The sequence below is a fragment of the Alistipes montrealensis genome (genome assembly GCF_018362775.1).
In the GTDB taxonomy this organism is placed as follows: Bacteria; Bacteroidota; Bacteroidia; order Bacteroidales; family Rikenellaceae; genus Alistipes; species Alistipes montrealensis.
Genome location: NZ_JAGYXY010000004.1, coordinates 173,014 through 230,684, shown reverse-complemented (window position 1 = coordinate 230,684; position 57,671 = coordinate 173,014). Strand labels below are relative to the sequence as shown.

The following is a 57,671-nucleotide window of genomic DNA, read 5'->3' as shown; positions in this document are numbered from 1 at the left end:
CAGATGGAAGCGCAGTTGTTCAACGCCCCCGAGGAGATCAGCGGCTTCGGCTACTTCCGTTCGCTGACCGAGTCGCTCACTCCGCGCGACGCCATGTACTACGCACGCCTGATCCAGGTCCGCGACCTGCTGCGCCAGAAGCGTTACACGGGCGATCAGGACACGCGCAACCACTACGAACTGTTGCTCCACCGCATCGAAGGTGCTTTACAGTAGTTTAACTCAAAACAGCGATCCGAAATTATGAAACGACAACTGATCTGTCTGCTTTCGCTGCTGCTCCTGTCGGGCGCCACGACGGCAACCGTCGCCAAAGGTAAGAAATCCAAGAAAAAGGCCCAGACGACGGCTCCCGCCGCACCCGCGAAGAAGCAAAGCGATTACGACAAGCTTTTCAAAGATAAAAAAGTAAAAACCTCCAAGGGAGGCATGATGACCCTGCACCTGGTCGACGACCAACTGCTCGTCGAACTGCCCCTGAAGACGCTCGGGCGCGACATGATGCTCATGTCGTCGGTGGCCGAGATCACCGACCATACCGACAGCTACGTCGGCCTGTCGCCCCTGCGTCCGCTGCAGGTCAAGTTCGACACGATCAACCGCTCGGTCGTACTGCGCCGCGACCGCAGCCAGTCGGTGGTGGGAGACAACAGCGAGGGAATCCGCCGTGCGCTCGAGCAGAGCAACATGCCGGCGATCCTCGGCTCGTACAAGATCAAAGCCTTCAACGCCGATTCGACGGCCGTCGTGTTCGACATGACCGACCTGTTCATCGGCGACGAGAGCCTTCTGACGGCCATCGACCCCCGCTCGGAGACCAAACTCGTACTGCGCGGCATCTCCTTCAACCAGAAGAAAGACCGCTCGATGCTGGTCGACGTGGCCGCCTTCGACGACAACGCCAACATCACCAGCTACATCACCTACGACAGCAAGATCGGCAAGACCTACAACAAGGTGACCACCGCCAAACTGGTGCGTTCGCTGACCCTGCTGCCCGAGACCCCGATGCGTCCGCGCCTGGCCGATTTCCGCCTGCCGCTGAACGTGCTGGGCAAATACAACTACCATTCGGGCTACAAACTGATGGACCCCGTCTACTTCGCCACGCGCTGGCGCATGGAGCCGTCGGACCAGGCGGCATACGACCGCGGCGAAACCGTGGAGCCGAAAGAGCCGATCGTCTTCTACATCGACACCACCTTCACCGCACAGATGGGCGGAGCGATCACGAAAGGCATCCTCGAATGGAACAAGTGCTTCGAAGCCATCGGATTCAAGGACGCCATCCGCGTCAAGCCGTTCCCCACACCGCAGGAAGACCCGCAGTTCAGCCCCCAGAATTTCCGCTACAACTGCATCAATTACGTGCCTTCGCTGGCCGGTGATTCCCGCGTACGCACCTATGTCGACCCCCGCAGCGGCGAAATTCTCCGCACGACGGTCATGGTCTGCCACAACATGGTCTGGGAAATGCCGTTCGAGATCTTCGTCTTCACGGCACACGCCGACCCCTCGGTGCGCCAGCGTTACATGCCCGACAGCACGCTCTTCGAGCACATCAAGAACCACTTCACGTGGCTGACGGGCGTCGACTGCTTCGGCATGTCGTACAACCTCACCTCGTCGGCGGCTTTCCCGTCGGATTCGCTGCGCAACAACCCGGCCTTCACGCAGAAGTACGGCACGACGCCTTCGATGCTCGACATCGCCAAGTACAACTTCATCGCACCAATCGACGCCGTCAAGAAGGGCTACCGCATCACCCCGACGGGCGTGGGCGAATACGATTACCATGTCGTAAAGTGCCTCTACAAACCCATCCCCGGAGCCAAGACTTCCGAAGAGGAGCTGAAAGTGGTCGAGAAATGGGTCGACGCAACGGTCGGCAATCCCATCTACCGGTATGAGAACGCCAAGGACTGCCCCGACTGCGGAGCCAACGACGTGGGCGACGACGACATCAAGAACTTCAAGTATGCGCTCGGCAACCTGAAGTACTGCATGGAAAACTTCGACAAATGGATTTCCGACAAGGACGATCCGGAGTACCTCTACCGCCAGGGCCTTTACAACTACCTCTACCGCCGTTACAAGCAGTTACTGACGCAGGTCGCCATCACGGCCTACGGCGTGAAGACCTACGAGCGCAAGGCCAACGACCCCGTACCCAATTACGAGTTCACCTCCTACGAGGTCCAGAAAGAGGCCCTCGACATTCTCTACGCCCACCGCTACATGCCCGATTGGGTATGCCGTCCCGAACTGGTAAGCCTGATGGGCATCCAGCGCGAGCGTATCGAGGAGCACAAGGACTACGTACAGTTGCTGATGACCGCCACGGCGACCCGCCTGTTTGTCTACGACGGACAGGGCAAAGACCATTTCGACCACAAGCGCTACATCCGCTACATGTTCGACAAGCTCTTCGAGAAGACCCGCAAGGGCCAGAAACTCTCTGACGAGGATTTCTACTACCAGACAAACTTCGCCAAGACGATGATGGCTTCGTCGCACGTCATCGACCGGAACGCCAAATTCAAGAATCGCGGCGGGGCATCGTCGACACTGGCCGCACAGATCGCCGACGACCCGAGCATCTTCGACTTCAGCGATCCCGAGGCTTGCATGAAGGCTGCCGACGAATTGCCGCTGCTCTACCCGGTGAACGACGTGAATTTCGGCCGCGACGAAGTAAGCGCCCAGTACGGTGCGCTGAAATACTGGCCCGTGCTGAACACGCAGTCGACGCGCCAGCTCTATTTCGGCATCCTCAAGGAGCTGCGTAACGTCGTGAAACCCTACATCAACACCTCCGATCGCCGCACCCGCGAGCATTACCGCTTTATTTACGAGTCGATTAACCGGCTCATAGACTAAGACTTTGAAGAATACCCGCCTTCGAAGTCCGAAGGCGGGTATTTTTAAATACTTTGTTTCAAATAACCTGACAGCGTATGAAGAAATTTTTACCCGACGGGCGTTTTCCCGGCAGACTGGTACGGCGGCTGGCCGTGCTGCTGACGATTTGTATGACGGGACTGGGTATCGCCCGCGCGCAACAAGCGCAGCCGACAATTGCAGTCGATTTCCGCAATGCCACCGTGCAGCAGGTCTTCACCTGGCTGGACAACCACTCGCAGTACGATTTCGTCTACAACAACGGGCAAATCGAATCGCTGCCCCGCGTCTCGATCCAGATGGCCCATACCACGGTGATCGACGTGGTGAAGCTGTGCCTGCGCAACAGCAACCTCAGCTATCAGATTCGTGGCAACATGATCGTCATCCGTCCCGCCGAAGAGATCCGTAAGGGCACGGAAGAAGCCGTACAGTTCTCCGGCGTGGTTTACGACGAAAACGGGCTGCCGCTGGCCGGTGTCAGCGTCGTGCTGAAAGAGGCCGGACGCGGCGCCGTGACGGGACCCGACGGCAAATTCGTGCTCCGCTCGCGCCGCACGGACAACATGGTCCTCTCGTTCTCGTTCCTCGGCATGAAACCCCAGGAACTGACCGCTTTCCAGAACGGCAAGCAATCGATCAAGGAGCTCGACCGGATCAATATCCACATGGACCCGCAGGTGAGCGAAATCTCCAACGTCGTGGTCACGGGTATCCTGAACATCGCCCAGAAATCGTTCTCGGGTTCGTCGACGACCATCACGGGCGAACAGCTCAAAACAGTGGCCCCCTCGGGCAACCCGCTCAGCGCCATCCAGATTTTCGAGCCTTCGTTCCGCGTCACCGAGAACCTCGACATGGGCTCGAACCCCAACGCCCTGCCCGAAATGTACGTTCGCGGACGTTCGGGCATCGGCACGCCGGTGCTCGACGAGAGCCTCACGTCGGAGCACGCCCTGAAGAACGACCCCAACCGTCCGATCTTCATGCTCGACGGATATGAGGTTTCGATGGAGAAGATTTATGACCTGGACATCGAGCGCATCGAGACCTACACGATCCTCAAGGACGCTGCGGCTACGGCCATGTACGGTTCGCGCGCCGCAAACGGCGTGATCGTCATCACGACCAAGAGTTTCACCAACGGCCGCCTGAACGTGAGTTACAGCGGCAACTTCGCGATCAGCGCCCCCGATCTGTCGAGCTACAACCTGATGAACGCCCGCGAGAAGCTCGAAGCCGAGCTGCTGGCGGGCTATTACGACACGGACGACCCGACCCTGATCGCCACCAAGCTCAAGGAGTACAACGGCAAACTGCAAAACATCGAGCGCGGCATCGAGACCGACTGGCTCGCCCTGCCGCTGCGCACGTCGTTCAGCCACAAACACTCGATCGGCATTTCGGGCGGCGCCGACGCATTCCGCTACGGCATCGACCTGATGTACGACAACCAGGAAGGCGTCATGAAGGGGCTGAACCGCAAAAAGATGGAGGCGGCGCTTAACCTGCAATACCAGTATAAGGGCCTGACCTTCCGCAACCAGATGACCACCACGCTGGTCAACTCGAACGAGTCGCCTTACGGCTCCTTCTCGGAATACGTGCGCATGAACCCTTACGACACCTACCTGGACGAGAACGGCAAGATCGGCATGAACATGACCACCTGGCACAGCGGATCGGCGTATCGCAACCCGATGTACGACGCCATGCTGGGCAGTTTCGACAAAGGCAAACGCCACGAGTTCTACGACCAGTTCGACGTGCGCTACTACCTCAACAAGAAGATCAACTTCAAGGCCAACATCGCGCTGGGCTACATCGTCAGCGATGCGGACAAGTTCACCGATCCCGCGGCAAGCAGGTTCAAAGACACGGAAAAAAAGGGACAACTCGTAACTTCGACGCAGAAACAGTCGAACTACGACATCAACGTAAACGGCTACTATAACGACCAGATCGGCAAGCACAACATCAACTTCGTCGTCGGCTTGAACATCCGCGAGGAGAAGACCGATTACAAGGGATTCACTTACAGCGGCTTCCCCGAAGGCGGATTCTCGGGCCCGGGCTATGCCAAGGACCTCGACACGGAGAGCTACCTCGAAAGCAAGAACCGCCTGTTCAGCGCCCTTTCGGTGCTCAACTACTCGTACAACGACGTGGTCTTCGCCGACCTCTCGGGACGTATTGACGGCAGTTCGCAGTTCGGTGCGAACAAGCGTTTCGCCCCCTTCTTCTCGACGGGTGCGGGCGTCAACCTCCACAACCTGAAGTTCTTCAAACAGAAGACCCCGTGGCTGACGCAGTTCAAGCTGCGCGGATCGTACGGTATGACGGGTAAGGTATCGTTCCCCTCCTACGCCGCACAGAACAAATACGTGATGATCACCGAGTGGCACTACCCCACCGGCGACGGCGTGGAAATCCGCTACCTGGGCAATCCCAACCTGAAATGGGAGCGCACGCTCCAGACCGACTTCGGTTTTGAAATGACAATCCTTAACGGCCTGTTCTACGCCAAGTACAACTATTACGTCAAGGATACGCACGACTCCGTGGCCGACATGACCATCCCCACCTCGTCGGGTTTCACCACCTACAAGGAGAACGTAGGCCAGGTAGAGAACCGCGGACACGAAATCCATCTCCGCAGCCGCATCGTCAACACCAAGAACACGATCATCAACCTGATGTTCACCGGAGCGTCGAACAAGAGCAAGCTCAAGAAAATTTCCAACTCGCTGAAAGCCTACAACGACCGTGTAAACGAACACTACAACAGCAATAACGGCGGCAACGACGTACAGGCCACCCCCTTGCTGCGCTACTACGAAGGCGGCTCGCAGACAGGCATCTACGCCATGCGCTCGCTGGGTATCGACCCCGCGACGGGGCAGGAACTGTTCCTGCGCCGCGACGGATCGACCACTTTCAAGTGGGACCCCGCAGAGAATGTCCTCGTAGGCGACACCGAGCCTACGATGAGCGGTTCGTTCGGTCTGAGCGCCTATTGGAAAGGACTCACGCTCGACACCTATTTCCTCTACGAGTGGGGCGGACAGCGTTACAACCAGACGCTGCGCCAGACGATCGAAATGGCCGACATCCTCAACAGCAACTGCGACCGCCGCGTGCTGAGCGACCGCTGGATCAAACCCGGCGACGTAGCCCGCTTCCGCAACATCAAGGATTACAACTCCGTAACGCGTCCAACCTCACGCCTGGTCCAGAATTACAGCTACCTCAACATGTCGAGCCTCTCGGTAGGTTACGAGTTCAAGCGCGACCTGATCAGCAAGCTGGGGCTCTACCGCCTCAAACTGCAGTTCAACTGCCGCGACCTGTTCACCGTCAGCTCGATCCAGGTCGAGCGCGGCCTCTCGTCGCCCTACGCACGTTCGTTCACCCTCTCCGTCAATGCATCCTTCTAAAAACGCGCGAATCATGAAAACGAAAAAGACATACCTTCTGGTGCTGCTCCTCGCCGCAACGATGACCACCGCATGCGAAGACTGGCTGAAGATAGAGCCCCAGTACGAAATCACCGAAGAAGATCTCTACAAGAATACCGCGGGTTATTACAAAGCCATCAACGGCCTTTACTACCAAATGTCGGACATCACGATGTACGGCAAGGAACTCTCGTGGGGCATGACCGACGTATGGGCCCGCTATTATGCGATCGACCCGGCCAGCGACTACAAGGGTTATCCACAGATGTACAACCTCGAATACGACGCCAAGGAGGCTGCTGCAATCGCCTCGGCCACATGGAGCGCCGGTTACAAGATCATCGCGCAGGCCAACGACCTGATCGCCCACGTCAAAAAGGCCGACGAGAATTTCTTCACGTTGGGTGAAATCGACCGTAACACGATCCTCGGCGAAGCATATGCCATACGCGCCATGATGCACTTCGACCTGATGCGCCTGTTCGGCACGTCGATGGAGGTCGATCCCGACGGCCGCTACATTGCCTATGTCGAAACCTATCCCTCGACGGTGAATCCGCCGATTTCCAACCGGGAGTTTATGGGCAAGGTCATCGCCGACCTCAAGCTGGCTCACGACCTGCTCAAGACCTACGACGTGGAAATCAGCCCTTCGCAGACCACCTCGACGGCCTACCGCTTTTTCGCCACGAACATGCCTTCGCAGGGTAAGTTTTACAGCAACCGCGGTACGCGCCTCAATTACTACGCCGTAACGGTGCTGCTGTCCCGCGCCTGCCTCTGGGCCCAGCAGACCGAAGATGCGCTCACCTATGCACAGGAGATTATCGACCTGGTGACGGCCAAGACCCTGCAATTCGCAACTTCGTCTTCGATTTCGAATACACCCAAGATGTTCGACGACCTGCTGTTCGGCTTCTACAACGAAAAACTGATGGAGACTTACGAGCCTTATGTGAATAACACGAACTCGAAACGGCTCACCATCGACAGCAAATCCTTCTTCACCACCCCCTCCGGCGACAGGCGATCGGCGTTCATCAACACCTCGACCAATTTCATGCAGAAATACACGGTCAAGGTGAGCGATAAGAAAGACATGATTATTCCGAACATCCGGATCAGCGAGGCTTACTACGTCGCAGCCGAGTGTCAGTACAAAACCGACATGCCAAGCGCAGCGGCCAACCTGATGGTCGTACGCAAAGCCCGCGGCTACTCGTCGCCCGCCCTGACGGGAACGGAGACGGAAGAGGCATTCTGGGAGGCATTGACCTACGAATACCGGAAGGAGTTCATCGGCGAAGGACAGCTTATCTTCTTTTTCAAACGCACCAATCGTCCGATCGCCTTTTCCGGAGGCAACTTCAACCATGCGGGCAAACTCACCCTGCCGGTTCCCGACAGCGAAAGCGCCATTCCCAACAATTAAAACAGTCGAAACGATGAAAAAAACGATAGCAATACTCGCAGCAGCCATCGCGCTCGTCACGATCGGCTGCAACAAATCGGAGATTCTCTCTCCGACCGACCTGCGGCATATCTACATGTCGTATCCGGAAAAAGACAATCCGGTTTTCTACTTCTCGTTCATCTCCACAACCAAGGAGACCGTAAAGATCGCCGTGCCGATCAAATTCGCAGGTCACAAACTGACCGAGAACCTCGCCTTCGCCCTGAAGGTTTATCCCGGCGAAGACGAAGTAACGCTCAGGAAAGGCGAAGAATACGAACTCCCGGAGCTGACCTTCCACAAAGAGGACTTCCTCGACACGATCTTCGTCACGATCCACAGGACGGAACGGATGAAGACGGGCATCTATAACCTGAAATTCAGCCTCGAGAGCAATGCGAACTTCCTCGCCACGCAGACCGGAGCGCTGGAGGCGGAACTCCGCGTCACGGCGCAAATCGCACAGCCGTCTTGGTGGAACCAGGACGTAGTAGATTTCTACCTGGGCAAATACAGCGACAAAAAATTCGAACTGTTCTCCCAGAACATCTTCACAGGCGACTATGGCGAACTGGACGACAGCGAGAAGCGCTATTACGCCACCCTGTTCAAATACTGGCTCGAAGAGCAGAATCCAAAGGTGTCCGAAGAAGACGGTACGCTGATGACAGTGGCGATCCAGGGTTAATCATTAAAAGAAACGGATTATGAAAAAATACAAGATTCTGCTTCTGGCAGTTGTGGCGGCACTGGCGACCGGGTGTTACAGCGACGACAGCAATCTCGACTACAAGACGCTCGACCTGCCCGTAATCGACAACCCGACGAACGACCTGGCGTTGTTCGTTCCCAACCGCGCCTACAAAATCAAGCTCTCCGAGCACCTGCGAATCACGCCCAACGTGGTTTACAAGGACATGAACGACCTTTCGTACAAATGGGTCATCGACGGCAAGGTAATAACGACGACCAAGGACCTCGACTGGGAGTGCGACATGGAGACCGAACGCGTATCCTGCTACTTCGAAATCCGGCGCAATTCGGCCGGAAACTCGACCATTTTCTCCTTTACCATCGAGCTGGAACAGCCCTATCAGAAAGGTTACAGCGTGTTGGTCGAAACAGCGGAAGGGGAATTGCGGTACGATGTCATCAGTTATACCGAACCGCTCACGAATCCCTATACCTTCACTTACCATAAAGACGGTGCAGGCATCCCGCTTCTCTTTACGGGCGACAATCCGCGTCTGAAAGAGTATTGGTCCTGTGAAACCTCCAGCATCATCGGAAACGTCATGTTCCTCGACGACGATCCCAACAACTGCGCCTCGTTCAATGGCCTGTCGCTCCTGAAAGAGATGACCTTGGCCCAGGAATTCAAGGACGAGGAGCTTCCCGCCGATTTCCGGCTGAAGGATTTCATGCACGGAGGTTTTGTCAGCTACGTGCTCGCCGACGACGGACGCATCTTCCAGCGCAAGGGTTCGCGCATCTACTACACGGGGCGTTTCCTGAACCTGCCGATGCAGTACAACGGCAAGCAGATCAACGGCAAGAAATTCATCGGCGCGAGGTATTCCACAAATAACGGCGGAAACTACGGCCTGATCTACGAAGAAACCGACAAGGGCGGACGATTCCTGCTGGTCAATTTCGATTACGACACAGCCTCGAGCTCAACCGGCAAAAAAGCCGGTCAGTTGACCGAATTTCCCGAAGGCAGCAAGATGGACGGCATCACCGACTATGAGTTGATCGACGGCTGGCACATCAAAAATGCCAATTTCGGATACAACGGCGGACAATCGAGCATCATGATGCTGTTCCGCAAGAAATCCGACGGCAAGTATTACACGCGCGAAGTGAGCATCAAATTCACGGTATCGACCGCAGGTATCGACATCTCCGAGGTATATGCCGAAGTTTACCGCGAACTGCCCGATTTCGGTCCCGACAGCAAAATCTGCGTAATCCGGATCGACGGTTACGGTGATGTCATGTATGCACCCCAAGGGTATATTTATTACACGGCAGCCTCGAATCCCCGCAAGGTATTGAGCAAGCCGCGTACTTCGAAGGACGCTCCCGTCGAATTCCACACTTTCGACAGCGAAGTCATCGCGATCGATCACGAAACCTACACGCGAACCAGCGGTTACATGGCTTTTGCGCTGGGCGACGGAACAGTCATGATTTATACGACACGAAGATCAGGACTTACCCCGACGACAAACCTGGATACCTTCGAAGAGGAACGCGTCGTTTCCACATTCGATGTCGAAGGCAAAATCCGTTGGATGGGATGCAAATACGGAGGTATCTCCAGCTATTAACAGAGCACCCCGACACACAAGACAGCCGCTTCCGAAAAGAAGCGGCTGTTTCTATTTCAGACCCGCAGCAGGGCGATAAAAAGCGTGAAAAGGAAGAAGAATTTACTGAGCCGCAGGCGAAGCGAACGGTAGCCGCGGTACTTCTGGGTTTTAACCGTGTTGATGCTGATGCCGAGGCGCCGGGCGATCTCCGCGCCCTTGAAACCGGCGATCGAGAGGCGGATAATCCGCTGCTGCTCGGCAGGCAGGGCATGGATGTCGCTGTAAAGACGGCGTATCACCTCTTCGCCGACAAAGCCGGCGAGTTGTTCCATATCGGCTTCGGGATCGATGTGGGGGGGGGTACAGCCCTCCTGCAGATTCCGCTCATGCAGGTTGCGCAACAGCGACTCCCGGTTGGTACAGTCGCGGCGGTAAGCCAGCGAATTGTGGTAAACCGAACGGTAAAGATAGGCCGTGAGTTCAGGCAGTACGGAGAAGATGCGGTCCGACTGCCACAGTTTGAGCAGCAGTTCCTGAACGAGGTCCTCGGCCGTAGCGGGACTGCCCATAAGCGATGCGGAGTAGGAGCAGAGGGCCTTGTAGTAACGGACGTAAAGTTCCTCCCAGGCAGCGGGGTCTTTCCCGTTGATCCTGGTTACGAAATCTTCAGTCTCGGTCCTCTTCACCTCCATAACTACATGTCCCCCGCCACCCGGAAACCGGGACGAGCGCTACTTTACAGCCCCGAAAGCGGGCCTTGCAACAAAGGGTACGGTTGCAAATATAAGTATTTTGCACCAATATATAGGCAATTCGGACATTTTTCTGTTCCGATCGAACAGGCCGTATTTTTACATATTTCAACTAAAAAACGGGGTAAAAACGACATTTATTCCGGATTCCGCCCGATGGCATAATAAATCGTCATCAAAGATTGCATTTTAATTAAATTTTCCTAAATTTGTAAAAAGCAAAACAGCCCATAAATCACATGGCAAAACGAGAACTTTTACTCGGAGACGAAGCCCTTGCACTGGGGGCGCTCCACGCAGGACTGTCGGGTGTTTATGCCTATCCGGGTACGCCTTCGACCGAAATCACCGAATATATCCAGCAACACTCCCTGGCTGCGGAACGAGGCGTGCACCGCACGTGGTCCTCGAATGAAAAGACCGCCATGGAAGAGGCGCTCGGCATGTCGTTCGCCGGCAAGCGCGCACTGGTCTGCATGAAGCATGTGGGGCTGAACGTGGCAGCCGACGCCTTCGTCAATTCGGCGATGACAGGGGCCAACGGCGGACTGGTGGTCGTAGCGGCGGACGATCCCTCGATGCACTCGTCGCAGAACGAACAGGACTCACGGTTTTTCGGGAAATTCGCCCTCATACCTACTTTCGAACCCGCAGACCAGCAGGAGGCTTATGCAATGACAAAAGCGGCCTTCGACCTTTCGGAGCGCTACCGGATTCCGGTGCTGATGCGCCTGACGACCCGCATGGCCCATTCGCGCGCCGTAGTCGAAGTGGGCGAAGCACGCGCCGAGAACGTGTCGAGTTATCCCGAACAGCCCCGCCAGTGGGTACTCATGCCGGGGAACTCGCGCGTACGGTACAAAACGCTGCTGGAGGATTACGCCCGTCTGGAGGAACAGGCCGCCGCAAGCCCGTTCAACACTTACACAGAAGGGGCCGACAAACGGCTGGGCATCATCGCCTGCGGCATCGCCTACAACTACCTGATGGAAAACTACCCCGACGGATGCCCGAACCCGGTGCTGAAAATCGCACAATACCCGCTGCCCCGCGACCTCGTGCGGCGCATCGCCGCCGAATGCGGTACGCTGTTGATCCTCGAAGAGGGACAACCCGTCGTCGAAGAGGCCGTCCGGGGCGTACTGCCCAACCCCGTGACGATCCGAGGCCGCCTGACCGGCGTACTGCCCAACCCCGTGACGATCCGAGGCCGCCTGACCGGCGAACTGCCCCGCACCGGGGAGCTGTCGCCCGACAGCGTACGCACAGCCCTCGGCATGCCGCCTCGCCCGACGCAGGCAGCAAGCGAGGTCGTCGTCGCCCGTCCGCCGGCACTCTGCCAGGGATGCGGACACCGCGATATGTATCACGCCCTGACGGAGGTGGTCCGCGAATACCCCTCCGCAAAGGTGTTCAGCGACATCGGCTGTTATACGCTGGGGTGGCTGGCTCCGCTGCACGCCATCGACACATGCGTCGACATGGGCGCTTCGATCACCATGGCCAAAGGTGCGGCCGACGCCGGACAATACCCCTCGATTGCCGTGATCGGCGATTCGACCTTCACCCACTCGGGCATGACGGGCCTGCTGGACGCCGTGAACGAACGGTCGAACATCACGGTCGTCATCTCGGACAACCTCACCACGGGCATGACCGGCGGCCAGGATTCGGCCGGAACAGGCCGCCTGGAACAAATATGCGCCGGCATCGGCGTCGATCCCGCACACATCCGCGTGGTCATCCCCCTGCCGAAAAACAGCGAGGAGATGAAAGCGATAATCCGCGAGGAGATCGCCTATCCGGGCGTATCGGTCATCATTCCGCGCCGCGAGTGCATCCAGACGGCCAAGAGGCATAACACGACAAAAAAATAAAAGACCATGAAACGCGACATCATCCTTTCGGGCGTAGGCGGACAGGGAATCCTCTCGATCGCCGCCGTCATCGGGCGGGCCGCCCTCCAGGACGGACTGCAGATCAAGCAGGCCGAGGTTCACGGCATGAGCCAGCGGGGCGGCGACGTGCAATCGAACCTGCGCATCTCGTCGTCGGCAATCCGTTCGGACCTCATTCCGCGCGGCGCGGCCGACCTCGTCGTCTCGCTCGAACCGATGGAAGCGCTGCGCTACCTGCCGTGGCTCTCCGGCGAAGGTTGGGTGATCACCAACACCACGCCGCTGGTCAATATCCCCAACTACCCCGCCGCAGAGGCCTTGCAGCGTGAACTGGAGAAACTCCCGCACGTCGTGGCCCTCGATGCGGACGCCGTCGCCCGGGCTGCAGCATCGCCCCGTTCGGCCAATATGGTGCTGCTGGGCGCCGCCGCACCGTTCCTGGAAATCGACATCGCAAAACTGGAAGCAGGTATCCGCGACATCTTCGCCCGCAAAGGGGAACAAATCGTCGAAATGAACCTCACGGCATTCCGCGCCGGTTACGAAGCGGCTCAAAAACAGGCAAAACGATGAAAATACCGTTCGACAGGTCCACCCTCCGCAGCGCACTGGAACGGATGGACATCGCAGACATCGCGCAGGCCACGATCCGCCAGTCGGGCGACATCGCCCGCATCATGGAGCGCGAGACGGGCACAGAGTTCCTCCACCTCGAAATGGGCGTGCCGGGACTGCCGCCCGAACGAGTGGGCGTCGATGCCGAATGCCGCGCCCTGCAATCGGGCATCGCGTCGCAGTATCCCAACATGTTCGGCATCCCACAGCTCAAAGAGCAGGCGTCGCGGTTCCTGAAAGCCTTCCTCGATGTCGACATAGCCCCGCAGGGCTGCATCCCCACCGTCGGTTCGATGCAGGGAAGTTTCACGACCTTCCTGCTCTGTTCGCAACTCGACCCGCAGAAACGCAAAATCCTCTTCATCGACCCCGGATTCCCCGTGCAGCGAAGCCAGGTGCGCATCCTGGGAATCCCCTCGGAGTCCTTCGACATCTACGACTTCCGGGGCGAGAAACTGGGCCCGAAGATCGAAAGTTACCTCGCCGCAGGCGACGTGGCGGCCATCGTCTACTCCAATCCCAACAACCCGGCGTGGATATGCCTCACCGAAGACGAACTGCGTACGATCGGCACACTGGCCACGCAATACGACGCCATCGTCATCGAAGACCTCGCCTACCTCTGCATGGACTTCCGCAAACCGCTGGGACGGCCTTTCGAGGCTCCCTACCAGCACTCGGTGGCACGCTATACGAAAAACTACATCCTGCTGGTTTCCGGGTCGAAGATTTTCAGTTACGCCGGACAGCGGATCGCCGTGGCGGCGATCTCCGACGCGCTTTTCCACCGTGAGTACCCGGCCCTGCGCGAACGCTACAACATCGGGCGGCTGGGCGACGCCTACGTGCTGGTCTTCCTCTACGCGGCATCGTCCGGAACGAGCCATTCGGCGCAGCACGCCCTTGCAGCGATGTTCCGCGCCGCAGCCGACGGTGAACTGGACTTCGTAGGCGAAGCCTCGGAATATGCCCGGCGCGCGAAACTGAGCAAGGAAATCTTCCTCCGCCACGGATTCCGCATCGTCTACGACAAGGACCGCGACGAGACGGTCAGCGACGGATTTTTCTATACGATCGGCTACGGCACGATGACCAGCGCAGAATTGTTAAGCGAACTGCTGTTATACGGCGTCTGCGCCATCTCGCTCACCTCGACCGGAAGCCGCCAGCACGGCATCCGGGTCTGCATCTCGCAGATGAACCGTCCGGAGCAGTTCGACATGCTCGAAGAGCGGCTGAAAGCATTTGCCCAAAACCATAAATAGGACCATCATGCGCTTCACGACTGCCGCGGAGGCGGTAAAACTCATCCGATCCAACGACAGCGTCTACATCCAGGGCAGCACCTCGATCCCCGAAGTGCTCGTGGCGGCCATGGCCGGCCGCGGAACGGAGCTCGACGGGGTAAAGGTCTACTCGGCATTTGCCGTAGGGGCTTTCGACGCCCCCTACTGCCGGCCCGAATACAAGGAGTCGTTCCTCGTCAACAGCCTGTTCGTCGCCAACAATATCCGCCGGTGGCTGGCCGACGGTTACGGGCAGACAATCCCTGCGTTCCTGGGCGAAATCCCCGGCCTGTTCCGCGACGGCACGCTGCCTGTCGACATAGCGCTTATCAATGTCTCGCCGCCCGACGCCGAAGGCTATTGCTCGTTCGGCGTCTCGGCCGACCTCGCGGTCTCGGCCGTGGAATGTGCCAAGACGGTGATTGCGCAGGTCAACAAAGCGATGCCCTACTCCTACGGCGACGCGGTGATCCACTCCTCGCGCTTCGCGGCGGCCGTGGAAGTCGACTCCCCGCTGGTGGAAGTTCCGACAGCCGTACCGACCGAGACCGAGCTCAAAATAGGCAACTACATCGCCGAACTGATCCCCGACGGAGCCACGCTCCAGATCGGCGTGGGAGGCGTCCCGAACGCCGTATTGGCTGCCCTGAGCGGACACAAGCACCTGGGACTGCACACCGAAGCGATGACCGACGGCGTGCTGCCGCTGCTGGAAAGCGGCGTGATCGACAACTCGCAGAAGGCAGTGATGCCCGGCACGACGGTGGCTTCGCTGGCCCTCGGCTCACGCCGGTTGTACGACTACATGGACTATCGCAAGGACCTCGTGATGAAGGACGTGGCGTGGACCAACGACCCGTTCCGCATCCGCCGGAACCCGCGCGTCATGGCCATCAACTCGGCCGTGGAGGTCGACCTCACGGGGCAGGTGTGTGCCGACTCGGTCGGCACGCGCATCATTTCGGGCGTCGGCGGCCAACACGACTTCATGTACGGCGGAGCGCTGTCCGAGGGCGGCAAGACCTTTATCGCCATTCCTTCGGCCACCCCCAAAGGCGAATCGAAAATCAAAGCGCTGCTATCGCCCGGCGCGGGCGTCGTCACGACGCGCCATATGGTCCAGCACGTCGTCACCGAGTACGGCGTGGCACACCTTCGGGGCCGCAACCTCGCCGAGCGCGCCCGGGCACTGATCGCCGTGGCGCACCCCTCGGTCCGCGAAGAGCTGGAACGCGCCGCAGCCGAGCGCTTCGGCTATTCGTTCCTGCGGCTCAAAGCATAACTTCTGCCCGGCTCCCCGAAGAGCCGGGTTTTTACTATATTTACGCCCAGTTTCCGGGGCTTGCCCCGCCGCACAGCGGCCCAAAACCGTTCCCAAAAGGCAGAGCCGATTTACAAACGCCGCCGCAAGCCGCCCGGAAGCATGAAAAAATGCGAATTTACCGATCCGGAAATATGTTTAGAAAATACCTCTTTTTCGACCTCGACGGTACGCTGACCGACCCTATGCAGGGGATCACCCGGTCGGTACAATACGCCCTGCACCACTTCGGCATCGAAGTAGAAGACCTCAACGAATTGTGCCCCTTCATCGGACCGCCGCTCACGGACTCCTTCCGGGAACGTTACGGCATGACCGACGCCGAAGCAGCCGAAGCCGTCGCCAAATACCGCGAATACTACGCCCCGAAAGGAATCTTCGAGAACGAAGTCTATCCGGGAATCCCCGGCCTGCTGGCCGCAACGGCCGCCGCAGGATGCGTGAACGTCATGGCCACCTCGAAGCCGATGCCCTTCGCCCGGCAAATCGCGGAGCACTTCGGCTTCGAACAGCATTTCCGGCTGATCAGCGGCAGCACGTTCGACGGCACACGCACGACCAAGGCCGACGTGATCCGCCATGCGCTCGGCTTCCTACGGATCGCCCCGCACCAAGCCGTGATGATCGGCGACCGCCGTTACGACATCGAAGGAGCCGCCCAGACGGGCCTCGCCTCGGTAGCCGTGGGCTGGGGATACGCTTCGCCCGGAGAACTCGAAGCCGCCCGGCCCGACCATTTCGTCACCGACGTTGCAGCGCTCCGCCGGCTGCTCATCGGCCCCGCTTAAAAAGCGGGATTCAGGGGTGACAGCAGGCCGGAGTGCCCGGGCTTCAGCCGTCGCTTTTCAGACGGCCCGACAGGAGCGCTAACGATCTGTAACCATACTCTTATCGGGGGGGGGCAACATTTTATTGATTTTCGATAAAAATAAATTGTTTTTCACGATTTCTTTATTACCTTTGTCCCCAAGTGCGTAACAAACCGTTACCCCGGCAAACCTCACTCGGCCCGCAGCGGATATGATAAAGCTTGAAAACATCAACAAAACCTACAACAACGGTTCGCCCCTCCATGTACTGAAAGGCATCGACCTCGAAGTCGGCAAAGGCGAACTGGTGTCGATCATGGGAGCCTCGGGTTCGGGCAAATCGACCCTGCTGAACATCCTCGGCATCCTCGATGACTACGACAGCGGAAACTACTACCTCGCGGGCCGCCTGATCAAAAACCTCAACGAAACGCAGGCCGCCGCCGCGCGGAACAAAATGATCGGCTACATCTTCCAGTCGTTCAACCTGATCAACTATAAAAACGCCGTCGAGAATGTCGCCCTGCCGCTTTACTACCAGGGCGTGGCGCGCCGCAAACGCAATGCGCTGGCGCTCGAATACCTCGACCTGCTGGGCCTGCGGGAGTGGGCCATGCACATGCCCAACGAGATGTCGGGCGGCCAGAAACAGCGCGTGGCAATCGCCCGGGCGCTGATCAACCAACCCGAGATCATCCTCGCCGACGAGCCTACGGGCGCCCTGGACAGCGTCACCTCGCAGGAGGTGATGAACCTTTTGCGCAAGGTCAACGTCGACATGGGCATGACGATCATCTGCGTCACACACGAACAATCGATCGCCGACCAGACCGACAAGATCATCCGCCTGAAAGACGGCGTCATCAGCAGCATCGACGAAACGGGACTCGGAAAACGATGAGGGAGCTGCTGCTGGAAATCTGGACCTCGGTGCGGCGCAACAAGCTGCGCACGTTCCTCACGGGATTCTCGGTCGCGTGGGGTATCCTCATGCTCGTCATCCTGCTCGGCTCGGGCAACGGGCTTCAGAACGGCGTGCTGGCCAACTTCGACGACTACGCGACCAACTCCATCGACCTTTATGGCGGCCGCACTTCGAAACCCTGGATGGGCTACGACAAGGGCCGCCGTATCCGCATGTGGAACAGCGACCTGGAGATTCTCAAACGGGAGTTTCCCGAGATCGACGAGATTGCCGCAAACAAATGGCTCGACGGCAAAAAGGCCACTTACGGACGGGAATTCACACAGGTATGGCTGCGGGGATCGCTCCCGAAAGTGCAGCAGATGGAAGGCGTCAAACTCTCGGCCGGACGATATATCAACGACGAAGACGTAGCGCAATACCGCAAGGTAATCGTCATCGACGAACCGATGCGCCGGGTACTTTTCAAGGGTGCAGACCCCATAGGCAAGCAGATCAAAGTCGGAGGGCTCGTCTTCACGATAATCGGCATCGAAAAGGGCGACGCCCAGCGCAACAACTCTTCGTGCACGATTCCGCTTACGACCGGGCAGTTGATCTACACAGCCAACAATCCCGAAATCAACAATACCATCATTACCCTGCGGGGCATCGACACCGATGAACAGATGGAGGACTTCGAGAAACGTCTACTTCGACGCCTCGCGGCCGAACACCACTTCGCCCCGGACGACAAGAGCGCCATCTGGATCGACAACACCATGGAACAGTACAAAAACATGATGGTAGTCTTCGGCGGAATCAACCTCTTCGTCTGGATCATCGGACTGGGCACGCTGCTGGCGGGCATCGTCGGTGTGAGTAATATCATGCTGGTCACCGTTACCGAGCGCACCGCCGAATTCGGCATCCGCAAGGCCCTGGGCGCAAAACCGTCGTCGATCATCCGTCTGATCCTCACCGAATCGGTGATGATCACCGCGGCGTTCGGTTACATGGGCATGGTACTCGGCGTGGCTGCCATGGAAGGGCTCAACTACCTGCTCGAACAATCCCCCGCCGAACAGACGGGACACGGGATGAACACAGTGTTCCTCAATCCGACAATCGACCTGGGCATAGCGGTAAGCGCAACGGTCGTGCTCATCGTCGCAGGCCTCATCGCCGGTTACATCCCGGCCTACCGTGCCGCGCAATTAAAGACAATCGACGCCCTGCGTTACAACAAATAGAGCCATGGGATTCTTCGATACAGACCGTTGGAACGAAATCTGGCAGACCATCGCCCGCAACCGCAAGCGCAGTATCATGACCGCGCTGGGCGTATTCTGGGGCATCTTTATGCTTACGGTGATGCTGGGCGCCGGCATGGGCCTCGGACGGCTGTTCCGGGCGCAGTTGGGCGACATGTCGACAAACACGCTGCTCATGCAGCCCCAGCAGACGGGAATCCCCTACAAGGGCATGCCCAAGAACCGCTGGTGGCGGATGGACAACGCAGATGTCGATGCGGTCAAAAAACTCCCCGAGGTGATGTACGCCTCGGCGGTCTACTGGGGCGGCGAACTCCATTGCAGCTACCACGAACGCAAAGGCGACTACACGATGATGGGCTATACGCCCGACTACCAGAAGATCAACCCGCAAAAAATCCTCTTCGGACGGTTTATCAACGAGGTGGACATGGTACAGAAACGCAAGGTCTGCGTCATCGGGACCCAGATATGCAAAGACCTCTTCCCCGGCGTCGAGGACCCCACGGGCAAGGTGATCAAGATGAACAACAGCTATTTCACCGTGATCGGGGTGCTGCGCAAACAGAGTTCGGCCATGTCGTTCAGCAACGTTGAACGCACGGCTGTCGTACCCGTATCGCTCGCCCAGCAGATGTTCGGGCGCGGCAACCAGATCCACATGCTCGCCGTGGCGGGCCGCGACGACACCCCCAGCAAAGAGGTCGAGAAGGCCTGCCGCGAGGCGATCTTCGCCCGCCACATCATCTCGCCCGACGACGAAAAAGCCGTCTGGGCCATGGCTACGGCCGAGATATTCGACAAGGTGATGGGGTTGTTCCGCGGCATTGCGCTGCTGACATGGATCGTAGGTCTCGGAACGCTGCTGGCCGGCATCGTCGGCGTGAGCAACATCATGCTGGTGCTCGTGAAGGAGCGTACGCAGGAGATCGGCATCCGCCGCGCGCTGGGCGCCCCGCCCCGGGCCATCATTTCGCAAATCCTGTCCGAGAGTTTCGTGCTGACATTCATCGCGGGCGTATTGGGCCTCACGGCCGCCGTGGGACTGTTGTCGGTCGTCGATTCGATCTACTACCAGGCGGTCACCGTGGCACAGGACGGATTTGAAATCTCGTGGATGATTTCGTTCGGAACGGGCATCACAGCACTCGGAATCCTCGTGGCGGGCAGCCTGCTGGCGGGTATCATACCCGCAACACGCGCATTGAGAATCAAGGCGGTAGACGCCATACGCGAAGAATAAAACTAAAAATTAAAACCATATTTGCGGCTATGAAAAAGTTTCTGAAGATTTTTGCCGGAGTACTCTTTGCAGCACTCTTACTGGGGACCTTCTGGTTCCTGTGGCAGAAAACCCGTCCGGTGAAGGTCGTCTACACGATCGTGGAGCCGAAACTGGACACGCTCAAACAGTTCGTGGTGGCCACGGGCAAGGTAGAACCCCGCGACGAGGTGATGATCAAACCCCAGATTTCGGGTATCATCTCCGACGTTTACAAGGAGGCCGGGCAACTGGTCCGCAAGGGCGAAGTGATCGCCACGGTAAAGGTCGTCCCCGAAATGGGTCAGTTGTCGAGCGCCGAATCGCGCGTCTCGGTAGCTGAAATTTCGCTGGCGCAGACCCGCCGCGAATACGACCGCACGAAGGCCCTGCACGAAAAGGGTGTGGTCTCGGACGAGGAGTCGGAACAGGGCCGCACCGCCCTCGAAAAGGCCGAAGAAGAGTTGCAGAACGCCAAGGAGAACCTGGAGATCGTGAAGAACGGCATTTCGAGCCGCTTCAAGGAACTGAGCAACACGCAGATCCGCTCGACGATCGACGGCATGATCCTCGACGTGCCGATCAAGGTCGGCAACTCGGTCATCCAGGCCAACACGTTCAACGACGGCACGACGATCGCCACGGTAGCCGACATGTCGAACATGCTCTTCCGGGGCAACGTCGATGAGACGGACGTAGGCAAACTGCACGAAGGCATGCCCGTCAAACTCACCATCGGCGCCCTGCAAAACGTCGAACTGGACGCTACGCTGGAATACGTGTCGCCCAAAGCCACCGAAGACAACGGCGTGATCCTGTTCGAGGTCAAAGCCGCCGTGAAGATTCCCGCCGACGTTTTCGTACGCGCCGGATACAGCGCCAACGCCAGCGTGATGATTCAGAGCCGCGAAGGGGTGCTCACCCTCCCGGAAAGCACCGTGGAGTTCGAGGGAGACAAAACCTATGTCTATGTGCTGACCAGCGCCGAGGGAGCCGAGGAACAGACCTTCGACAAACACGATGTCAAAATCGGTCTTTCGGACGGTATGAACATCGAAATCACCGAAGGAGTAGCGGCCGGGGACAAGATTCGCGGCATCCAGGAAGAGAAGAAGAAAAAGTAACCGCAAAAATACCGCAGCATGAAAACCGGCATCTTACTCGCCGCCCTGTGTGCCGCCGCAACGACGGTCTCAGCGCAGAATGCGGCGCCCGATACGGCAGCCCCGGCGCCTGGCGCCGCCTGGTCGCTCGACGACTGCATCGGCTATGCCCTGCACAACAACATCGAAGTACAGCAGCGTTCGCTGAAGGTCGAAAGCAGCGATGCGGACCTCTCGACCGCAAAATTCAGCCGCCTGCCCAACTTGGGGGCATCCGTGGGTTACCAGGCTTCATTCGGGCGCGGCACGGGAGAGGACAACACCTACAAGAGCGGAACCGTGCAGAACGGCTCGTTCGACGTTTCGGCCTCCATGCCGCTGTTCCAGGGCATGCGCATCAACCGCCAGATCAAGGCCGGGAAACTGGACCTCGCAGCAGCCGTGCAGGACCTGGAGAAAGCGCGCGAAGATGTATCGATCAACATCATGACGCTCTACCTCGACGTGCTCTATAACAAGGAACTGGTCGGCGTAGCCGAACGCCAGTTGGCGCTGAGTTCGCAGCAGGCCGTGCGCAGCCGTGCGCTGGCGGCCTCGGGAAAACAGCCCGAATCGGCCGTTTACGAGAGCGACGCCCTCGAAGCCAAAGACCGGCTGGCCCTCACCCAGGCCCGCAACGACCTGCGGCTCGCGCTGCTGAACCTGAGCCAGGCGCTCAACCGCGAAAGCGCCGCGGGATTCGACATCGTGGACCCGACGCTCGACAGCGTAACCCTCGCCTCGCTCCACCGGCTCGGTTCGGCAGAAGACGTATACGCCTATGCCGTCGAGAACCGTCCGCATATCAGGGCGGAGCAACTGCGGCTCGAAAGTTCAGAGCATTCGATCGCTATCGCCCGCTCGGAACTTTACCCGTCGCTTTCACTCCGCGGCGGCTACGGCACGGGTATTTACAGCAACAGCAGCATCTCGGGATTCTGGCCGCAGTTCCGCAAAAACGGCAGTGAATCGGTCGGCGTAACGCTCAGCGTTCCGATCTTCAACCGCCGGGCCACGCACAACAACATCCTCAAAGCCAAGATAGCCCTGCGCAGCCAGCAGCTCGCCGTCACCAATGCCGAGCGCGAGTTGCGCAAACTGATCGAGCAGGCGTGGTACAACGCCGACGCCGCTTATGCCAAATACAATTCGGCCCAGGCCGCTTCGGCTTCGGCAAAGGTGGCATTCGCCTACGAAGAGCAGAAAGCCGCGGCAGGCCGCTCGACGATCTTCGATTTCAACGATGCCAAAACGCGCATGGAGAAGGCCGAGGCCGAAGCCGTGCAGGCCAAATACGAATTCGTCTTCCGTTCGAAAATCCTCGATTTCTACCGCGGACAACCGCTGCGACTCTAAAACGGAGATTTGCATATACGAATCCAAACAAAGAGGGCGGCCTAAACGGTCGCCCTCACTGCTGCCCGGAACACCAAGTCCCTAAAGAATCCGGGCAGCTGCCGGACTGAATCCCGGACCTCCTCCGGCAGGAAAGTCCTTCGTGCGTCACTGAAAATCTGTATTTATCCCAGCAGTACAAAAGTAGATAAATTATCCCAGTTCACAAGCCACAGAGCGTTTTTGTCATAACGCCCGACCGAATTGTCGTATCCCGAAAAGGCAAAATAATATGCCCGGACGCATCGGAAACACTTTTCGTTCGGTAAAAGAATGGCAATCCGGAAAATTTGACCTACTTTTGCAACAATTTCAACAGCTAAAGATGGAATGGCTTAAAGAACTGCTCGTCGAGCACTCGGCTTTACAAGCCGTCGTGGTGATTTCGCTCATCTCGACGCTCGGCATCGGACTGGGAAAAATCCGCTTCTTCGGGATTTCGCTCGGCACGGCCTTCATCTTCTTCGTAGGCATCCTGGCCGGGCATTTCGGGCTGTCGCTCGACCCTGCGATGCTCACCTACGCCGAGAGTTTCGGACTGGTGATTTTCGTCTACGCCCTGGGCCTGCAAGTAGGACCGGGCTTCTTCAGTTCGATGCGCGCCGACGGGCTGCGGCTCGTCTCCCCCGCCATCGCCATCGTACTGCTCGGAACACTCCTGGCCGTAGCCATGAGTTACACTTTCGGGGTCTCGATGTCCGACATGTCGGGCATCCTGTGCGGCGCGACGACCAATACCCCGGCGCTGGGCGCCGCACAGCAGACGTTGCAGCAAATGGGGCTCGACACCAACGGCGCCGCGCTGAGTTGCGCCGTGGCCTATCCGCTGGGCGTCGTGGGCGTAATCCTGGCCATCGTTTTCCTGCGCAAGTTCTTCGTGCGCCCCGCCGACATGCCCGGACCCGACGCCGAACACCGTAAAAACGTCTTCATCGCCAGCTACCGCGTCACCAACCCCGCCATTTTCGGTAAGAGCGTCCACGAAATCGCAACCCAGAGCCACCACCATTTCGTCATCTCGCGCCTGTGGCGCGACGGCCGGGTTTCGATCCCCACTTCGGACAAGACGCTCCGGCAGGACGACGTGATCCTCGTCATCACCACCCCCGGCGAATCCGACGCCCTGCGCCTGATCTTCGGCGAGCAGGAGACAAAAGACTGGAATACGGAAAATATCGACTGGAATGCCGTCGACAGCCAGCTCATTTCGCAGCGCATCCTCGTGACGCGCCCCGAAATCAACGGCAAAAAACTCTCGCAGCTGCGCCTGCGAAACACCTACGGCATCAATATCAGCCGCGTATACCGTTCGGGCGTCCAACTGCTGGCCACCCCCGACCTGCGGTTGCAACTGGGCGACCGACTGACGGTGGTCGGCGAAGCCCAGGCCATCCGCAACGTCGAGAAAATCCTCGGCAACGCCGTCAAGAGCCTCAACGAACCCAATCTCGCAGCGGTGTTCATCGGGCTGATCCTCGGCCTTACGCTGGGGAGCATCCCCATTGCAATTCCCGGCATCTCGATTCCCGTGAAACTGGGTCTTGCAGGCGGTCCGATCATCATCGGTATCCTGATCGGCACGTTCGGTCCCCGGCTCCACATGATCACCTACACCACGCAGAGCGCCAATCTCATGCTGCGCGGACTGGGCCTGTCGATGTACCTCGCATGCCTGGGACTGGACGCCGGAACGCACTTCTTCGCGACGGTCATGCGCCCCGAAGGAGCGCTGTGGCTCGGAATGGGCTTCGCACTGACCTTCGTCCCGGTGGTATTGGTGGGGCTGTTCGCCCTGCGGATACTGAAGGTCGACTTCGGTTCGGTCTCGGGATTGCTGTGCGGCAGCATGGCCAACCCGATGGCGCTCAATTACGCCAACGACACCATCGAAGGCGACAATCCGTCGGTATCCTACGCCACGGTCTATCCCGTCTGCATGTTCCTGCGTGTGATTATCATTCAGGTGATGCTGATGCTGGTGCTTTAGCCTCCGCGGGAGCCGGCTGCACCTGCTGTGGGGCCTGCACGTCCTGCGGAACCGGATTGCGCAGCGACGAAATATCCGCCCCCGAAGGATTCTGGAACACCCGCAGCCCGAATTCGGGAATCACAGCCAGCACATGGTCGAAGACATCGGACTGAATCCCTTCGTAAACAATCCAATCCACCGTATCGGTAAAGAAATAGAGTTGCATCGGCAGTCCGGTCTCCGTGGGCTGCAACTGCCGCACCATCAGCGTCATATCCTTGTTTACGGGAACCTCGTTCTGGAGGTAGCGGACCAGGTAGGCCCGGAAAACCCCGAGGTTGGTCTGGTGCAGGCCGTTGATCCGCCGTTCGCCCGATTGGAAGCCGTGCGCGGCGTTGTACTCCTCGACCCGGCGCTCGGTCTGGTCGATATAGTCGCGGAGCAGGTCGATCGTACGGTAACGGGCCAGCATCTCGGGCGTACAAAAACGCACGCTGGTCATGTCGATCGCCACAGAGCGCATCACGCGGCGCCCGCCCGACAACTGCATGGCGTGCCAGTTGGTAAACGAATCGGTCGTCAGCAGGTAGGGCGGCAGCATGACGATCGTGTTATCCCAGTTGCGTATCTTCACCGTCGTAAGCGACACCTCCTCGACATTGCCGTCGGCCCCGTACTTCGGGACCGAAATCCAGTCCCCGACCTTGAGCATGTCGTTGGCCGAGAGCTGGATGCCCGACACGAAGCCGAGGATGCTGTCGCGGAAAATCAGCATCAGCACAGCCGCCGAAGCGCCCAGCCCGGTCAGCAGGATGGTGGGCGACTTGTCGAGCAGGACCGAAACGATCAGGATGGTGCAGATCAGCAGGACGATGCCCTGCGCCGTCTGCCGCAGGCCTTTGATCGGCTTGTTCTGCCACACGGGCCGCGATGCGGCGATGCGGAACGCGGCATAAAGCAGGGCATTGACAAAACGGAGAACCGTAATGATGATATAGACCTGCATGAACCGCATGACAATGACCCGTTCGGAGGAATCGGTCTCGAAAACCACCGGGAGTACGACAGCGAGCAGGATGGCACTCAGGACGTGGCATACACGCTTGAGTACCGGGACACTGAAAAGCGTATCGTCCCACTTGACGCGCGTGCGCTCGACGAGTTTGCGCACCCCGTGCACAACTCCCATCTGCAACAGCACGTCGAAGAGCACCGCGGCCAATACCACGAGTGCGAAAGCGACCCAGCGGTCGAGGTTGTCGCTGGGGTCCGAGGTGACGCCCAGCCATTCGAGCAGGGCGTGCGTCCAACGTTTCAGAAGCGTTTGCATGCCCGTACCCGTATCAACTTCCGGGCCTCAGCGGAAGCCGGGGCCAAAAAACCGAAAATGACGACGGTACGGAAAACGGAATTACCCGAAAAGTAATTTCACTTCGCCTTCGAAATTGGGCGTGAAAATGCCTTTGCCGAGGTTTTCGAAAATCTCGTCCCGAGACCAGAAACGTCCGCCGTCGAGCTCTTCGCTCGGGCGGATCGTCCCGTCGTAGACCGTGCGGTAGACATGGACCAGTTCGTATTCGCTCTCCGAGCGAAACGGGTAGACGGCAACCTGCCCGGGCGTGAACTCCGTGATGCCGAGTTCCTCGCACACTTCGCGCCGCAGGGCCTCACAAATGGTTTCGCCGTAATCCACATGGCCGCCTACGGCCGTATCCCAGCGTCCTGGCTGGATGTCCTTCCAGGCAGGTCGCTTCTGCAGGTAGAGTTCGCCGCGCGAATTGAAGACGTGGAGGTGCACCACCGGATGCAGAAGCATCGACCCGCCGTGGCATTCGCCGCGCGAGGCTTTGCCGACGACGTTTCCCGCCGTATCGACCACGGGAAAGAGTTCTTCGTTGTTATCGCAATTCATGTCTGGGATATTTGCGGATGTAAACGACGACGGCCAGCAAGCCCAGCAGTACGAAAACCGCCCCCGGCAGGGCCGTGTATTCATATCCGAGTTTGTGGTCGATCGGCAGGCCGCCGCAGAAGGCCCCGACTGCATTGCCGAGGTTGAAGGCTACCTGTACGAGCGCCGCACCGAGCATCTCGCCGCCGCGCGAGTTTTCGAGGATCAGTAATTGCTGGGGCGACGACACGCAGAACAGGCACGCCGTCGTGAGGCACATCAGCGCCACCGAAAGATAAGGGACATGCGCCCCGAAAAAGATGCCCGACAGCGCAAGGAACGCCACGCAGAGCGTGAACCGCACGACCTTTTCAGGCGTGAAGCGGTCGGAAAAGTGGCCGCCGATAATATTCCCGGCGAACATGCCGAACCCGGCCAGCATGATGATCAGCGTCAGGTCTTCGGAACGAAAACCCGAAGTGTGGACCATCAGCGGACTGACATAGCTGTACCAGCAGAAGATGCCGCCGTTGCCGAGCATCACCGAGAGGAGCACCAGCCACGGGGCGAAACTCTTCAGGAAACGGAACTGCCCCTTGAGTCCCGTATCGGGAAGGGCCGGGAGGGCCGGAACCCAGAGTTTCACGAGCAGCAGGGCCACAGCGCCCCACACGGCAACGATGCCGAACGTAGCGCGCCACGTCACGGCAGCGCTGATATAGGTTCCCAGCGGCACACCGAACAGGTTGGCAACGGTCATCCCGACGACCATGATCGACACGGCCTCGGCGCGTTTCCCCTTGTCGGCGATGCGCTCGGCGACGATCGACCCCACGCCGAAGAATGCACCGTGGGGAAGTCCCGAGACGAAACGCATGACCATCAGCGTCCAGTAGTTCGGCGAGAGGGCCGCACAGGTATTACCGATGATAATCAGGCCCACGAGGGCCAGCAGGATGTGTTTCAGCGGTCGCGTGCGGGCCACGACGACCGTAAGCGGCGCACCAAAGCAAACCCCCAGCGCATAGGCGGAAATAAGGTGTCCGGCTTCGGGAATCGTAACCCCGAGGCTGCGGGCGATGTCGGGCAGAATCCCCATCATCACGAACTCCGCCATTCCGAGCGCAAGCGTCCCGAATGCCAGAGCTATCAGACTTTTCTTCATCGGACAGGAATCATTGATTTTTCGAACCGGCTGCAAAAATAACACAAAAAAAGGCGAAATGCTTTTTACATTTCGCCTTTTTTATGACGGAATCCGAAAACGTCCGGTCAGAGTTTCGGTCCCGATTCGCGGGGTTGCCCCACCTCAAATCCCAACGCCCGCATCCACTCCACGGTAGCGGGATCGACCTGATCGATACGGTCGGCCCAGCGGCGCTCCCCGATCAGCTTTTTCTTATGCTCTTCGAGGGCCTTCATCAGGGGGAAAGCGGGATGTTCGAGCTGCGATTTTTCCTCGCGCAGCGAGGGCCGTATCCTGCGGTCGAAGACGGCGCGCTGCGTCGTCGGACGCCGCGCCCCCTCCCACTTGAAACCTTTGAGGTAGAGTTCCTGATCCGCGGGAATCTTGTCCATCGGATAGATGTTCCAGTCGGGATCCTTGCGGTAGACGATCGTCACGACCTGCTTGTCCTCGATGTAGAACGAACAGTCGCCGCTCTCGATGACGCCCATGCCCGTAATCTCGGGCGGTTCGCCGTCCTGCATGTAGTAAATCGTCTGGGCATTGCCGTTCACGTCGTTGCGGTAGATTTCATTGTCGTGGAACCATGCCGTCATCTGCTTGCCGGCCACCTGGTTGTAATGGACCGTATCGAGTTGGGAAACCATCATCGGGCTGCCGATGAACTCGGCATGCGTAACCTGCTGGTTCTCGGTGAATATATCCATCACGTCGGAGGTAATCTGGTTGCCCTGGTTCCACAGCACGGGATCGATGTAGAGGTGGATCGTCGAGTCGATGCTGATGGCCGTCATCGAATCGCAGACCGCCTGGAAATCCGAACGGAAGATGCGCACATCGCGGAAACCCTTCATCAGGCGGTAAATCGAGTCGGCAGATTCGGTGAGCGAATCGACCGAGTCGACCGGAATCAGCATCGCCAACGAGTCTGCGGCCAACGAATCGGACATCTGCATCAGCAGCGAATCCTGCTCCATAGCGTTGCGCCCGATCAGCGAATCAATCTCACGCAATGCCGTAGAATCTGCCGGAATCGGCTTCCCCTTGCGGGCTGCACGGGCCTGGCGGGCACGGAGCTTCGACTCGGCCTTAAGCTTTCGCGCCGCGAGGCGTTTCTCCTCGCGCTCTTTCTGCGCAAGCAGTTTGGCCGTGGTTTTTTCCTGGCGTTTCTGGGCAATTTGCTCCAGCTTTTCTTTCTTGGCCTTGGCGGCGGCAGCCTTCTGGGCCGCTTTCAGTTTATCGGCCTGCTCCTTCAGGTAGGCTTTCCGGGCGTCGCCGACCAGCGTATCGAGCGGATTGATGGCCGGAGCGGCCAGCGAATCGGCGACAGCGGCATTCTGCAACGAGTCGGGAACCTCCGAACGGCCCAGCGAATCGGCTCCCTCGACCGAACCGGAACCCGGCTCCGGCAAAACCGGCCTTCCGAGCGAATCCACCGCAGGATGGCTGCCCGGGAGCGAATCGGCCCGGTGCTGCAAGATTCCGACGGCGGCGGAATCGGTTTTCAGGCGCGCCAGCGAATCGGCTTTGGCGGCCGCAGCGGCCCGGCGCAGGGCATTTTCATTGATCGTAAAGAGGAACATCGAGTCGGCACGCATGAAGAGTGAATCGCCCTGCGAGAGGTCGTAACTCACCACCGAAGGACGGCGCGTGAGGACGGCATTGCCCGGTTCCTTCCAGTATTCGCCATAGTCGCCGAAGGCGATCACCTTGTGCTCGGTGTCGTCCAACTGCAAATCGTGACGCAGGATCACGTGGTCCTTGGCACGGTAAAAATCGAGGCTGTCGCTCCAGATTTCCTGCTTCTCGGTCAGGATATAGCCGTTGCGCGTAACGATGTAAAGCGTATCGGCCTTGTCGTAGGAACCACGATCGGCATAGAGGTAATCGCCGTCCTTGTTCCAGATGTTGGTCCGTTCAAAGAAAAAGGCGTTGTCGGTAGCCATATTGTAGACCACCGAGTCGCCTTTAAGTTCATATTCGTCGTTGCGCATTTCGACGCGGTCGACGGCAATCAGCTCCTTCGTATCGGCATAGTAAAAGCCGCGGACGGATTCGAGCAGGTTCTCGCGGTTGATCATCACCCCGCCGTTGTCGAATTCGCCGACGTTCTCCTTGGTATTGAACAGGAATTTATAGGTGTAGAGCGTAGCGTCGCCGTCGACGACCTTAACGATATCGGAGTAGACCCGGGCCTCGTTCAGGTTACCGTCGTATTCGGCTCGGTCACCGTAAATATACGTGGTATTCTTGTTGATCAGCACATGACCGAAAAACTCGATGCGCATGTCCGAATAACGCACGGCGGAATCGCACGTTATGACTGCGCCGTTATGCTGTGCGGCGAAGTTTCCAACCAGGAAAACCACCGAATCGCCCGGCGCGATGGGACCCATCAGGTCCGATTTGAGGTCGATGAGTTTTTTCTCGCCCTCCTGCTCCGGAGCCTGCTGCATGCTGCCGCGCGCCGCAACCGCAGCGACGGCCAGCACCACAACGGCTATGGACAAGAGCCTGCGCACAGCCTACTTCACCCAATGTTTGTTCTCGAAGTCCCCTTCGCGGAATTCGGGCGTGATGTAGACATACATGCCGTCGATCTTCTTCGAAAGCCACTCCTTGAAGACGCGTTCCTGCTTGTCCTGCAAAGCCATCTCTTCGAGCCGCAGGTAGTCTTCGTTGAGCGAAGCCGTATGCGTCGGGATTATCTCGACCAGTTTGACAATCTTGGCCATCTGGTTGCCGAGCATGTCTTCGGTAAGATAGGCCTCCGAAATCTCGCCGGGCTTCAGCCGGTTCAGGGCATTATAGTCGTCGAGGCTCTTGAAGCGGCCGAAGTCCTCCTTGAGGAATTTCGTGACGGTCAGTTTGGCGTCGAAGGCGTTGAAACGCTCCAGGATGTCGTGGTTCGAGACGATACCGCCGTTCATCTTCGACTGGGCATCGTCCGAATAGAGCAGGGCGGCCTTCTCGAAGGTGATCGAATCCTTGCGGATCAGTTTGACGAGACTGTCGAGCGTATTGAGCGAACCGCCCAGTTCCTCGGTCGTGTAGACCGGACGGAGCAGGATGTGGCGGAAATGATAGAGCCGCCCGCGCTTATCGAGTAACTGAATGATGTGGAAACCGAACTGCGACTCGACCACTTCGGAAATCTGTCCGGGACGCATCTTTTCCAGCGCCGCACCGAATGCGGGATCAAGCTGTTCGATCGTCGAGGGGTCCATCTCGCCGCCGCGCATCATCGTACCCGGGTCCTGCGAATACATGCGGGCGAGGTTTTCGAATTTGGCCTTGCCCGTGATGACACGCTCGCGCATGTCGATCAGCCGTTCGCGGGTGCGCTGCTTGGCAGCGGTCATCGACTTGGGGAACTTGGTAATCTGCGCATAAACGTACTGGTCGGCGACCAGCGGAAGGCTGTCCTTCGAAATCGACTTGTAAAAGCGTTCCACCTCGCCCGGGATTACCGACACCTTGTCCACCACTTCGGTCTGCATCGCATTGGCGTAGGCCTGCTCTTCGTAGCGCTGGCGCATGATCTCGCGAATGTTGAAGATCGGCATGTGGTGCTTGGCCTCCAGCAGGGTGATCGACCCTTCGGTCTCGACCATCTGCTGCACCTGCTCCTCGACGCGCGACATGATGTCGGCATCGTTGACCTTCACCGAGTCGATCTGAGCCTGGTTGTAGAGCAGTTTCTGGGTCATGAGCGCCTCGAGCGCCTCGTTCATCGGGTCGCGGTCGGAGGTGTAACCCTCCTGGCGGCGCTGTTCGGTCAGTTGGCGCGCATAGTCGTCCACCTCGGAGTAGAGGATCGACGACCCGCCCACTACGGCTACCACCTTGTCGAGCATCACCTGCCGTTTCTGTGCAAGGGCGCCTGCGAACAGCAGGGCGAGCGCCACGGCCATTATACCTTTTTTCAACATCTTGATTTCGTTTATCGTTTTATTTGTCTTTCTCTTTCTTTGCTTTTTCATCGGCGAAAACCTTCACTTCGCCGGCCTCCGCAGCCCGGTTGTAAAGCTCCTCCTCGTGACCGCGGATAATCTCGCCCTTGCGCTGGTTGAACAGGATGCGGCGGATCGTCCCGCGCAGCCGTTCGAGCGGAATCGGCTCACCCTCGCGCAGCACGGCATCGATCTGGAAATAGTAGTGTGCATGGCTGTCGCGCATCTCCTGGACGGCATTCGTCGCCAGCACCGAATCGTAGCTCTGCGAACGCAACGTCGGCAGGAAACTCAGGAACTCCGGGAAGTCGATCCACTGATCGCGAAAATCGTCGACCGTGAAATTATTCTTTTCGCAAATATCCCTGAAATCCTGCTGCTGCGCCTCCGAGCGGGCCCCCATCAGCGTCTTGAGCTTCGCGGCCTGCCGGTAACCTTCGTTGAAACGGACGATGCGTCCTTTGACGATCGTGCGGTCCAACTTAAAATCGGCCTTGTGGGCGTTATAATACTCCGCGATCTCGCCGGCGGTAAACACCGTATCGACCAGACGGTCGACATAGTGCTGGTCCAACTGGCGGATCAACAGCGCCTGGCGATACTCCTCCACCATCTTCTCGATATCCTCCGCCGAGGAAGAAAAGAGCATCTCGGCCTCCTGCAATTTCAGTTGCTTGAGCACCCAGCGGTCGATATAAACCTTCATAAAGGCTGCACTGTCGTCGCCGGTAAGCCCCTGCGGGACCACCGAACGCACGTCGCCCAGCCGCAGGTCCTTGCCTCCGGCACGCGCAATGGTCGTGTCGCTGGCAAAATAACGCGGCAGCTCCCGGCAACCCGCCAGCAGCAGCACACCTGCCGCGACCGCTATTTTCGCTCGCAAATTCATATTCCGAAGGGCAAAGATACGTTTTTTACTTGTAAGTAACGCAGTGCAGGGGCGGATTATTACGCCGCAGACGGATTTTTCTCCGTCTCCTTCATGCGCCGCAACGTGCGCACCATCATATAGCCCGAAACGGCGGAGAGCGCCAGCGCCGCAATGTATATCAGCACGTAAAGCGTCCCGCTGCCCACCATATCGATCAGCAGCGCATTGCCGTGCCCGGTGGCCATCGCCAGGTAGGCCACCGCATTGTTCAGGGCATGGAGAATCATCACGGACCACAGCGAATCGGTCGCCAGGTAGACGTAACCCAGCACCAGGCCGATGACTGTGGCGCTGATCACCTGCACGGGCTGGCCGTGCAGCACCCCGAAAAAAAGCGACGAAACGAGCCACGCAGTAGTCACGCCGAACTTGTCACGCAGCGAGCCCAGCACGATGCCGCGGCAAATCAACTCTTCGAAAACCGGGGCGAAGACGACCAGCGAAAGAATGGTCCAGAACCCGCGCCCCACATTGAGCGACAGCTCGGGAAGCAGCCGCAGCAGGGGTTCGAGCACCACACCGACGGCGAAGATCAGCACGAAGGCCCACAGCAGCAGCGCGGGATTGAGCCCCCGGGCCGAAAACCGGGCCCACGTTCCGCGGCCGCCGCGCGCGCGACGATAATAGAGGAGGCCCAGCAGCGTCAGCGACATCGACCCGAAATAGAGCACGGCCATCAACTTGCCCATGGCCTCAGGTTCGAGCGATTTGAAATCGAACCCGTAACCGGCGAAGATCATGAAGAGCACCGCCACGGTTCCTACGACGATCTGCGCCCCGAGGGCGATGCCCAGCATGGCCAGCATATCGCCCACTGTCGGGAATTTCCGGCGGTTCGAACCGTCCTCCGCCATTGCCGTTTCAGGGATCTGTCCCGGGGCTGCGGACTCCGCTGCGGAAGCCGGCGTTTTTTTTTCTTCCATAGTATCGTGTAACTATCAATTCATTCCGTCTCCAAAGATAAGCAATTTTCCGCAACGGTTATGGATTTCCATTTAATTTCATTAAATTTGCCTGCTTATAAACCAATTCAAACATGGCAAAGGTAATCGCATTAGCCAATCAGAAAGGCGGCGTGGGCAAAACCACAACGGCCATCAACTTAGCGGCTTCGCTGGCCCTGCTGGGCAAAAAAGTGCTGCTGCTGGACGCCGATCCGCAGGCGAACGCCACCTCGGGACTGGGCTTCGATATCAACCTCGAAGGCATCTACGAGTGTATCGCCGGACAGAAACAGGCCGAGGAGGTGATCCTCGCCAGCCCCGATGTCAAGAAACTCTGGGTCCTCCCCTCGTCGATCGACCTGGTGGCTGCGGATACCGAACTGCCGAAAATGGAGAACGCCCATCACGTGATGAAACGCATCGTCGACTCGGTGCGCGAGAAGTTCGACTACATCTTCATCGACTGCTCGCCGTCGCTGGGTTACACCACGGTCAACATCCTCACCGCCGCCGACACGGTGCTGATCCCCGTGCAGTGCGAATACCTCGCCCTGGAAGGCCTCTCCAAACTCCTGAACACCATCCGCAAAGTCAAGAGCGGCCTGAACCCCGGGCTCGACATCGAAGGCTTCGTGCTGACGATGTACATGCGCAACCGCCTGAACAACCAGGTGGTGACCGAGGTACGGGAGCACTTCGGTTCCCTGGCCTACGACACAATAATCCAGCGTAATATCCGTTTGGGAGAAGCCCCCTCGCACGGCAAGCCCGTGATGCTTTACGACGCAGGGGCCGTCGGCTCGGAGAACTACCTGGCCCTGGCCCGGGAGTTTTTGAAACGCAACCGCAAAAGCAGTAAATAAACAAATACCGATATGAAACAGAAGGGATTAGGACGCGGGCTCGACGCCATTTTCGGCAGCGACCCCGTGGATGCCAAGCTCAAACCGATGAGCCAGATGGCCGAAATTGAAATCGCCGACATCATACCCAACCCCACGCAGCCGCGCACGCAGTTCGACGAGGAGGCCCTCGACGAACTGGCCGATTCGATCCGCCAGTTAGGGGTCATCCAGCCCGTGACGGTGAAGAAATCCGACGACGGCAAATACATCATCATCAGCGGCGAACGCCGCTGGCGGGCCGCGCAGCGCGCCGACCTGCGGACCCTCCCGGCCTACATCCGCGAGGTGGACGACGAAAACCTGCACGCCATGGCCCTCGTGGAGAATATCCAGCGGCAGGACCTCAACGCCATCGAAATCGCGCTGGGCATGCAGCGCCTGATCGACGAGTGCAACCTCACACAGGACGCCCTGTCGGAGAAGGTGGGCAAGAAACGTTCGTCGGTATCGAACTACCTGCGCCTGCTGAAACTCCCCGACGAAGTCCAATTGGCGCTCAAAGAGGGTCTGATCTCGATGGGGCACGCCAAAGCCATCGCCGGAGCACCTGCCGAAGAGCAGTTGCGCATGCTGAAAAAGTGTATCAAAAAGGGTCTTTCGGTACGCCAGATCGAAGAACTGGTCCGCACGCTCTCCGACTCCCCGGCCAAAGAGGCACAGAATGTGGAGGACGAAGAGTATCCCGAAAGCTACCTGAAACTGGTCGAACAACTCGAAAAGTTCTTCTCCCAGGAGATAGCGATCAAACGGACGAAGAACGGCGGCGGCAAAATCGTCATCGGCTTCAGCAACGACAAGGACATCGAAGAGTTCATCGAACGTTTCGCAAAACGCTCTTGATAATCATATGGTGACAATCCGGTTCAGACTTCTGCTCCTCGTCGCAGCCCTCACGCTGTGGCTGCCTGCCGGGGCGCAGCTCCATCGCGGCGCGCGTACCGTCGTCCGCGGCGGCCAGTTCGAAAAACCGGATTCACTCAAAGGCCGGCGCGACTCGCTCCGTCTGGCAGATCTTGTGCAGCAGATAGACTCGATAGCGGCACTCGACTACGCCGCCGACTCGGCAGCCGTCGCAGCCCTGCGTACCGACGACCTGCACTTCCTCGACTCGGTGGCCCTGGCGCGCTTCGACGCCGTACGACAGGGCATCGACACGGCGGCCAAGCCCCTCGTCTACAAAAAAGGCTGGTTCATAAGCGACTCGATGTCGCTTTCCAAAGTCTGCTGGATTTCGACCGTAATCCCCGGCTACGGACAGATTTACAACAAGCAATATTGGAAACTGCCGATCCTCTACGGACTGGTAGGAACCGGACTGGGGCTTTACATCCACGAGAACAAGACCTACAAACCGCTCAAACGCGAATTCGAATCCTATACGGATGCGAACCTTTCGCGTACGCCCGAACTCGACGCCCTCCAGTCCAAAATGATCCGCAGCAACACGCGGCGGCAGATGTACCTGGGCGTCACGATCGCCTCGTACATCTATTTCATCGGCGATGCGGCGGTGAGTTACAAGACCAATGACGTGTCGGATGTCAAAAAAGCCACCACGCTGGCCTGCATCTTCCCCGGCGCGGGACAGATTTACAACAAAAGCTACTGGAAAGTGCCGTTCGTCATCGGCGGATTCGCCTCGATGATCTACTGTATCGACTGGAACAACCGCGGTTACCAGCGTTTCAAGAAGGCCTACAACCTGCTGAGCGACTACGAGAAGAATCCCGACAAATACCCCAACGGCCCTACCGACGAGTTCCAGGGCCGCTACTCGGCCTCCTACATCCGCAACCTGAGGAACAACTACCGGCGCAACCGCGACCTGTGTATCATCCTCTCGGGCGCGCTGTACGTCCTGCAGATCGTCGACGCCCATGTCGATGCCCACCTGAAAGACTACGACATCTCGGACGACCTCTCGATGAACCTCGAACCGCTGGTGGATTACACTTACATCCCCAATCTCGGAAGCAACCGCCCGGTATTCGGCTTCAACCTGAGCCTCAAATTTTAGACGATGAAGAAACTCCTGACCATAGTGCTGCTTCTCGCTGTCGCCGCGTCGGCGTCGGCCCTCGACCGCAGCCCCCGCAAGAAAAAACGCGACAAAAAAGCCCAGACCGAAACCGCCGTCCCGGCAGCCGTTCCCGAAGTGGAAAAGGTCCCCGCACCCCAGCCTGAGCCTGGACCTGCGGAAGAACCCATCGTCAACGACATGACGCTGGGATTCACCCCCGAACAAACCGATTCGCTGCTGGCTGCATGGCGTGAGCGCCAGCGACAGGACGCTTACAGCGAGTTTTTCAAACAATACATCCTCGAAGATTCCACCGAGGTCATGGACAACACGCCCGACTCGGTCTATGCCCGGAGGCTGCTCGACCTCGCGTCGCCGATCCAGTTCCCCTACAACAGCATCGTAAAGGGGTACATCAACCGATACACCAACTCCCGCTACGGAACGATCAGCCGCATCCTCGGCATGTCGCAATACTATTTTCCGATCATCGAGGAGGAACTGCTCCGCGAAGGACTGCCCGTCGAACTGCGCGCACTGCCGATCATCGAGTCGGCGCTCTCCACGACAGCCGTATCGCCCATGGGAGCCGTCGGACTGTGGCAGTTCATGCCCACGACCGGCAAGAGCTACGGACTCGAAATCAACTCGCTCGTCGACGAACGCCGCGATCCCTACCGCGCCACGCAGGCCGCCTGCCGCTACCTGAAAGACCTCTTCGCCATCTATAACGACTGGTCGCTGGCCATCGCCGCCTACAACTGCGGACCGGGCAATGTCAACAAAGCCATCGCCCGTTCGGGCGGCAAGAATTTCTGGGAGATTTACGACTACCTGCCCCGCGAGACACGCGGCTATGTGCCCGCCTTCATCGGCGCATCATATGCCTACGCCTACCACCGCCAGCACGGCATCGAACCGACCGAAGCCCCGATTCCGCTCTCGGTGGACACGGTCCGGATCAACAAACTGATGCACCTGGAACAAATCTCCTCGACGATCGATCTGCCGATCGAAACCCTGCGCCAGCTCAATCCGCAATACAAACTCGACATCATCCCGGCGACAACCAAATCCTATGCACTGGTCCTGCCGCAGCGTTATGTCATGCAATACATCGCCCACGAGCCTGAAATCTACGCCAAAGACTCGATGTACCTCAAGGAATACATCAACCCGGCCAACCTCGACAAGAAACGCCAGGAGCGCAGCGGATCGGTCTATGTGGTCAAGAAGGGCGACACGCTGGGCGCCATCGCCCGCCGCTACCGCGTAACCACGACGCAGATCATGCGCTGGAACAACCTCAAGAGCGCCCACAAACTCCGCATCGGACAAAAACTCCGCATCGAAGGCAGGTAATGAATACCGATCACGATACCATCGTCGCCCCTGCAACCGCCGCCGGAGGGGCCATTGCCGTCATCCGCATCAGCGGCGGAGAGGCCTTTGCCGTCTGCGACCGGATATTCCGCGCCCGTCGGCCGTTGGCCGAAGCCGACGGGTATACCGTGCATTACGGTACGATCGCCGACGGCGACCGCGTGATCGACGACGTACTGGCGACCGTTTTCCGCGCTCCGCACTCCTATACGGGCGAAGATTCGGTCGAAATCTCGTGCCACGGTTCCTCTTACATCGTCTCTGAAATCCTTCGCCTGCTGACCGCCGCAGGCGGACGCATGGCCCAGCCGGGCGAATTCACCATCCGCGCCTACCTGGCCGGAAAACTCGACCTCTCGCAGGCCGAAGCCGTCGCCGACATGATCGCCTCGTCGTCGCGGGCCGCACATGCGCTGGCCTCGACACAGATGCGCGGCGGATACTCCGAAGAGCTCGAAGCCCTGCGCGGGAAATTGTTGAACCTGACCTCGCTGCTCGAGCTCGAGCTCGACTTTTCGGAAGAAGACGTGGAGTTCGCCGACCGGACGGCTCTGCGCGAAACGATGCTGCGCATCGCTGCGGAGATCGACCGCCTGCGCAGTTCGTTTTCGCTGGGCAACGCCATCAAGGAAGGTGTCGCCGTAGCCATTGCCGGAGCCCCGAACGTCGGAAAATCGACGCTGCTGAACCGCCTGTTGAATGAGGAGCGCGCCATGGTCTCAGAGATCGCCGGAACCACGCGCGACGTGATCGAAGAGTGTGCCAACATCGGCGGCGTGCTCTTCAGGTTCCTCGACACGGCCGGAATCCGCTCGACCGACGACCGCCTCGAACGCATGGGAATCGAACGCACGATGTCGAGCATCGAACGGGCGCAGATCGTCATTCACATGGTCGACGCATCGGCACTCGCAGGGCCTGTTCCCGCCCCCGGTTTCCCGCTTCGGCCCGGGCAGAAACTCCTGACCGTAATCAATAAACTCGACAAAGCTCCCGTAGCGCAGCAACTGCCCGAAGGGGCCATCGGCATCTCGGCGAAACATGGTAAAGGCATCGACACCCTGTGCGACGCCCTGCGCTGCGCCGTCGACACCGAAGCGCTCTACCACGGCGACCCGGTCGTTTCGAACAGCCGCCACTACGAGGCCCTCACGGCGGCCTGCGAAGCGTTGGGCCACGCCCTCGACGGCCTCGCGAACAGCCTTCCGACCGATCTGCTGAGCGAAGAAATCCGCCAGGTCATCACCCTCCTCGGCGCCATCACCGGCCGCGGCGCCATCGCCCCCGATGAAATCCTGCAAAACATCTTTTCGAAATTTTGCATCGGCAAATAGGAGCCGATAACCAACGATCAACAACACTCAGTAACGATTACTTAGGCGCTCATTCAGAGCGCCTAACAGCGTTTGCACTTTATCGCCGCTGCGATTGCATATGCAATCTTGCGTACTTTTTTCACCCCCGTTTCTCCCCCGAGCCCCAATGTCTGCAGGGGTACTCGATTCCGTCTCCAAGGTTCTGGAAAATTGAGACGAGCCGATACGAGGTGCGACGTAGAGGTCGGAGCAGCAACACAATCGGGAACCTTTATCGGAGCCATTATGAGTAGTAACCTACGAATCGAGTGCATTTGCGAGTTCTGCGGCCGACGGTTTATCGCAAAGACCACTGTAACAAGATTTTGCTCCCACACATGTTCTCAGCGCCATTACAAGAGAGATCACCGCCGACGAGATATTGGGCAAAATCTCCCGGAGTTTGCCACCTCTCCGGCTCCCATACAACCTATTCTAATGTCAAAAGAGTATATGGGCTGTCAGGAGGTCGCGAATATGATGGGAATAAGCCGAGCAACGGTTCATCGCTATTGCGCGACCGGAAAGTTCCGGTGTGTGCGGCTCAACCGGAAAATCTTTATCCGCAAAAAGGATATCGATGCCCTGTTCGACAATGCAGAACCATACGAAGTAATGCCTGTAAACAGAGCCCCGATCACCGAATTTTATACGATGCAAGAAATTACGGAAAAATTCGAAGTATCCGAATCCACTGTATATAATATGGCAATTGCAAAACAAATTCCCAAGGTACTCAGCCAGGGAAAAACCATTTACAGTAAAAAGCATATCGACCGCCATTTTGCCCGCAAGCTCCCCGATCCGCAGGTTGCCGAATGGTACACCGTGGAAGAGATTCGGGAGAAATACAACATGAGCGTCTCAGCGGTCTACTCCTTCACTTCGGAGTACGGTATCCCTCGCAAGAAGAGCCGCGGCAAGACCTACTACTCGAAATCACATACGGATCAGCACCCCAAAATGCGCCGTCCCGATCCGTCGATCCGCGAGTGGTACAGCATGAACGACATCGTGACGCTCTACAACTTCGAACCGGGTTATGTGTCGAATCTAATCTATAAAAATCCGATCCCGAAAATCCGGCGCGGCAACAAAGGCTATTACTCCAAGGAACATTTCGACCGGCTTGTCCGCGAGAAGCTGCTCGTACCGGAGTACTACACCGTCGAGGAAGCCATGGCAAAATACAACCTGACGCGGGACACACTCTATCATCACATCCGGTATAACAACGTACCGAAGATCAAAGATGGACGCTATGTCAAAATTTCAAAACCACACCTCGACGCCATTTTCGAACAACCGATTATAATCTAATACATAAAAACTATGGGAACAAAAGTAACACTCCGCCACAAGCCGATCACACGAAACCGAGAATCGCTCTATCTGGATTTCTATCCTCCGGTCCGCTGCAAAGCGACCATGAAACTCGTTCACAAGGAGTATTTAGGGATTTACATCTACCAGAATCCACAGAACGAAATTCAGCGCGACTACAACCGGGAAATGCTCTACAAAGCCGAAGCGATCCGATCGGTGAGGGTGCAGTCGTGCATCAACGAGGAGTTCGGCTTTTTGGACAAGCACAAACTCAAAGCCGACTTTCTCGATTTCTTCCGAAGCATCGCCCTAAAGAAAGACCCCAAATGGCGGATGGTCTACAAACATTTCGAAAAATTCTGTGGCGGCAAGTGTTCGTTCGGGGAGGTGACGGTCGATCTGTGCCGCCGCTTTCGCGACTACCTGATGACCACGCGCCAACTCAAATTCACCAACAAGAAGATGAAGTGCAATTCCGCCGCAGGATACTTCTCGACCTTTCGCGCCCTGCTGAAGATCGCCTACCGCGACAAGCTGATCCGCGAGAACGTCAACGATTTTCTTGAAAAAATCGAGTACGAGGACACCCGACGCGAGTTCCTGACACTGGACGAACTGAAGCGGCTGGCCGATACGCCCTGCAACATTCCGGTTCTCCGACACGCGGCGATCTTCTCCTGCTTCACAGGGCTTCGGATCAGCGATATACTCCAACTCGAATGGAAACATATCTCTCAAGCTTCTGACGGCGGTTGGTGGATGCGCATCCGCACCGAAAAGACAGAAACCGAGGCGACGCTGCCCATCAGCGACGAAGCGTTGGAATACTGCGGCCAACCAGGTACGGGCAAAGTATTTAAAGGGCTGGAACGTTCGATGACCCAACATCCACTACAGAAATGGATTCGCACAGCAGGGATAGAACGCAATATCACCTTCCATTGCTTCCGCCACACGTTCGCCACACTTCAGATAGCATTAGGCACGGACATCTTTACCGTCAGCAAAATGCTCACCCACAAAAATGTCTCGACGACGCAGATTTATGCCGAGCTGGTCAACGAAAAGAAGCGCGAGTCGGCGAATCGGATTTCACTGAAGTAATTTGTTATTATACGAATTTTTGCATCGTTATAACACAATTGTATAACGATGCAAAAATCGAATAAATGATTTTTGTAAACATTTCTGTAGCCGCCCTCTATTTGATTATAAAGGGTTTTCTATGGAACAGACAGTACTCACATTCGAAAAATTGCCCGAAGCGGTGGCTTATCTGGTTACTGAAGTTAACAACATTCGCAGGCTGTTAGAGCAACAGCGACAGCCATTGCCATCCAAACGCCTCCCGGTCGGAATCGAAGATGCCTGCCGCGTGGTTATGAAAGCCCGGTCGACGGTTTACACCCTGGTTCGAAAAGGGCTAATCCCGTGCTGTAAAAATGGTAATCGACTCTATTTTTATGAAGATGAGCTGCTCGCATGGATCGCCAATGGCAAAAAGAAAAGTATCGCCGAGACCAAAGCCGAGATCGAAGCACAAATGCAACAGTCTGTCCGGCATAAACCGGCCATGAGAAATTTATGAAAATAAAAACAATCTACGACTAAAAGATATGAATTGCCTCAAAAATGTGCCTCAAAACGGTAATATTCAGTCAAATATCAGGCCAATGGCATTATTTAAAGCCCACAGAACCTCGTTTTCAACAGCGGCACCTGACTCATAATCCGAAGGTCGCACCGAAATCGGGTTAGCAATTATCCGATGAGTCAGGTGCCGAGTCGGACAAACACTAATTTTTAACATATGATAAAAAATCAATTCGACCTGAAAGTATCCGCAGTCATACGGCCGGACTTCAGGAGGCAATGCAAATCAGGAGCGTATGTTCTTCGGTTATTTATCAACTGCCCTTCGCAAAATCGAAAAAGTTATCCGTTAAACATTCGGGCTACAAGAGCGGAATGGGAGAAAATAAGTTCCCATTCATTTTTTTCGGCCGTGCTTCCCAAAAAAGAGGTCATAATCGACACGCTTGCATCGGCATATAAAATCATCCAAAGTCTCGGCGATGATTTTTCATTCAAAGAGTTTGAAAAGCGAATGTTCGGATATACAATTCCGGACTATGATAAGAAAGATGTCTATGCGACTTATCATGCTAAAATAACACAATTAAACAAAGAAGGACGGATTGGATCGGCAGAAATATACCGCAACTCAATGGAATCCATACAAGGCATTCGAAAAAGGCTCAAATTCGACGATGTAACCGTAGAGTTTTTATACAGATACGAACATCATATGAAAAAGCACGATTGTAGTAATTCCACAATCGGAATTCATCTGAAGCATTTGAGGGCCATAGTCAATATGGCAAGGTCCAACGGGATTACAATGAATTATCCGTTCGGCAGAAGATCGCAAAATAAATATGAAATCCCGGCATCGAGAAATACGAAACGTGCGATAAGCCGGGAGGAATTAGCAACATTAATCTCATACGAGCCGACAGCGGACGAAGCATGGGCCAGAGATATGTGGTTGTTCAGTTTTTATTGCAACGGAATGAATATGATCGATATATTTTACCTGAAATGGAAAAATATCCGAGACGAGTTCCTGTATTTCACAAGGGAAAAAACAAAATACACGGCAAGAACTGTGGTGCAAATAGAGATCTTCCTAACACCCCAAGCACAAGCGATCATTGAGAAATGGAAAATCGGAGGTCGAAAAAAACGAGACAACTATATTTTCGGAGTCTTCGACGAATTCATGTCTCCTTCCGAAAGAATGACCGTTCATAAGATAGCAATCAAACACATCAATAACACCATGAAAAAAATAGCAGAAAAACTAGGCATCAAAAACAGGATCACAACCTTCGTAGCTCGGCACACATGGGCTACCATTCTCATGCAGAATAATATTTCGGTCGCCTATATCTCAAAAGGCCTTGGACATACGTCCCTGCTTACGACAGAAAAGTATCTGGCAGATTTCGACCAAGATAAAAAACGTGAGGTTGGGGCATTAATTTCAGGACTGGGAACACAACACAAATAATGTTTTCCTTATATATACGCCTTATTTACTTTTATTTTATTTGCATAATCCGCATAGAATAACTATCTTTATCCCTAAAGAAAATTAAATATGGCAAAAGAGATTAACCCATTTATAGTTACCGGCAAGATTGAACCAGCTTATTTCTGTGACCGGGTGCAGGAATCGGCCAGGCTCATCAAGTCGCTTACCAATGGCAACAACATGGTCATCATCTCGCCCCGCCGTATGGGTAAGACAGGACTGATTCAGTTTTGTTACGAGAAACCCGAGATTAAGAACGAATACTACACATTTTTCATCGACATTCTGCATACGTCGAGTCTGCGGGAATTTACCTACTTGCTCGGTCGCGCGATTTACGAAACCCTCCTGCCCCGCAGCAAGAAGATGGCAAAGCTATTCGTTCAAACGCTCAAATCAATCAGTGGGAAATTCGGATTTGACCCGATCAGCGGACTGCCGACATTCAACGTCGAGCTGGGAGACATCGACCGACCGGAATATACCTTGGAAGAAATTTTCCAGCTGTTGGTCGCTGCAGATAAACCTTGTATCGTAGCCATCGATGAATTTCAACAGATAGCAAAATATCCGGAGAAGAATATTGAAGCCTTGCTCCGAACTCATATTCAAAAGATTCGCAACTGCAACTTCGTCTTCGCCGGCAGCGAACGCCACATGATGCAGGAGATGTTCATGTCATCGGCCCGGCCTTTCTACCACAGTGCAGATGTCATGGAGCTGAACGCAATCATTCCCGACTTATATATTCCATTCATCGTCGGACACTTCGAGTCGCGCAACCGACGTATCAGCGGCGAGAATGTTGAAAAAGTGTACAATCTCTTCAAAGGGCACACCTACTATATCCAGAAAACATTCAATGAGGCTTTTGCAGACACCTCCGAAGGAGATGAATGCACCATTAAGACCCTCCGCAGTGCAGTCAATAACCTGATTGCATACAACGACACTATCTTCCGAGAGATTTTATCCAATATCCCGGAAAAACAAAAAGAGCTACTTTATGCAATCGCCAAGGACGGTGAAGCAGAAAAAATCACGTCCGCGGAGTTCATCAAACGCCACAGCTTGACCTCAGCCAGCTCCGTTCAATCCGCAACGAATAAATTGCTGGAAAAGGATATCATCACTGAGATCAACAAAGTTTACTCAGTTACAGATCGGTTATTCGGAATGTGGATAAACAATCTGTATGGAAATCCTCACAATGGATTACAGTCTCTTAACAGTAAGAATTAATTACAGATTATCTCCAAAATCAAGAATGATGAACAGCATAATATCCTTATGGCAGAAAAGCCCAGAAATCTTTACAGAAAAGAATCTCAGTCAAATATTATCTTTTGCAGGAGAAGGACATCTGAAAGACGGCAGTCAGGCTTCTGCCGAATTCAGAGAGCTTCTGGGATTAATTCAAACACCACTGCTCTGTACATATGCCGAGAATTGTTTGGCCAACAAATTCGATGACAATGGCTTTGCCCTTCAGGATATTGTCAATCAAATTGGTTGGCGTTTAGGATTTCAATCTGAGCATGGTCTGTACCGAGGAAAAAAGAACGATATCGGATTCGACGGAATATGGAGATCTTCAGATGGTCACAGTATTGTGGTAGAAGTAAAAACTACGGATGTTTACCGCATAAACCTTGACACAATTGAAGGATACAGACAAAAATTAATTGAGGCCGGGAAAATAAACAAACGCCAATCTTCAGTACTCATAGTAGTCGGCAGAGAAGATACAGGAGACCTTGAGGCTCAAATAAGAGGCTCAAGGCATGCTTGGGATATTCGCCTTATCAGCATTGATGCCCTAACAAATTTACTAAAACTTAAAGAATCTCTGAACGACACAAAGACAATCCAACAAATCAATGAGTTACTGAAGCCTCGGGAATATACCCGTGTTGACAAATTGATTGAATTGATATTTACAACATCCCAAGATCTGCAATTAACAGAGATTGACGAAGATGAGATTGCCTCTGCCACACAAAACAATGAGGACAAACCAGATAAACCGAAGACCGTTCCCGTGAATTTTCACGATGACTGCGTAAAAAAGCTGGAACAGCATTTTAAGCAGGAACTGCTTCGGCAATCCAGAATCTCTTATGCAAATAAAAGCAATGAACTAGCCTTGATTTGTTCGATTTCCAGAGTACATAAACAGGGCCAATACAAAAAATACTGGTTTGCATTCCATCCTTATCAAGAAGCCTTTTTAAAAGGACATAAAGAGGCATATGTTTGTTTCGGATGCGGTGATTCAGATCAAACCTTTGCGATCCCATTTAAAGTTTTTAAAACTTTAACTCCACAAATGTGGACGACTACACGAAGTGACGGAAATATGTACTGGCACGTAAATATACATCATAGGAATGGGAAATATTTACTGGCTCAGCCAACCGGTAAAGAAGCAGAAACAATTGATATTACTCACTACAGAATAAACATTAAATCCAATATTACTCATTGACTATGGATAATGCAAGAATAATAACAAAACTACGAAAAGCTAGGATAATATTCCTGAAATTTATCTCAGCTAATGACGTTGGGGCGACAGGGGCTCATCAGGCAGGATTTTATCTTGCGAAAAATACATGGAGGCTTTTCTTTGACTCTCCGGGCATAAAAGGGCAAAATAAGGACAAATACGTCACAATACGATGGAACGAGACTTTTGACACAGAAAGCCGGGTTATCTATTATGGAACTGGAACCCGCAACGAATATCGATTAACCCGATTCGGCCTGAATTTTCCTTATTTAAAGGAGAATAACATCAACGATCTTTTGATTCTCATACGTAATCCCGAAGAAACATTTGAAGGTTTTGTGATCAATAAACATGATGTAACCAATTTCTTTAAAGAATCCGGGATTTCCAAAATACCAGAAAAAGGAAGCTTAACTATATCCGGAGAAGATTTAATCAATAAAAAACAAGAGGATACCATCGATAGTGAAGAGGAAATTTCATCCGGAGAGAAAAGATATTTACGACAAACAATAAATTCGGAAATCAATGAAGGGAGTGTTGTAAAAAAGAAATTTTTTAACCCCAAAGCACATATTCTCAGTCTTCTGGGAGATGAGTTAATCAAAAGTCCGGTAATGGCAATTTATGAACTCATCAAAAACAGCTATGATGCTGATGCAAAAAATGTTAATGTATATTTCAGTGATATTGAAGATACAGAAGAAGCCTCCATTGTCATCACAGACGACGGAACAGGCATGACCTCAAATATAATTGAAAATATATGGTTGGAACCGGGAAGTGATTACAGAAAACCCATCGATCCGAATACAGGTTTGAGAAAAATCATAAAATCACCGATATACGAACGAACCCCAATGGGAGAAAAAGGTATTGGCCGATTTGCTGTTCACAAATTAGGCTCTGAAATACTCCTTATCACCCGTCCTTTGCTCATTACTCGCAATAATGACGGCAAAATTGAGTATTCAAAGCTCGCTGATTATGAGATACAATTATTTATAGATTGGAAGGAATTCAATCAGTCAAAACATTTATCCGAGATTCCGATATCTTGGCAAATTAAAACGTCCCCTTCAACATTCCTATTCAAAGATACCAGCGGCACATCTATCCATTTAAGTGGATTAAAAGAAATCTGGACCAGAGGTATGGCGAGAGAACTGAAGAATCATACCCTTTCCATGCTGTCTCCTAAATTAGAAAAAGACAGTTTTAACATTAATCTGATTTTCAATAATGAATGGCTGGCAGGCTCTCCATCTATTGATGAATTTCTTCTCGAGGCTCCTTATAAGTTTACTGCTATTGTTGACGAAAATTTCAATCTGATCTTTAGTTATCAATTCTTACTAAAAAATAATCAGGAAATCGGAAGCAGAGAAATCAATAATAATCACGAGTATAATAAAAATATCAAAGGCAGCCTGAGGCCTTTCCTCAGATCAGCTTATGAAAAACAAGGATTTGACCGAATTGAGATCGATTCTCTTCTTAATGAATTTGATGCAAATCTGAATAAAACCCCCTTCGGAGACTTAAAATTCGAATTTTACTCATATGATCTTGATGCTGCTTCATTAAGAGATTACTCTAGTGATAATCGTTACACCAAAACACTATTAAGAGAGCACTCTGGCATAAAAGTATATAAAGGAGACCTTCGCGTTTTCGACTATGGTGAAAAAGGAAACGACTGGCTCGGAATAGACTTGGAGCGTATCCAAAACAAAGAATGGTTTTCAAATAACCAGAATATAGGGTATCTGTATCTGAATCCGGAACAATCCATCTCCTTGATAGAAAAAACAAATCGGGAAGGATTCGTCCACAATAAAGCCTATGAGATATTTTACATAATTGTAAAATATCTGCTCAACGAATTTAAAACGATCAGGCAAGTAGATCGTATAAGATGGTTAAAATTCAATCGAAAAGTATCCGAACAAACCTTTGATGCTAGGTTCCAGACATTTAAAAATCTTATTCAAGATGCTGAAATAAAAAATGAAGAACATAAACAAAAATTAATCACTGAGGCGGAAAAGCTTGAAGAAAAATATGAAGAGGATACTAAAATCCTGTTAATCCCTGCCGGAGTGGGAATGACGGCATCAGTGGCACTGCATGAAATTGAAAAATTAGTCCCTCGGATGGAAACGACAGTCAGACAAGAAGATATTGATAAAGATAAAATAAGGAGCGAAGTTGTAGAATTAAAATTCTACACAGATGGTATTATCTCCGTCTTAAGGAAAGGGGGGAGTGAGGAAACTGATATTAATGCAGCAATCGAGCGAGCCATAAATAATTATATATTTAAAGTTCGGGATCGCAATATAAAAATAAATACGAACTTGGACAAAACAATCGGGAACCTCAAAGTTGAGAAAAGATTTCTTATCACTATGTTGATGAACCTATTGGACAATAGCATTTATTGGCTAGATACTGTCAACAGGCCTCAGCGTTCAATATTTATAAAAAGCTTTAAATATAATGATACACCAACCATTATTGTAGCAGACAATGGGCCTGGATTCAAAGATAGCATATCAGAAGTCGTAACTCCATTCTTTTCAAGAAAAGCAAACGGCATCGGGATAGGACTATATTTGATAGACACAATTATGATGCAATACGGAAAGTTCGATATCATTGACAATGCAGAAGCATCCGATTATGGAGTCCCGGAAGAATATAATGGGGCAATTGTTAAACTAGTTTTCAATAAAATATAACTACGACTATGAAATACCTCGAACCCAACGTTGTAATTGTAGATGACAAAATTGATGAGATCAAAGGACTGATAGACCATTATCGCTCCCAAGGCATCGGATGTAAGTATTTTAATGCTGATCTCAATAATGGAGATAACTATCCGGATAAACAGATGTCAGATGTAATGTTATTATTTCTTGACTTATACTATTCTGATGGGCCTCTTGATAGTGGATTCGACCCAGAGTTATCAACAAGTTGGGTAAGATCAATTATCCATCCCGGAGCATTTTATATTTTAATTCTATGGACAAAGGATTCTGCGCAGGCAGAACTTGTTACCAACAAGCTAGACGAACTTAATCTTCATCCGTTCCAAACACTTATTGAGAGTAAAGGCTCCTACGCTATTGACAAACCAGAAAAATATGATTATGATAAGCTATTCAACTCTATAACTGCTAGAATCGAAGAAACGCCTGAAATAGAGGAGATTCTGATTTGGAAAAGCACCATTAAAAGAGCATGTAATGTAGTGTTAGGGGGATTGATTTCACCTGAAGTAACAGAATTTACAAATAAATTACAGAAGATCATTACTTGTCACGGAGGAGAGATTATATCACAGGCAGAGGATTCCCAACGGAAACGGTCAACTTTATTTGAAGCTTTAAACAACGTCCTAATTTCTAATGCACCTCAATATGATTCAGAGGCAGAAATATCAAAAAAAAACGAAACCAACCTATATAAGGTATCAGACGGTAGATCCACACAAATAGACAATCAACTGAACAGTTGGTTTCATTTTACGTTAAAAAATAATCTGAACGATAAAATTGCCCCCGGCATTATCGCAATAAATAACAATGCTGATTTACAAAAATACTATTCTATAAAAGATGACCCAAGTGTCATGAAAAGCCTGTCGGAACAGTTGAATTCAAAACAGGCAGTAATTGACGATATTGTTCTCAATATTACCAGACCTTGTGACTATGCTCAGAACAAATATGGTAAAAACCTTAAATTACTAAGCGGCCTTCTGATAAAAAAACCCGAAAAAAATAAAAAACAAGATTGCAAAACAAATGGACCGGCACCGGACTGCCTCGTAATTTTAGATCATCTTTATCTTGATAAGGATGAGCCGGATGTGACTTTAGTATTCGACCTCAGGTATAGTTTTTCTGTCCCCGAGTCTATATTTCCCGAGACCCTCCAGAATATAAAAATGCTGAATAAAGAATTATTATCTGAAATACAAGTTAAATACAGTAGTTATTGCAGCCGATTGGGATATACCAAAATTTATTGATTCACAATAGAGAAGTTAAAAGAGAGAACATGGCTGACGTGCATACACCGGAAACTCGCAGCTACAATATGAGCCAAGTCAGGAGTCGGAATACTAAACCAGAGCTTATAGTCAGGAAATATCTGTTTTCCCAAGGGTTTCGTTACAGAATAAATGTAAAACGACTTCCGGGGACTCCGGATGTTGTTCTGACTAAATATAAAACAGTCATTTTTATCAATGGCTGTTTTTGGCATGGACACGATGGTTGTAGGTATTTTGTCATTCCGCAAACACGAACAGAATGGTGGATTAACAAAATCAACCAGAACAAGCAGCGAGATCTAAAAAATTTAAACATACTCAAACAGTCCGACTGGCACGTGATTACAATCTGGGAGTGCCAGCTAAAACAGGATGCAATCAGCACCACTCTTGAAGAGATAAAAAAAGAAATCCTTTCAGAACAATAATCTAACCAAGCATTATGTCTATATTTGTATCTTGAGATATTATATTACGATGACAAAGAAAATAAAGGCAGATACTCATTATCAGCTAGAAGCCTCTGAAATATTAAAAGTAAAAAGTCAGGATAGTCCCACGCCGGAAGAAATGCTGGCTGTAATGACACACTGGATACATAATCAAGGTCCTGTTGCAAAATATTACAGCAAGGATTGCCGCAAATATTTGCAACTTCTGCTCAAGAAGAAATATCCGGATTTGAGTAATCCGGAATCAATAGTCCTGAAAGATATTGAGAAATACAGATTATTATCAGATGTATTAAACACACCTTATCCCGCACCCAAACGGAAGAAATTTACTTTTATAGATCTTTTTGCAGGGATGGGTGGGTTTCGCATTGCCATGCAAAATCTCGGAGGCAGATGTGTTTATTCATCTGAATGGAATAAATATGCACAAAAAACATATCTTGCAAATTTTGGGGAAATGCCTTTTGGCGACATAACCAATGAAAAAAACAAAAATTATATCCCAGACAATTTTGATATATTATGTGCCGGATTTCCATGCCAGCCATTTTCCATTGCAGGAATATCCAAGAAAAACAGTCTGGGACGTGCCCATGGTTTCTTAGACGAAACACAGGGAACGCTCTTTTTTGACGTTGCTGAAATAATTCGGAGGAAACAACCCAAAGCTATTTTTCTGGAAAACGTCAAAAATTTGCAGTCACATGACAGAGGAAATACATTCAGAGTTATTTCTAATACATTAAGAGAGCTAGGATACAACATCCACTACCAAATCATGGACGGCAAACATTTCGTTCCCCAGCATCGTGAACGTATTATGATTGTGGGTTTTCGAAACGACATATTTCATGGAGAAGAGAATTTCACGTTTCCGAGCGTGAATGAAGTCTCAACTAAAATCAGTGAGATTTTGGAAAACAATGTTGATGCAAAATACACTTTAACTGACAAATTATGGACATACCTACAGAATTATGCGTTAAAACATCAGGCTAATGGCAACGGGTTCGGATTCGGGCTCGTCGATTTGAATGGGATTACGAGAACACTAAGTGCAAGATATTATAAAGATGGTTCTGAAATACTTATACCACAAGGACCTGATAAGAATCCTCGTCGCCTCACAACACGGGAATGTGCCCGTTTGATGGGCTACGAAGACAAGTATATCATCAATGCGGTATCCGATGTCCAGGCATATCATCAATGCGGAAACTCTGTCATTGTCCCCCTTATTTCCGCAGTTGCCAAAAATCTGGTAAAAACGATGCTCAGAGATGAGAGAAGATAATATTGTAAGAGATGCCATTGTATCTGTAGTAAGCTAAACAGCAACATTTTGCAAGTTCATATCAGCCAATGATGCCGGAGCTTCAGGTGTCATAAATCTGGATATTTAACATCAACTAAAGCATGGCGTTTATTCTTCGAACGTCCCGGCAACCGGAAGGAAAGAAAAGAGCGAAGCATAAATATAAAATGGCAAAATGACTTTGTATCTCAAAGTCGCTTTCTTACTATGGAAGTAAAAATGAATACAGATATAACCCGATTCGGACGAAACTTTCCGTTCCTTACAGACAGAATGTCGGAGATCTTTTGATCCTGCGCCACATTGCGAGGATTAACATGAAGGATATGTCCTGTCATCAGATGAAGATATTGAGGCTTTTCTCAATGCATTTGGCATGAGTCCGGTCGAAACAAATGCGTTAATCAAAAAACTATATCATTAACCCGGAAGATGCCCTGCTGGAGATATTTCAGAATATTCTCAACTCTTACAACCAATTTCCAACAACAGTAGATATGGCGAACTATGCTTGGGATTGCTTTATCAAAACACACCAATAACGGATGTTATGATATGCCAAAATCCGGATAAACATATATTATCATGTATCAATACTGGATATGAGTTATTTAAAGCATTCAAGGTCAAACTATACACTACAGATATAAAAGCTGGATTTAAAAATACAGACAGAACTTATAGCATTTTCCAATCAAATACTCAATCGTAGAAAAAGTCGTGCAGGCAAATCTTTGGAGTATCACCAGTTAACAACATTCACGACTTGCAAATTACAGTACGAAACTCAAGTTGCAACAGAAGGATACAAGAAACCAGACTTCATCTTTCCAGGAACGCCTATAAAAACCTTGCACTAACATTTCGTTCTCAAAGATTTATTTATATTTACCACAATAGAAAACAGGTCTCTTATAAAATCATAAAACACTTATTTTCAATACAATTAAAAAACAGTAAGAATAGACACAGCAAACTGATAACAAAGACGTTGTAATTTCAGTCTAAAATCGAGGGGCATTCAGCTCCAAATTATTCAATTTAAAGTTATTTCTCAGATAATGAAAACAGTAGATTTTCTGCATCGGAAAGTGACATAATTTATTCTTTATAAACTATAACAATAAGGGGCACTCTGTGAGAGTGCCCCTTATTGTTCGGACCGTCAGGCCAATAAACATTACAGACCGGAATACACGGCCCAAACTCAGGTAAAGCATCTTCCGGGGACAGCATAAAGTTGTTTACGATGAACCCATGGCACACTCCGCAACCATCCGAGCGCCTGATTGCGGTAAAAACGGGATACATTTCACGATGTTAAGGCTGAATTACTTGGTTATTACGGGAATTTTTGCGAATATTGTAAGCAGTTGTACGCGGAACGTAAAAAATAAGGGCAAAATTATAATCCGAAAGGCTCGCGGCGTTAAATATGAACATAAAGAAAAACAGGGACGACGCGTCTTTATGGAATCGATTTCTCGGCGGAGACCGGGAAGCCTATGCGCATATTTTCGAAAGATATGTCCGTGTACTGTTCATGTACGGATCCCAATTTACCGGAGACCGGGAATTGGTAAAAGATTGCATTCAAGATGTCTTTGTCAAAATATACTCCAACCGGCGCAACCTCCACCCTACCGACAACATCAAATATTATCTTTTCGCAACACTTCGCAACAGCCTTATCAACAGTTTGAAACGGGATAAGAGCAGGTTCGGAACAGGCAACGCGGCCAAAGCGAAAGAACCGGCCTGCGAGGATGCCTCGCGTAGAATCGAAATTCAGGAAGAAGAAGTGATGATGCAGGACAAAGTCGCCGAAATCATGTCGACCCTCACGCCGCGCCAGAAGCAGGCAATGCATTACAGGTATATCGACAACCTCAGCATCAGCGAGATTTCCGATGTCATGAACATGAGTTACCAGGCCGTCCTGAACACCATCCAGCGGGCCTTGAAGCGTATCCGGACGAATTATCTGAATTAATTTCCGGAAAAATGATTATAAAATCCGGGCAGCGGTGTTTACTGTATAAAACCGCTTCTCCGGATGAACGACAACGATTATAACTTATTCACGCTCGAAGATTTCCTTTCGGACGATTTTTTCATCGCATCCGTGAAAAATCCTGTTCGGGAAAGCATCTCTTTTTGGCAGGATTTCGTAGCTTCCGATCCTCCCAATATCAGTGAATATTTCGTTGCCAGAAGGTATGTCGAATCCTCCAACGAAATCCTGCCTTTCATCACCGATCAGGAAATTTCCCGGCTCTGGGATAATATTGCGGCAGAAACAGGACTGAACAAACCGAAGCGATTTCTCCGCCGGAAATACGTGCTCTATCCGACGGTAGCCGCCGCATCGGTACTGCTGCTGTTTGCGTTATGGACCGCAATCAATAATCCGCCGCACGGCGAAATCTACGAATATGCCTGCGCAAAAACCGATTCTGCCGGCAGCAAAGAAACCAAGCTGATCCTTTCCGATGCCAAAACAGTGGTTATCACCGACAAAGAGGCTGAAATACGCTACGACGATTCTAAAATCACGGTAAGCCGGTCGGAGATACCCAAGAAAGAATCGGCCAAATACAACCAGCTCATCATTCCGAAAGGCAAAATGTCGCGGCTCACCCTGTCCGACGGAACCAAGGTGTGGGTCAATGCGAATACGCGTGTCGTCTATCCGGCGGAGTTCATCGGCAAACAGCGTGAAATCTATGTCGACGGCGAGATTTTCCTCGATGTAGTACACGACGACCGCCCGTTTATCGTGCGGACCAAGGGACTGAATGTCGAAGTCATGGGAACCCGCTTCAACGTATGTGCGTACGACAGCCAAAAACTCGAACGCATCGTCCTGGTAGAAGGCTCCGTAAGGGTCGCAGACAATGCGGGGCGGAATAAAACCGTCCTCGAACCGGAACAGATGTACGAGGCCTCGGAAGGCGGGACGCGCATCGAGAAAGTCGATGTCCGCAAATATGCCTCATGGATCGAAGGGGCCTACTATTTCGACAAGGAGAAACTGGAGACCGTCGCCCGGCGTCTTTCGGATTACTACGATGTTTCGATCGTTTGCAGCGAACGGGCGGGCGGATTCATCTGTTCCGGCAAACTCGACCTGAAAGGTAACCTCGACGACGTATTGCAGGGATTGAGCCTGAGTATGCCGGTGACCTGCGAGCACGTAGGAGACAACATGTACATAATCGTACTCAAAGACAAATAAAACCAACCTTAAACCCGAAAAACCGAAGAGCCTATGAGATAAAAAACGAGCCTGTAAAAAAACGGCCGAGCGATACTGGTACTATCGCCCGGCCTGTGATCTAACCGTTAAAATGCTAAAAATTAACTATTAAATCCTTACAAAGGTATGAATAATAACAATAAATCATGCTGTAAGAAATCATTATTTCGTCGGGGATTGTGTGTGATACAGTTGGCGTTTCTGTTTTTGTCGCCCGGAATGTGGACGGCAAACGCCGCAGCAGCACTCCCGAAAGCCACTCACCTGTCGATCCAGGCAAAAAACAAGCCTATAAAGGAGATATTGGCCGAGATCGAGAAAAAGACCGAATATATTTTCTTTTATTCCAACGACATCGTCGATGTCGACCGCAAAGTCTCGGTCGACGTGAACAACGGAACCGTCGAAACGGTCCTCAACCAGATTTTCAGGGCGACCGACAATTCTTATGAAATCAAAGACCGCCAAATCTTTATCGTAAAGACGGAGAAGCAGGCCGCAGAAAAGAGCGAGCCGGCACGGCGGCAATCCGGGACCAAACGAATCACCGGCACGATTACCGATACCAAAGGGACCCCGCTGGCAGGCGTAAACGTGATCGTAAAAGGGACGACGATCGGAGTATCGTCCAACATCGACGGTACATACGTGATCGATGTTCCGATGAATTCGTCGCTCGTATACAGTTACATCGGATACCTGAACCAGGAGATAACGCCCGGAGCCGAGAGCATCTGCAATATCGTCCTCAACGAGGATAACCGGGTGATGGAAGAGGTCGTGGTGGTCGGGTTCGGGCAGCAGAAGAAAGAGAGCGTCATCGGCGCCATCCAGTCGTTCAAAACCTCGGACATGAAGATGCCGGCAGCTAACCTGACGAATAGTTTTGCCGGCCGTATCGCCGGTGTAATCTCGGTGCAGCAGTCCGGAGAACCGGGCGCAGACGGAGCTAATTTCTGGATTCGCGGCGTGAGCACCTTTGCCGAAGCCGCACAGAATCCGCTGATCCTGATCGACGGGGTGGAGTGTTCGTCATATGACCTGAATGCACTCGCCCCCGAAGTGATCGAGAATTTCTCGATCCTCAAGGACGCCACGGCGACAGCCCTCTACGGATCGCGCGGTGCAAACGGCGTGATGATCGTGACGACGAAAACGGGCCAGGGCGGCAAACCGAAGATAAACCTGCGCGTCGAAGGACGCATGTCGATGCCTACGCAAATCCCGGAGCTTGCCGACGGCGTGCAATATATGCGCATGTTCAACGAAGCCATCGAAGCGCGTACTCCCGGAGCAGAACCGAAATTTTCGGAAGAGGCGATCCAGGGAACCATCAACAAACTCAACCCGTATGTGTACCCCAACGTCAACTGGTATAAAGAACTCTTCAAACAGCAAACCTATACGCAGGCGGTCAACCTGAACGTCTCGGGAGGTATTGCCAAGCGCGTGACCTACTTTATGAGCGCTTCGATCACCAACGAATCGGGCCTGTTGAAACAAGCCCCGGAAAATCCCTTCAAGAACAATATCCACAACCTGCGTTATTCGTTCCAGTCGAACGTCAGCAGCCAGCTCACCAAAACCACCAAGATCGGCGTAAAACTGAATATCCAGGTGCAGGATTACACCGGGCCGCTCAACGACGTGAATTATCTCTTCGGCCGGGTGATGTGGGCCTCACCTTCGCAATTCCCCGTAAAATTCCCGCAGACCGAAGAGATGAACTACATTCCTTTCGGCAACAAATCGGGCGGCCCCCAGCAGAACATGTTCGCCAACCCCTACGCGTCACTGGCGCAGGGCGTCAACGCCATGTTCCGGACGACTTCGATGGGAACGGTCGATTTCGACCAGAAACTGGATTTCATCACCAAAGGGCTTTCCGTCACGGGACAATTTTCGCTGAAAGTATTCAACAGCACCTCGACCGGCAAATACATCACGCCATTCTATTTCGAGATAGACCCCAATACACTGATACAGAACGACGACGGCAGTTATAAATACGACCTGCGCTCGATCAACACCGACGGCAGCAACGCCGCCGTGGCAAGGAATTCGAACTCCAGCGACCGTCTCGCGAATGCCAATATCATGCTCAACTACCACCGCGAATTCGGCAAACACGACGTGAACGCCCAGTTCATCTACCTGCAACGGGGCTACTACCGCAACAATCCCGCAAGCAACAACTACAACGCGGCCCTGGGCGAAAAGAACCAGGGTATAGCGGGCCGCCTGACCTATAATTTCAACAGGCGTTATTACACCGAATTCAACTTCGCCTATAACGGCAGCGACAACTTCGTCAAGG

The 57,671-nt window shown here is 53.7% G+C and carries 44 protein-coding genes and 1 pseudogene (2 of these 45 only partly in view); 37 read left to right on the top strand and 8 right to left on the bottom strand.

Annotated features, from left to right (window positions below; all coding sequences use genetic code 11):
• The 6 genes from KG007_RS09970 to KG007_RS09945 form a co-directional block, all read left to right on the top strand.
• On the top strand, positions 1-216 hold the 3' end of the coding sequence (locus KG007_RS09970; RefSeq protein WP_213348579.1) for a zinc-dependent metalloprotease. Its footprint begins 2,472 nt before the window's first position; 216 of the gene's 2,688 nt are visible here — the last part of the coding sequence; its start codon lies beyond the left edge, outside the window; the stop codon is at positions 214-216.
• A 27-nt stretch (positions 217-243) separates the two neighbouring features.
• Entirely contained in the window at positions 244-2,880 is a 2,637-nt protein-coding gene (locus KG007_RS09965; RefSeq protein WP_213348577.1) for a DUF5117 and DUF5118 domain-containing protein, read from the top strand.
• Positions 2,881-2,957: 77 nt separating this feature from the next.
• Entirely contained in the window at positions 2,958-6,338 is a 3,381-nt protein-coding gene (locus KG007_RS09960) for a SusC/RagA family TonB-linked outer membrane protein (protein ID WP_213348575.1), read from the top strand.
• Between the two features lie 13 nt (positions 6,339-6,351).
• Complete coding sequence (locus tag KG007_RS09955; RefSeq protein WP_249413304.1) at positions 6,352-7,791, top strand: RagB/SusD family nutrient uptake outer membrane protein; 1,440 nt, start codon at positions 6,352-6,354, stop codon at positions 7,789-7,791.
• 13 nt (positions 7,792-7,804) lie between these two features.
• Positions 7,805-8,500, top strand: a complete 696-nt coding sequence (locus KG007_RS09950; protein WP_195461136.1) for a DUF4843 domain-containing protein — start codon at positions 7,805-7,807, stop codon at positions 8,498-8,500.
• A 19-nt stretch (positions 8,501-8,519) separates the two neighbouring features.
• Positions 8,520-10,145, top strand: a complete 1,626-nt coding sequence (locus tag KG007_RS09945; RefSeq protein ID WP_195461135.1) for a PKD-like family lipoprotein — start codon at positions 8,520-8,522, stop codon at positions 10,143-10,145.
• A gap of 56 nt (positions 10,146-10,201) precedes the next feature.
• On the opposite strand, the gene KG007_RS09940 is transcribed toward KG007_RS09945, so the two are convergent.
• The gene (locus KG007_RS09940) at positions 10,202-10,819 is read right to left on the bottom strand and encodes an RNA polymerase sigma factor (protein ID WP_195461134.1); all 618 of its coding nucleotides are present in this window, start codon (positions 10,817-10,819) and stop codon (positions 10,202-10,204) included.
• 299 nt (positions 10,820-11,118) lie between these two features.
• Here KG007_RS09940 and KG007_RS09935 point away from each other — a divergent pair, with 299 nt between their 5' ends.
• The 11 genes from KG007_RS09935 to KG007_RS09885 all read left to right on the top strand — a co-directional run bounded on the left by KG007_RS09935 (position 11,119) and on the right by KG007_RS09885 (position 24,771).
• On the top strand, positions 11,119-12,756 hold the full coding sequence (locus tag KG007_RS09935; RefSeq protein ID WP_213348573.1) for a thiamine pyrophosphate-dependent enzyme: 1,638 nt from the start codon (positions 11,119-11,121) through the stop codon (positions 12,754-12,756).
• Between the two features lie 6 nt (positions 12,757-12,762).
• The gene (locus KG007_RS09930; protein WP_195461132.1) at positions 12,763-13,350 is read left to right on the top strand and encodes an indolepyruvate oxidoreductase subunit beta; all 588 of its coding nucleotides are present in this window, start codon (positions 12,763-12,765) and stop codon (positions 13,348-13,350) included.
• A complete protein-coding gene (locus KG007_RS09925) occupies positions 13,347-14,657 on the top strand; it encodes an aminotransferase class I/II-fold pyridoxal phosphate-dependent enzyme (protein WP_195461131.1) in 1,311 nt (436 codons plus the stop codon). Before KG007_RS09930 ends, KG007_RS09925 begins: the two co-directional genes overlap by 4 nt.
• Positions 14,658-14,664: 7 nt before the next feature.
• Positions 14,665-15,960, top strand: a complete 1,296-nt coding sequence (locus KG007_RS09920) for an acetyl-CoA hydrolase/transferase family protein (protein WP_213348571.1) — start codon at positions 14,665-14,667, stop codon at positions 15,958-15,960.
• Between the two features lie 173 nt (positions 15,961-16,133).
• Positions 16,134-16,787, top strand: a complete 654-nt coding sequence (locus tag KG007_RS09915) for an HAD family hydrolase (protein WP_213348569.1) — start codon at positions 16,134-16,136, stop codon at positions 16,785-16,787.
• A gap of 232 nt (positions 16,788-17,019) precedes the next feature.
• Positions 17,020-17,709, top strand: coding sequence for an ABC transporter ATP-binding protein (locus tag KG007_RS09910; RefSeq protein ID WP_195461128.1), 690 nt, complete (start codon positions 17,020-17,022; stop codon positions 17,707-17,709).
• On the top strand, positions 17,706-18,965 hold the full coding sequence (locus tag KG007_RS09905; RefSeq protein ID WP_213348568.1) for an ABC transporter permease: 1,260 nt from the start codon (positions 17,706-17,708) through the stop codon (positions 18,963-18,965). The genes KG007_RS09910 and KG007_RS09905 overlap by 4 nt, the downstream gene beginning before the upstream one ends.
• A gap of 4 nt (positions 18,966-18,969) precedes the next feature.
• Entirely contained in the window at positions 18,970-20,229 is a 1,260-nt protein-coding gene (locus KG007_RS09900; protein ID WP_195461126.1) for an ABC transporter permease, read from the top strand.
• Positions 20,230-20,258: 29 nt separating this feature from the next.
• Positions 20,259-21,371 (top strand): efflux RND transporter periplasmic adaptor subunit, encoded by a 1,113-nt coding sequence (locus KG007_RS09895; protein WP_195461125.1) that lies wholly within the window; start codon positions 20,259-20,261, stop codon positions 21,369-21,371.
• A gap of 18 nt (positions 21,372-21,389) precedes the next feature.
• Positions 21,390-22,745 carry a TolC family protein gene (locus tag KG007_RS09890; protein ID WP_195461124.1) on the top strand — a complete coding sequence of 452 codons (1,356 nt, stop codon included), beginning with the start codon at positions 21,390-21,392 and terminating at the stop codon, positions 22,743-22,745.
• A gap of 364 nt (positions 22,746-23,109) precedes the next feature.
• The gene (locus KG007_RS09885) at positions 23,110-24,771 is read left to right on the top strand and encodes a putative transporter (RefSeq protein WP_213348566.1); all 1,662 of its coding nucleotides are present in this window, start codon (positions 23,110-23,112) and stop codon (positions 24,769-24,771) included.
• Here KG007_RS09885 and KG007_RS09880 read toward each other — a convergent pair.
• From KG007_RS09880 to KG007_RS09850, 7 genes are all read right to left on the bottom strand, one after another.
• Positions 24,740-26,083 (bottom strand): mechanosensitive ion channel family protein, encoded by a 1,344-nt coding sequence (locus KG007_RS09880; protein ID WP_195461122.1) that lies wholly within the window; start codon positions 26,081-26,083, stop codon positions 24,740-24,742. The two genes, KG007_RS09885 and KG007_RS09880, sit on opposite strands and share 32 nt — an antisense overlap.
• A gap of 81 nt (positions 26,084-26,164) precedes the next feature.
• On the bottom strand, positions 26,165-26,665 hold the full coding sequence (locus KG007_RS09875) for an NUDIX hydrolase (protein WP_213348564.1): 501 nt from the start codon (positions 26,663-26,665) through the stop codon (positions 26,165-26,167).
• Positions 26,652-27,809 carry an MFS transporter AraJ gene (araJ, locus tag KG007_RS09870; RefSeq protein WP_213348562.1) on the bottom strand — a complete coding sequence of 386 codons (1,158 nt, stop codon included), beginning with the start codon at positions 27,807-27,809 and terminating at the stop codon, positions 26,652-26,654. Before araJ ends, KG007_RS09875 begins: the two co-directional genes overlap by 14 nt.
• A 107-nt stretch (positions 27,810-27,916) precedes the next feature.
• Positions 27,917-30,352 carry an OstA-like protein gene (locus tag KG007_RS09865; RefSeq protein ID WP_213348560.1) on the bottom strand — a complete coding sequence of 812 codons (2,436 nt, stop codon included), beginning with the start codon at positions 30,350-30,352 and terminating at the stop codon, positions 27,917-27,919.
• A gap of 3 nt (positions 30,353-30,355) precedes the next feature.
• The gene (locus KG007_RS09860) at positions 30,356-31,762 is read right to left on the bottom strand and encodes a peptidylprolyl isomerase (RefSeq protein ID WP_213348558.1); all 1,407 of its coding nucleotides are present in this window, start codon (positions 31,760-31,762) and stop codon (positions 30,356-30,358) included.
• A 19-nt stretch (positions 31,763-31,781) separates the two neighbouring features.
• On the bottom strand, positions 31,782-32,672 hold the full coding sequence (locus tag KG007_RS09855) for a hypothetical protein (protein ID WP_213348556.1): 891 nt from the start codon (positions 32,670-32,672) through the stop codon (positions 31,782-31,784).
• Positions 32,673-32,731: 59 nt separating this feature from the next.
• Complete coding sequence (locus tag KG007_RS09850) at positions 32,732-33,637, bottom strand: CPBP family intramembrane glutamic endopeptidase (protein ID WP_213348554.1); 906 nt, start codon at positions 33,635-33,637, stop codon at positions 32,732-32,734.
• 113 nt (positions 33,638-33,750) lie between these two features.
• Here KG007_RS09850 and KG007_RS09845 point away from each other — a divergent pair, with 113 nt between their 5' ends.
• The 20 genes and pseudogenes from KG007_RS09845 to KG007_RS09755 all read left to right on the top strand — a co-directional run.
• A complete protein-coding gene (locus KG007_RS09845; RefSeq protein WP_195461115.1) occupies positions 33,751-34,521 on the top strand; it encodes a ParA family protein in 771 nt (256 codons plus the stop codon).
• Between the two features lie 12 nt (positions 34,522-34,533).
• Entirely contained in the window at positions 34,534-35,403 is an 870-nt protein-coding gene (locus KG007_RS09840; RefSeq protein WP_195461114.1) for a ParB/RepB/Spo0J family partition protein, read from the top strand.
• 7 nt (positions 35,404-35,410) lie between these two features.
• Positions 35,411-36,580, top strand: coding sequence for a DUF5683 domain-containing protein (locus KG007_RS09835; RefSeq protein WP_195461113.1), 1,170 nt, complete (start codon positions 35,411-35,413; stop codon positions 36,578-36,580).
• A gap of 3 nt (positions 36,581-36,583) precedes the next feature.
• On the top strand, positions 36,584-37,945 hold the full coding sequence (locus KG007_RS09830) for a lytic transglycosylase domain-containing protein (protein WP_213348552.1): 1,362 nt from the start codon (positions 36,584-36,586) through the stop codon (positions 37,943-37,945).
• Entirely contained in the window at positions 37,945-39,300 is a 1,356-nt protein-coding gene (gene mnmE / locus KG007_RS09825) for a tRNA uridine-5-carboxymethylaminomethyl(34) synthesis GTPase MnmE (RefSeq protein WP_213348550.1), read from the top strand. Before KG007_RS09830 ends, mnmE begins: the two co-directional genes overlap by 1 nt.
• 267 nt (positions 39,301-39,567) lie before the next feature.
• Positions 39,568-39,903 (top strand): annotated as a pseudogene (locus KG007_RS14115) (helix-turn-helix domain-containing protein); the annotation flags it as partial.
• A 123-nt stretch (positions 39,904-40,026) separates the two neighbouring features.
• On the top strand, positions 40,027-40,641 hold the full coding sequence (locus tag KG007_RS09820) for a helix-turn-helix domain-containing protein (RefSeq protein ID WP_249413303.1): 615 nt from the start codon (positions 40,027-40,029) through the stop codon (positions 40,639-40,641).
• Between the two features lie 12 nt (positions 40,642-40,653).
• A complete protein-coding gene (locus KG007_RS09815) occupies positions 40,654-41,751 on the top strand; it encodes a tyrosine-type recombinase/integrase (protein ID WP_213348546.1) in 1,098 nt (365 codons plus the stop codon).
• Positions 41,752-41,872: 121 nt separating this feature from the next.
• Positions 41,873-42,235, top strand: coding sequence for a helix-turn-helix domain-containing protein (locus KG007_RS09810; RefSeq protein WP_213348544.1), 363 nt, complete (start codon positions 41,873-41,875; stop codon positions 42,233-42,235).
• Positions 42,236-42,457: 222 nt separating this feature from the next.
• A complete protein-coding gene (locus KG007_RS09805) occupies positions 42,458-43,720 on the top strand; it encodes a tyrosine-type recombinase/integrase (RefSeq protein WP_213348542.1) in 1,263 nt (420 codons plus the stop codon).
• 90 nt (positions 43,721-43,810) lie between these two features.
• Positions 43,811-44,986 (top strand): AAA family ATPase, encoded by a 1,176-nt coding sequence (locus KG007_RS09800; protein WP_213348540.1) that lies wholly within the window; start codon positions 43,811-43,813, stop codon positions 44,984-44,986.
• Positions 44,940-46,232 (top strand): hypothetical protein, encoded by a 1,293-nt coding sequence (locus tag KG007_RS09795; protein WP_213348538.1) that lies wholly within the window; start codon positions 44,940-44,942, stop codon positions 46,230-46,232. The genes KG007_RS09800 and KG007_RS09795 overlap by 47 nt, the downstream gene beginning before the upstream one ends.
• Positions 46,233-46,234: 2 nt before the next feature.
• Positions 46,235-49,000, top strand: coding sequence for an EcoRII N-terminal effector-binding domain-containing protein (locus KG007_RS09790; protein WP_213348536.1), 2,766 nt, complete (start codon positions 46,235-46,237; stop codon positions 48,998-49,000).
• 8 nt (positions 49,001-49,008) lie between these two features.
• A complete protein-coding gene (locus KG007_RS09785) occupies positions 49,009-50,301 on the top strand; it encodes a hypothetical protein (protein ID WP_213348534.1) in 1,293 nt (430 codons plus the stop codon).
• A 29-nt stretch (positions 50,302-50,330) separates the two neighbouring features.
• Entirely contained in the window at positions 50,331-50,753 is a 423-nt protein-coding gene (locus KG007_RS09780; RefSeq protein ID WP_213348532.1) for a very short patch repair endonuclease, read from the top strand.
• Positions 50,754-50,802: 49 nt separating this feature from the next.
• Complete coding sequence (gene dcm, locus KG007_RS09775; protein WP_213348530.1) at positions 50,803-52,074, top strand: DNA (cytosine-5-)-methyltransferase; 1,272 nt, start codon at positions 50,803-50,805, stop codon at positions 52,072-52,074.
• A gap of 674 nt (positions 52,075-52,748) precedes the next feature.
• Positions 52,749-52,955: a type II restriction endonuclease gene (locus KG007_RS14110; RefSeq protein WP_213348778.1), complete on the top strand. Its 207-nt coding sequence runs from the start codon at positions 52,749-52,751 to the stop codon at positions 52,953-52,955.
• A 575-nt stretch (positions 52,956-53,530) separates the two neighbouring features.
• Positions 53,531-54,088 carry an RNA polymerase sigma factor gene (locus tag KG007_RS09765; protein WP_213348528.1) on the top strand — a complete coding sequence of 186 codons (558 nt, stop codon included), beginning with the start codon at positions 53,531-53,533 and terminating at the stop codon, positions 54,086-54,088.
• A 63-nt stretch (positions 54,089-54,151) separates the two neighbouring features.
• Positions 54,152-55,333 (top strand): FecR family protein, encoded by a 1,182-nt coding sequence (locus KG007_RS09760; protein WP_213348526.1) that lies wholly within the window; start codon positions 54,152-54,154, stop codon positions 55,331-55,333.
• Positions 55,334-55,573: 240 nt separating this feature from the next.
• Positions 55,574-57,671: the 5' portion of a TonB-dependent receptor gene (locus KG007_RS09755; protein WP_213348524.1), read on the top strand. It continues 1,268 nt past the right edge of the window; the window shows 2,098 of its 3,366 coding nt (coding positions 1-2,098); the start codon lies at positions 55,574-55,576; its stop codon lies beyond the right edge, outside the window.

Coding starts and splice junctions, on each gene's coding strand:
- KG007_RS09915 (WP_213348569.1), top strand. CDS start 16,134: ATGTTTAGAAAATACCTCTTTTTCGACCTCGACGGTACGCTGACCGAC.
- KG007_RS09920 (WP_213348571.1), top strand. CDS start 14,665: ATGCGCTTCACGACTGCCGCGGAGGCGGTAAAACTCATCCGATCCAAC.
- araJ (WP_213348562.1), bottom strand. CDS start 27,809: ATGAAGAAAAGTCTGATAGCTCTGGCATTCGGGACGCTTGCGCTCGGA.
- KG007_RS09815 (WP_213348546.1), top strand. CDS start 40,654: ATGGGAACAAAAGTAACACTCCGCCACAAGCCGATCACACGAAACCGA.
- KG007_RS09925 (WP_195461131.1), top strand. CDS start 13,347: ATGAAAATACCGTTCGACAGGTCCACCCTCCGCAGCGCACTGGAACGG.
- KG007_RS09840 (WP_195461114.1), top strand. CDS start 34,534: ATGAAACAGAAGGGATTAGGACGCGGGCTCGACGCCATTTTCGGCAGC.
- KG007_RS09955 (WP_249413304.1), top strand. CDS start 6,352: ATGAAAACGAAAAAGACATACCTTCTGGTGCTGCTCCTCGCCGCAACG.
- KG007_RS09820 (WP_249413303.1), top strand. CDS start 40,027: ATGGCAATTGCAAAACAAATTCCCAAGGTACTCAGCCAGGGAAAAACC.
- KG007_RS09900 (WP_195461126.1), top strand. CDS start 18,970: ATGGGATTCTTCGATACAGACCGTTGGAACGAAATCTGGCAGACCATC.
- KG007_RS09960 (WP_213348575.1), top strand. CDS start 2,958: ATGAAGAAATTTTTACCCGACGGGCGTTTTCCCGGCAGACTGGTACGG.
- KG007_RS09910 (WP_195461128.1), top strand. CDS start 17,020: ATGATAAAGCTTGAAAACATCAACAAAACCTACAACAACGGTTCGCCC.
- KG007_RS09880 (WP_195461122.1), bottom strand. CDS start 26,083: ATGCAAACGCTTCTGAAACGTTGGACGCACGCCCTGCTCGAATGGCTG.
- KG007_RS09800 (WP_213348540.1), top strand. CDS start 43,811: ATGGCAAAAGAGATTAACCCATTTATAGTTACCGGCAAGATTGAACCA.
- KG007_RS09785 (WP_213348534.1), top strand. CDS start 49,009: ATGAAATACCTCGAACCCAACGTTGTAATTGTAGATGACAAAATTGAT.
- KG007_RS09850 (WP_213348554.1), bottom strand. CDS start 33,637: ATGGAAGAAAAAAAAACGCCGGCTTCCGCAGCGGAGTCCGCAGCCCCG.
- KG007_RS09760 (WP_213348526.1), top strand. CDS start 54,152: ATGAACGACAACGATTATAACTTATTCACGCTCGAAGATTTCCTTTCG.
- KG007_RS09930 (WP_195461132.1), top strand. CDS start 12,763: ATGAAACGCGACATCATCCTTTCGGGCGTAGGCGGACAGGGAATCCTC.
- KG007_RS09835 (WP_195461113.1), top strand. CDS start 35,411: ATGGTGACAATCCGGTTCAGACTTCTGCTCCTCGTCGCAGCCCTCACG.
- KG007_RS09890 (WP_195461124.1), top strand. CDS start 21,390: ATGAAAACCGGCATCTTACTCGCCGCCCTGTGTGCCGCCGCAACGACG.
- KG007_RS09790 (WP_213348536.1), top strand. CDS start 46,235: ATGGATAATGCAAGAATAATAACAAAACTACGAAAAGCTAGGATAATA.
- KG007_RS09855 (WP_213348556.1), bottom strand. CDS start 32,672: ATGAATTTGCGAGCGAAAATAGCGGTCGCGGCAGGTGTGCTGCTGCTG.
- KG007_RS09905 (WP_213348568.1), top strand. CDS start 17,706: ATGAGGGAGCTGCTGCTGGAAATCTGGACCTCGGTGCGGCGCAACAAG.
- KG007_RS09780 (WP_213348532.1), top strand. CDS start 50,331: ATGGCTGACGTGCATACACCGGAAACTCGCAGCTACAATATGAGCCAA.
- KG007_RS09875 (WP_213348564.1), bottom strand. CDS start 26,665: ATGAATTGCGATAACAACGAAGAACTCTTTCCCGTGGTCGATACGGCG.
- KG007_RS09765 (WP_213348528.1), top strand. CDS start 53,531: ATGAACATAAAGAAAAACAGGGACGACGCGTCTTTATGGAATCGATTT.
- KG007_RS09950 (WP_195461136.1), top strand. CDS start 7,805: ATGAAAAAAACGATAGCAATACTCGCAGCAGCCATCGCGCTCGTCACG.
- KG007_RS09965 (WP_213348577.1), top strand. CDS start 244: ATGAAACGACAACTGATCTGTCTGCTTTCGCTGCTGCTCCTGTCGGGC.
- KG007_RS09845 (WP_195461115.1), top strand. CDS start 33,751: ATGGCAAAGGTAATCGCATTAGCCAATCAGAAAGGCGGCGTGGGCAAA.
- KG007_RS09795 (WP_213348538.1), top strand. CDS start 44,940: ATGGAAATCCTCACAATGGATTACAGTCTCTTAACAGTAAGAATTAAT.
- KG007_RS09805 (WP_213348542.1), top strand. CDS start 42,458: ATGATAAAAAATCAATTCGACCTGAAAGTATCCGCAGTCATACGGCCG.
- KG007_RS09945 (WP_195461135.1), top strand. CDS start 8,520: ATGAAAAAATACAAGATTCTGCTTCTGGCAGTTGTGGCGGCACTGGCG.
- dcm (WP_213348530.1), top strand. CDS start 50,803: ATGACAAAGAAAATAAAGGCAGATACTCATTATCAGCTAGAAGCCTCT.
- KG007_RS09860 (WP_213348558.1), bottom strand. CDS start 31,762: ATGTTGAAAAAAGGTATAATGGCCGTGGCGCTCGCCCTGCTGTTCGCA.
- KG007_RS09895 (WP_195461125.1), top strand. CDS start 20,259: ATGAAAAAGTTTCTGAAGATTTTTGCCGGAGTACTCTTTGCAGCACTC.
- KG007_RS09940 (WP_195461134.1), bottom strand. CDS start 10,819: ATGGAGGTGAAGAGGACCGAGACTGAAGATTTCGTAACCAGGATCAAC.
- mnmE (WP_213348550.1), top strand. CDS start 37,945: ATGAATACCGATCACGATACCATCGTCGCCCCTGCAACCGCCGCCGGA.
- KG007_RS09830 (WP_213348552.1), top strand. CDS start 36,584: ATGAAGAAACTCCTGACCATAGTGCTGCTTCTCGCTGTCGCCGCGTCG.
- KG007_RS09885 (WP_213348566.1), top strand. CDS start 23,110: ATGGAATGGCTTAAAGAACTGCTCGTCGAGCACTCGGCTTTACAAGCC.
- KG007_RS09810 (WP_213348544.1), top strand. CDS start 41,873: ATGGAACAGACAGTACTCACATTCGAAAAATTGCCCGAAGCGGTGGCT.
- KG007_RS09935 (WP_213348573.1), top strand. CDS start 11,119: ATGGCAAAACGAGAACTTTTACTCGGAGACGAAGCCCTTGCACTGGGG.